Origin of the sequence: Streptomyces sp. WM6378, assembly GCF_001279695.1 — a bacterium.
Lineage (GTDB): Bacteria > Actinomycetota > Actinomycetes > Streptomycetales > Streptomycetaceae > Streptomyces.
In genome coordinates, this window is record NZ_LGDD01000323.1 from 1 (window position 1) to 46840 (window position 46840).

Annotated in this window: 49 protein-coding genes and 1 pseudogene; 20 read left to right on the forward strand and 30 right to left on the reverse strand. The window is 69.7% G+C overall.

Going from position 1 to position 46840, the window contains the following annotated elements:
• Positions 1–222: hypothetical protein (locus tag ADK54_RS33955; protein ID WP_234392317.1), on the reverse strand; the 222-nt coding region annotated here is incomplete at its 3' end.
• 757 nt (positions 223–979) lie between these two features.
• Here ADK54_RS33955 and ADK54_RS33960 point away from each other — a divergent pair.
• The 3 genes and pseudogenes from ADK54_RS33960 to ADK54_RS33970 form a co-directional block, all read left to right on the forward strand.
• Positions 980–1768 (forward strand): alpha/beta fold hydrolase, encoded by a 789-nt coding sequence (locus ADK54_RS33960; RefSeq protein ID WP_053729643.1) that lies wholly within the window; start codon positions 980–982, stop codon positions 1766–1768.
• 657 nt (positions 1769–2425) lie between these two features.
• Positions 2426–3265: a patatin-like phospholipase family protein gene (locus tag ADK54_RS33965; RefSeq protein ID WP_053729644.1), complete on the forward strand. Its 840-nt coding sequence runs from the start codon at positions 2426–2428 to the stop codon at positions 3263–3265.
• A gap of 189 nt (positions 3266–3454) precedes the next feature.
• A pseudogene (locus tag ADK54_RS33970) lies at positions 3455–3929 on the forward strand (MerR family transcriptional regulator); the annotation flags it as partial.
• Between the two features lie 566 nt (positions 3930–4495).
• Here the strand turns inward: ADK54_RS33970 and ADK54_RS33975 are convergent.
• Positions 4496–5452: a DMT family transporter gene (locus ADK54_RS33975; protein ID WP_078966829.1), complete on the reverse strand. Its 957-nt coding sequence runs from the start codon at positions 5450–5452 to the stop codon at positions 4496–4498.
• Between the two features lie 71 nt (positions 5453–5523).
• Here ADK54_RS33975 and ADK54_RS33980 point away from each other — a divergent pair, with 71 nt between their 5' ends.
• The gene (locus tag ADK54_RS33980) at positions 5524–6027 is read left to right on the forward strand and encodes a MarR family winged helix-turn-helix transcriptional regulator (protein ID WP_078966832.1); all 504 of its coding nucleotides are present in this window, start codon (positions 5524–5526) and stop codon (positions 6025–6027) included.
• A gap of 345 nt (positions 6028–6372) precedes the next feature.
• On the opposite strand, the gene ADK54_RS47895 is transcribed toward ADK54_RS33980, so the two are convergent.
• On the reverse strand, positions 6373–6660 hold the full coding sequence (locus tag ADK54_RS47895; protein WP_234392318.1) for a recombinase family protein: 288 nt from the start codon (positions 6658–6660) through the stop codon (positions 6373–6375).
• Between the two features lie 144 nt (positions 6661–6804).
• Here ADK54_RS47895 and ADK54_RS33990 point away from each other — a divergent pair, with 144 nt between their 5' ends.
• Positions 6805–7062 (forward strand): hypothetical protein, encoded by a 258-nt coding sequence (locus ADK54_RS33990; RefSeq protein ID WP_053729646.1) that lies wholly within the window; start codon positions 6805–6807, stop codon positions 7060–7062.
• Positions 7063–7629: 567 nt separating this feature from the next.
• Here ADK54_RS33990 and ADK54_RS46415 read toward each other — a convergent pair.
• Complete coding sequence (locus ADK54_RS46415; protein WP_159047974.1) at positions 7630–8004, reverse strand: hypothetical protein; 375 nt, start codon at positions 8002–8004, stop codon at positions 7630–7632.
• A gap of 383 nt (positions 8005–8387) precedes the next feature.
• Positions 8388–8534, reverse strand: coding sequence for a hypothetical protein (locus ADK54_RS33995; protein ID WP_159047975.1), 147 nt, complete (start codon positions 8532–8534; stop codon positions 8388–8390).
• A 119-nt stretch (positions 8535–8653) separates the two neighbouring features.
• Here ADK54_RS33995 and ADK54_RS34000 point away from each other — a divergent pair, with 119 nt between their 5' ends.
• Complete coding sequence (locus ADK54_RS34000) at positions 8654–9013, forward strand: hypothetical protein (protein ID WP_053729648.1); 360 nt, start codon at positions 8654–8656, stop codon at positions 9011–9013.
• Between the two features lie 233 nt (positions 9014–9246).
• Positions 9247–9762, forward strand: coding sequence for an RICIN domain-containing protein (locus tag ADK54_RS34005; RefSeq protein ID WP_053729649.1), 516 nt, complete (start codon positions 9247–9249; stop codon positions 9760–9762).
• Between the two features lie 1099 nt (positions 9763–10861).
• Here the strand turns inward: ADK54_RS34005 and ADK54_RS46420 are convergent.
• The 5 genes from ADK54_RS46420 to ADK54_RS34030 all read right to left on the reverse strand — a co-directional run bounded on the left by ADK54_RS46420 (position 10862) and on the right by ADK54_RS34030 (position 15915).
• Positions 10862–11491, reverse strand: a complete 630-nt coding sequence (locus tag ADK54_RS46420; protein WP_063802110.1) for a hypothetical protein — start codon at positions 11489–11491, stop codon at positions 10862–10864.
• Positions 11492–11931: 440 nt separating this feature from the next.
• Positions 11932–12333 carry an IS5/IS1182 family transposase gene (locus ADK54_RS34015; protein ID WP_053729650.1) on the reverse strand — a complete coding sequence of 134 codons (402 nt, stop codon included), beginning with the start codon at positions 12331–12333 and terminating at the stop codon, positions 11932–11934.
• Between the two features lie 580 nt (positions 12334–12913).
• On the reverse strand, positions 12914–14878 hold the full coding sequence (locus tag ADK54_RS34020) for a polyprenyl synthetase family protein (protein ID WP_159047976.1): 1965 nt from the start codon (positions 14876–14878) through the stop codon (positions 12914–12916).
• 27 nt (positions 14879–14905) lie between these two features.
• Complete coding sequence (locus tag ADK54_RS34025) at positions 14906–15286, reverse strand: DUF6114 domain-containing protein (RefSeq protein WP_159047977.1); 381 nt, start codon at positions 15284–15286, stop codon at positions 14906–14908.
• A 2-nt stretch (positions 15287–15288) separates the two neighbouring features.
• The gene (locus ADK54_RS34030; RefSeq protein WP_159047978.1) at positions 15289–15915 is read right to left on the reverse strand and encodes a DUF6230 family protein; all 627 of its coding nucleotides are present in this window, start codon (positions 15913–15915) and stop codon (positions 15289–15291) included.
• 1097 nt (positions 15916–17012) lie between these two features.
• Between ADK54_RS34030 and ADK54_RS46425 the strand changes: the two genes are divergently transcribed.
• Together ADK54_RS46425 and ADK54_RS46430 are read left to right on the forward strand one after the other, a co-directional pair.
• Positions 17013–17282 carry a hypothetical protein gene (locus ADK54_RS46425; protein ID WP_159047979.1) on the forward strand — a complete coding sequence of 90 codons (270 nt, stop codon included), beginning with the start codon at positions 17013–17015 and terminating at the stop codon, positions 17280–17282.
• Positions 17283–17352: 70 nt separating this feature from the next.
• The gene (locus ADK54_RS46430) at positions 17353–17634 is read left to right on the forward strand and encodes a hypothetical protein (RefSeq protein WP_159047980.1); all 282 of its coding nucleotides are present in this window, start codon (positions 17353–17355) and stop codon (positions 17632–17634) included.
• Between the two features lie 59 nt (positions 17635–17693).
• Here ADK54_RS46430 and ADK54_RS44055 read toward each other — a convergent pair whose 3' ends face one another.
• Positions 17694–18047: a hypothetical protein gene (locus tag ADK54_RS44055; protein ID WP_234392319.1), complete on the reverse strand. Its 354-nt coding sequence runs from the start codon at positions 18045–18047 to the stop codon at positions 17694–17696.
• A gap of 22 nt (positions 18048–18069) precedes the next feature.
• Here ADK54_RS44055 and ADK54_RS46955 point away from each other — a divergent pair, with 22 nt between their 5' ends.
• A complete protein-coding gene (locus ADK54_RS46955; protein WP_234392320.1) occupies positions 18070–18243 on the forward strand; it encodes a hypothetical protein in 174 nt (57 codons plus the stop codon).
• 376 nt (positions 18244–18619) lie between these two features.
• Here ADK54_RS46955 and ADK54_RS47905 read toward each other — a convergent pair whose 3' ends face one another.
• Positions 18620–18937 (reverse strand): LysR family transcriptional regulator, encoded by a 318-nt coding sequence (locus ADK54_RS47905; RefSeq protein WP_234392321.1) that lies wholly within the window; start codon positions 18935–18937, stop codon positions 18620–18622.
• 168 nt (positions 18938–19105) lie between these two features.
• Between ADK54_RS47905 and ADK54_RS34045 the strand changes: the two genes are divergently transcribed.
• A complete protein-coding gene (locus ADK54_RS34045; protein WP_053729656.1) occupies positions 19106–19327 on the forward strand; it encodes a hypothetical protein in 222 nt (73 codons plus the stop codon).
• 138 nt (positions 19328–19465) lie between these two features.
• Here ADK54_RS34045 and ADK54_RS34050 read toward each other — a convergent pair whose 3' ends face one another.
• The 6 genes from ADK54_RS34050 to ADK54_RS34075 form a co-directional block, all read right to left on the reverse strand.
• On the reverse strand, positions 19466–19735 hold the full coding sequence (locus tag ADK54_RS34050; protein WP_053729657.1) for a hypothetical protein: 270 nt from the start codon (positions 19733–19735) through the stop codon (positions 19466–19468).
• A gap of 42 nt (positions 19736–19777) precedes the next feature.
• A complete protein-coding gene (locus ADK54_RS34055) occupies positions 19778–20440 on the reverse strand; it encodes a response regulator (protein ID WP_053729658.1) in 663 nt (220 codons plus the stop codon).
• A gap of 4 nt (positions 20441–20444) precedes the next feature.
• Positions 20445–21662 carry a sensor histidine kinase gene (locus ADK54_RS34060; protein WP_078966830.1) on the reverse strand — a complete coding sequence of 406 codons (1218 nt, stop codon included), beginning with the start codon at positions 21660–21662 and terminating at the stop codon, positions 20445–20447.
• Positions 21663–21726: 64 nt separating this feature from the next.
• Positions 21727–22542 carry an ABC transporter permease subunit gene (locus ADK54_RS34065; protein WP_053729659.1) on the reverse strand — a complete coding sequence of 272 codons (816 nt, stop codon included), beginning with the start codon at positions 22540–22542 and terminating at the stop codon, positions 21727–21729.
• A complete protein-coding gene (locus ADK54_RS34070) occupies positions 22539–23483 on the reverse strand; it encodes an ABC transporter ATP-binding protein (RefSeq protein ID WP_053729660.1) in 945 nt (314 codons plus the stop codon). Before ADK54_RS34070 ends, ADK54_RS34065 begins: the two co-directional genes overlap by 4 nt.
• Before the next feature lie 253 nt (positions 23484–23736).
• The gene (locus tag ADK54_RS34075; RefSeq protein WP_053729661.1) at positions 23737–24315 is read right to left on the reverse strand and encodes a hypothetical protein; all 579 of its coding nucleotides are present in this window, start codon (positions 24313–24315) and stop codon (positions 23737–23739) included.
• A gap of 133 nt (positions 24316–24448) precedes the next feature.
• Between ADK54_RS34075 and ADK54_RS34080 the strand changes: the two genes are divergently transcribed.
• The 4 genes from ADK54_RS34080 to ADK54_RS34095 all read left to right on the forward strand — a co-directional run bounded on the left by ADK54_RS34080 (position 24449) and on the right by ADK54_RS34095 (position 28924).
• A complete protein-coding gene (locus ADK54_RS34080) occupies positions 24449–25126 on the forward strand; it encodes a response regulator transcription factor (RefSeq protein WP_053729662.1) in 678 nt (225 codons plus the stop codon).
• The gene (locus ADK54_RS34085) at positions 25119–26555 is read left to right on the forward strand and encodes a sensor histidine kinase (RefSeq protein ID WP_234392322.1); all 1437 of its coding nucleotides are present in this window, start codon (positions 25119–25121) and stop codon (positions 26553–26555) included. Before ADK54_RS34080 ends, ADK54_RS34085 begins: the two co-directional genes overlap by 8 nt.
• A 582-nt stretch (positions 26556–27137) precedes the next feature.
• Entirely contained in the window at positions 27138–28196 is a 1059-nt protein-coding gene (locus tag ADK54_RS34090) for a permease (RefSeq protein WP_078966831.1), read from the forward strand.
• Positions 28193–28924, forward strand: a complete 732-nt coding sequence (locus ADK54_RS34095) for a TIGR03943 family putative permease subunit (RefSeq protein ID WP_053729664.1) — start codon at positions 28193–28195, stop codon at positions 28922–28924. The genes ADK54_RS34090 and ADK54_RS34095 overlap by 4 nt, the downstream gene beginning before the upstream one ends.
• A gap of 3 nt (positions 28925–28927) precedes the next feature.
• Here ADK54_RS34095 and ADK54_RS34100 read toward each other — a convergent pair whose 3' ends face one another.
• Positions 28928–29356 carry a hypothetical protein gene (locus ADK54_RS34100; RefSeq protein WP_053729665.1) on the reverse strand — a complete coding sequence of 143 codons (429 nt, stop codon included), beginning with the start codon at positions 29354–29356 and terminating at the stop codon, positions 28928–28930.
• A 97-nt stretch (positions 29357–29453) separates the two neighbouring features.
• The gene (locus tag ADK54_RS42720) at positions 29454–31340 is read right to left on the reverse strand and encodes an Ig domain-containing protein (RefSeq protein WP_063802111.1); all 1887 of its coding nucleotides are present in this window, start codon (positions 31338–31340) and stop codon (positions 29454–29456) included.
• 1096 nt (positions 31341–32436) lie between these two features.
• On the opposite strand from ADK54_RS42720, the gene rpmF reads away from it, so the two are divergent.
• From rpmF to ADK54_RS34130, 5 genes are all read left to right on the forward strand, one after another.
• On the forward strand, positions 32437–32607 hold the full coding sequence (gene rpmF, locus ADK54_RS34110) for a 50S ribosomal protein L32 (RefSeq protein ID WP_053729666.1): 171 nt from the start codon (positions 32437–32439) through the stop codon (positions 32605–32607).
• Between the two features lie 289 nt (positions 32608–32896).
• Entirely contained in the window at positions 32897–33190 is a 294-nt protein-coding gene (locus tag ADK54_RS34115) for a hypothetical protein (RefSeq protein WP_053729667.1), read from the forward strand.
• Positions 33187–34203, forward strand: a complete 1017-nt coding sequence (locus ADK54_RS34120; protein WP_053729668.1) for a CobW family GTP-binding protein — start codon at positions 33187–33189, stop codon at positions 34201–34203. The genes ADK54_RS34115 and ADK54_RS34120 overlap by 4 nt, the downstream gene beginning before the upstream one ends.
• Complete coding sequence (locus ADK54_RS34125; RefSeq protein WP_053729678.1) at positions 34200–35225, forward strand: WD40 repeat domain-containing protein; 1026 nt, start codon at positions 34200–34202, stop codon at positions 35223–35225. The genes ADK54_RS34120 and ADK54_RS34125 overlap by 4 nt, the downstream gene beginning before the upstream one ends.
• Before the next feature lie 56 nt (positions 35226–35281).
• Entirely contained in the window at positions 35282–35695 is a 414-nt protein-coding gene (locus ADK54_RS34130; protein WP_053729679.1) for a (2Fe-2S) ferredoxin domain-containing protein, read from the forward strand.
• Positions 35696–35901: 206 nt separating this feature from the next.
• Here the strand turns inward: ADK54_RS34130 and ADK54_RS34135 are convergent, their stop codons facing one another.
• The 10 genes from ADK54_RS34135 to ADK54_RS34180 all read right to left on the reverse strand — a co-directional run.
• Entirely contained in the window at positions 35902–36657 is a 756-nt protein-coding gene (locus ADK54_RS34135; protein ID WP_053729669.1) for a class I SAM-dependent methyltransferase, read from the reverse strand.
• An 85-nt stretch (positions 36658–36742) separates the two neighbouring features.
• On the reverse strand, positions 36743–37954 hold the full coding sequence (locus tag ADK54_RS34140) for an aminotransferase class V-fold PLP-dependent enzyme (RefSeq protein WP_053729670.1): 1212 nt from the start codon (positions 37952–37954) through the stop codon (positions 36743–36745).
• 7 nt (positions 37955–37961) lie between these two features.
• On the reverse strand, positions 37962–39305 hold the full coding sequence (locus ADK54_RS34145) for a pyridoxal-phosphate dependent enzyme (RefSeq protein WP_053729671.1): 1344 nt from the start codon (positions 39303–39305) through the stop codon (positions 37962–37964).
• Positions 39295–40773, reverse strand: a complete 1479-nt coding sequence (locus ADK54_RS34150; RefSeq protein WP_053729672.1) for a Y4yA family PLP-dependent enzyme — start codon at positions 40771–40773, stop codon at positions 39295–39297. The genes ADK54_RS34145 and ADK54_RS34150 overlap by 11 nt, the downstream gene beginning before the upstream one ends.
• Before the next feature lie 203 nt (positions 40774–40976).
• A complete protein-coding gene (locus tag ADK54_RS34155; protein ID WP_234392323.1) occupies positions 40977–41396 on the reverse strand; it encodes a Fur family transcriptional regulator in 420 nt (139 codons plus the stop codon).
• A complete protein-coding gene (locus ADK54_RS34160) occupies positions 41393–42238 on the reverse strand; it encodes a metal ABC transporter permease (protein WP_053729673.1) in 846 nt (281 codons plus the stop codon). The genes ADK54_RS34155 and ADK54_RS34160 overlap by 4 nt, the downstream gene beginning before the upstream one ends.
• Positions 42235–43131 carry a metal ABC transporter permease gene (locus tag ADK54_RS34165; protein ID WP_053729674.1) on the reverse strand — a complete coding sequence of 299 codons (897 nt, stop codon included), beginning with the start codon at positions 43129–43131 and terminating at the stop codon, positions 42235–42237. Before ADK54_RS34165 ends, ADK54_RS34160 begins: the two co-directional genes overlap by 4 nt.
• Positions 43128–43991, reverse strand: coding sequence for a metal ABC transporter ATP-binding protein (locus ADK54_RS34170; protein ID WP_053729681.1), 864 nt, complete (start codon positions 43989–43991; stop codon positions 43128–43130). The genes ADK54_RS34165 and ADK54_RS34170 overlap by 4 nt, the downstream gene beginning before the upstream one ends.
• 32 nt (positions 43992–44023) lie before the next feature.
• Positions 44024–45016: a metal ABC transporter solute-binding protein, Zn/Mn family gene (locus ADK54_RS34175; protein ID WP_053729675.1), complete on the reverse strand. Its 993-nt coding sequence runs from the start codon at positions 45014–45016 to the stop codon at positions 44024–44026.
• A gap of 1036 nt (positions 45017–46052) precedes the next feature.
• On the reverse strand, positions 46053–46840 hold a 788-nt coding region (locus ADK54_RS34180), incomplete at its 5' end, for an HAD-IC family P-type ATPase (RefSeq protein ID WP_159047981.1).

Below are 46840 nucleotides of genomic sequence, written 5' to 3' on the forward strand. Positions count from 1 at the left end.
GTAGGCGCGGATGTTGCGGCCGATCCGGCCCAGCGGCACTGCCCCGCGCGGTGGCGTGATCGACGCCTCCTGCAGGGCCACGACACTCGCGTTGTCCGACAGGCCCAGGGCGTAGGTCCAGCGGCCGGAGGCGCGCTGCATGTTCCAGGTCGCCATCCGGTTGCTGTCCGGCGGCGCCGCCAACACACCGCCGGCCCCTACCACGAGGAACGCGGCGCGCAAGGCGCCCACCACAAGCGCTATCAGGTCCCGCCGGCCAGCAACGCGCCGTACGGCTGCTGCCGTTCTCTGTCCTGCTACCCCGCCCACAACGGCAGCTACATTCAGGGCAGTTGCCCGGGACAGGGTGAAGGCCCCCTGCCAAACGCCTTGAGCTGAAAGCCAGCAGACAACAGATGCTCTGGCCGGCCCAGCCAGCCCGTCGACAGGCTCGAACTGCCCACCCGCTCGGCACCCTCCCGGTCGGGGGACCGCCCTGGACGCGGAGCGGGACCTTGATGTCAGGGCAGTGCCGCCGCCAAGGGGCCGGTCCCGAAGGCTGCCCCGGGGCCTTGCGCCTCACCCCGGCAGCCGACACCCTGCCCCACGGGCGGCATCAGGTGGGCGGCGTCGCCGAGCATGCTACTGCCCCTCAATCCGTCTGGCGCCGGCCGCCGTTCAGCTCCCCACGGCAGGGAGCCGCTCAGCTCAGCAAGTAGCCGACCCCTCCCTTCCCCGTCTGCCCGGCACCCGTCCTGACCGAGGGCCCGCACCGTATGCTCCCCCACCCGGTCGGAGACGGTCCCCGTACCGGACCAGAGGGGTGGTGTGAGTGCTGCATCGGCTGGTTCACTCCTCAGTTGCTCCGGAGTCAGCTGGCAGAGAGAAGTCAAGTACACAGGTGAACACGCAGGTCATACAGTCCATGCAGTACTGGATGACGGACGCTCTCAGCGCCACTGCGCGCGCTGAATCCTGCCCAGAGGGAGTGACGACCGGAGTGCCGCACACGACGACGTTTGACGGGGTTGGTATCGCTTACCAGGTGCGGGGCGAGGGGGCACCGCTGGTTCTGCTGGCGGGCCAGGCGAACAGCCACCACTGGTGGGACGGGGTTCGCGACGACTTCCACGCCGAACGCAGCACCATCACGCTCGACTACCGCGGAACCGGGGAGAGCGACAAGCCCGACAAGCCCTACAGCACCGAGGACTTCGCTCTGGACGTGATCGCGGTGCTCGACGACCTCGGTGTCGACCGGACCGACGTCTACGGCACGTCTATGGGCGGACGCGTGGCCCAACAACTCGCGGCCCGCCATCCGCACCGGATGCGCGCCCTGGTTCTCGGGTGCACGTCGCCAGGCGGCCCGCATGGTGTCGAACGCGACAACGACGTACGCAAGTCGCTGGCGCAGGCCCAACCGGGTGCGACGCGACAGGCTCTGCTGGAACTGATGTACACCCCGGCCTGGCTGGCGGCCCACCCCGGCCCCTACCAGACGCTCGGCGACCCGGGCATGCCCGCCCACGCCCGGCGACGCCACCTGGTGGCCAGCAACCACCACGACGCGTGGCAGCTCCTACCTGGCATCAGCGCACCCACCCTGGTCGTCCACGGCAGCGACGACCTGCTCAACCCCGCCGCGAACGCCTCGCTGCTTGCGAACCAGATCCCCGGCGCCCGGCTGCACATGATCCCCGGAGCACGGCATGCCTACTTCGAGGAGTACCGCTCCGTCGCAAGCCCCCTAGTCCTGGACTTCCTCACCACGGTGCCGCATCAGTGAACTCCAGGAAGGAGCACGGGACTCCCGCGGCATCCCCACGACATCCGCCGCATGTCCACTTCAAGATCAAGCGTCTAGCGACGGCAAGATCGGGACAACACCACCCGCTCAGGGCCGGCCGACAGCGTCATGCTCCTTAGGGAATGCACCCACACGGCTCACTGCGCCGGGGTCCACGTCCCACACGCAGTCCGCGGAACGCCGTGTCTCTCGGGAGCGAGTTGCCGACGCCAATGGGTTCAAGGCGTCGTACAGAGCCTTGTCGGGCCCTACTTGTTCTTCATCTCAGAGTACGACAACTCCAGTTACCGGATGGCGAAGTGATCGCCGCCCCCGGTCGGCCTGGATCCGCTACCGGCCGAGGCTCTGCCGCCAGGCCGGACCGAAGCCGCCCGATCGGGACTCCCATTCCACCAACACCGCTCAAGGTCTGAACGGCAACAGCCCCTGAGCCCGGCCGATGAGAAACCACCGGTTGTCCGCCTCTCACCGGGGCGCATCGCGGCGCCCGACCGGCGATCGGTCGCTCATCAAGCCCGCCCGCTTCCCGCCCCGGGGAGCATCTTTGATGCGGGTGCTATCTTCGTGAGTAACTGGGGATGCATCCCCGCTTTTGGCAGGCGGGCCGTCCGCGGTCCTTCACGGAGAGGGGAAAACATGCCCGGCACCGCACTCGTGCTCGGCGGCGGCGGACCGGTGGGCGGAGCCTGGATGGCCGGAGTGCTGGCCGGGCTCACCGAGGCCGGGATCGATCTCGGAGACGCCGACGTCGTGATCGGCACCTCCGCCGGTGCCGTCTTCGGATCCCGGCTCCGCTCCGGCGTCCCGGCTGCGGACCTGTATGAGCGTCAGCTATCTGGAGCAGACGCGGTCCACCTGCCAGTGACAGCGCGTCAGACGGCGACCTTCCTCTGGGCGGCGCTCGGCTCCCGCAATTCCCAGCGGTCCATCGAACGCCTCGCCCGGGCAGCACTCCGCGCCCGGACCGGCCCGGAGACAGACGTCTTCGACACCGTCGGTGCGCTCTTGGGCGGCGTACGCGACTGGCCCGAGCGGGAACTGCAGATCACCGCGATCGACGCGCGAACCGGACGACCCGAGGTGTTCGACTCACGCTCCGAAGTGACACTCCTCGAAGCCGTCGCGGCGAGCTGCGCCGTACCCATCGTGTGGCCGCCGGTCACCGTGGCCGGCCGGCGCTGGATGGACGGAGGGAGCCGCTCGACCGCCAACCTCCAACTCGCACGCGGCTATCGCCGGATACTGGCAGTCGTGCCGAGCCCGCGGGCGGTGGGCCCGCATCCGAGCGCCTCGCATCAAGCCGCGGAACTGTCCGCCGACGGAGCCCGCGTCGTCCTGCTGTCACCGGACCGCGCCGCACGCCGCGAGATGGGCCGCAACTTGGCGGACGACACGCGCCGTCCGGCCGCCGCCCGCGCGGGTCACGCCCAAGCCAGTGCACTGGCCCCTTCGGTCGCCGACGCCTGGAAGGGGTGACCTGCGTCCAGGCCGCAGATGGCCCCACCGTCTGGAGGCCGCAGGGCGGTAGCCCCCCCGAGAGCATCAACGGGCTGTAACTCGCGGACTGGTGGTTAATCCCGGTCTTCACCTCCATCACCCAGCGAGCGCAACCTGCCCCTCCCCTTACGTCAGGCTTGAGGCTGTAGGCCGACGAAGGGCAGATGGATGAGCCACTCCGTTGGGCAGGTCTCGGCCTTCGCCGGGGTGACCGTGCGGACCCTGCATCACTACGACAAGGCGGGGCTGCTCGCGCCCAGTGACCTCAGCCCCGCCCGGATACCGGCTCTACAACGAGGCTGACCTGGCCCGTCTCCAGCAGATCCTCTTCTACCGTGAGCTCGGCTTCTCTCTCGACGAGATCACCATGATCTTCAAGGATCCACAGGTGAATCCCCTGGAGCAGCTCCAGGCCCGGCAGCGGCAGCTGAGTGAGGAGATCGCCAGGCTGCAGCGGTTGGCCGAGGTGGCGGAGCGCGCGACAGAGGTCCAGAAGACGGGGGTGTCCCTGACTCCTCAAGAACGCTTCGAGGTCTTCGGTGAAACCACCTTCGACCTGAGCTATGCCACCGAGGCAGAACCGAAGTGGGCGCACTCGCAGGGACAGCGCGAGGCGATGGCGCGCCCGGCTGCTCACACCAAACCTGCAGCCCACCCTCACCAGGCCCGCCCGGCCCCCGCCCGCCCCCGCTACGACCCCCGTGCCGTCTGCGCGTGGGCCCAAGGCATCAGCATCGACCCGTCCGTCGTAAGCGCCTGCCGCCAGCAACTCGGCCGCTGAACGGCATTGGCCAACCTCTCCGGTCCCACCCCGGGCACTCCACTCCGCCGACTCGTAGGACGCCCTGGCCCCGTCCGTGCGATATCCCGTGAGTTCGCCTGACCTCTGCTGAGGCCCCGAGCGGGTGGCCAGGGGTTTTTCATTGTGCAGGTCCTCTGCTGGCTTGTCAGGCACCTTCGGCATTCCTGAAGCGTTCTCAGCCTGTCTGACGGATCGGCGGTCTGGTCGAAGGTGATGAGGCGCGGGTCGTCGGCGATGGCGGTGGTCCGGGATCTGCGTGACCACCGGGATTCCGGGCTCGGTGGAGATGCTGGAGCAGTCGAGACCGATGTGCTGGCCGATGTGCCCTCGACCAGCACCACGCGGATCGGGCTGGTAATGCCGCTCCGCGGCGGGTGCGGGAGGAGCCTGGCGGGCATTGCACCCGGTCAACTATCGCGCTGTGTGGCGCAGTTGGTCTCTCGTCGGCCGAGGCAGCTGGTTCGGCCGGCAGGCGTGTCGCGACGGGAGTCGGCTCCGGGTGCCCGGGAGCGGATGCGGGCGGCGACCGTGGCGGCGATGGGTTGCCCGAGCACGATCCCGAGCAGGACAAGGACCAGTCCGCATATCTGCCGCAGAGTGAGGGTCTCTTCGGCGATGACGGTGCCAAGCAGTACACCGGTGACCGGGTTGAGCAGTCCGATCAGGCCGACAGCGGCTGCCGGCAGATGACGCAGGCCGGCAAACCAGGCAGCGAAGGCGACCGCGGTCGCGACGACGGTGACGTAGGCGAATCCGAGGATCGCGCCCACATCGAGGTGGGGCGGTTCTCCTTCGCGGACGACGGCCAGCGGAAGCGCCACCAGGCCTCCGGCAATGAGCTGCCAGGATGTCGAGGCGAGGATGTCGATGTCGGTGCTCCACCGCTTCGCGAGCACGTAGCCGAACGAGGATGTCACCATCGCTGTGGCCGATGCGAGGACGCCGAGTGCGTTCAGGGTGACGTTGCCGGTGAGCAGCATCAGGCACACACCTGCGATACCGATGCCGGCGCCCATCAGCGGGAGGCCGTGGGGGCGTTCCGCGTTCACGGCCCAGGCGAGCAGCATCAAGACCGCCGGTGAGGCCGCCATGATGGTGGAGGCGATACTCGTCGGCAGCAGCTGCGCCGCGAGGTAGATCAGGGCGAAGAAGGACCCCATGTTGAGGGTGCCGAGCACCAGCGACTTCCACCACCACGCCCCGTGGGGCGCCTGCCGGCACAGCGCCAGCAGCAGGACCCCTGCGGGCAGAGCCCTGATCGCCGCACCGTAGAGCGGGTGGCCGGTGGGCAGGTATTCGTGGGTGACGAAGTAGTTCGTCGCCCACGCGACCGGAGCGATCGCCGTCACCAGCGTCCATCGCATAGTAGCTTCCACAGAAGGAATATAGCTTCCATGGAAGCTATAGTGAAGCCGTGAACTACAACGAGGATCACATCGCCCGCATCCAGCGCGAGTGGGCTCGCGAGCGTCCAGATGTGGATGTGAGCCCCCAGGGCGTGATCGGCCGGCTCCATCGCCTCGCCGGCCTTCTCACCGAGCAGCTATGCCTGGTCTACCGGCGTTACGGATTGAGCGAGGGAGAGTTCGACGTCCTGGCGGCGCTCCGGAGAGCCGGGGACCCCTTCGAGCGCGCCCCGGGCGAGCTGGCCACGTTCACCATGGTCACCACGGGCGCGATGACCAAACGCATCGACCGGCTCGAACGCAACGGGCTGGCCACACGACGCCGGTCCGCCGAGGACGGCCGGGGACGCGTGGTCGCACTCACCCCGGCAGGACGGGAGCTGATCGACCGGGCCTTCGCCGACCACATGAGCAACGAACGCCGCATACTCGACGAGCTCGGCCCCGACGAGGCCGCACGTCTCGAAACACTGCTCACCGCCTGGCTGGCACGTGTCGAGCCACCTCCCGGCGCACCGGAGCGACTCCTTTGAACGGCACCGCCGAAGCTCTTCGACTCACTCAGCACCCTCGTGTTTCATCCGAATCCACGGATGCACCGACCTGAAGCGCACTGGTGGACCCGCGGGTTCGCGTTGAAGAGCCTTCGGTTTCCCCGAACCCACGGGGATCTCGGCCCTGTTCTCGTACAGCTACGGCCAGGTGGCGAGTAGCGCTGAGTGACTACACGGGGCTGCGGTCACGCTGAAGGGCGGTGAAGTCGGCGTGTGCCGTCTCGACTGCCTCCGGGTACTCCTGGGTCTTCTCGTGCTCGGTGAGCGCCCGGTAGATGCTCGCGACCGAGGGGTTCTGTCCCTTGGGCTTGCCAGTGGGGATGATCAGGTCGGGCTGGATCTGCTAGACGGACCCGCCGAGCGCCTTGCGCCGCAGCACGGTGTGCAGCATGTCGTCGGTGATGACCGGGGGCCGGCGCCGTACTTGCCCTTGCGGGCCGCGGTCTCCAGCCCCTTCAGTGTCGATTCGCGGATGTTCTCTCGCTCCGTCTCCGGCGTCACGGCGAAGAAGCCGAACACCAGCTTGCCGGGGCCGGTGGGGTCGTAGATGCCGGGCAGCGGCCCGGCGAGCATCTCCGGCGCCAGGCCGGAAACGAGGACCACGGCAGTCACACAGCGCTACACGCCACCTGGCGGAAGCTATACGAGAACAGGGCCGTCTCCGTCGTCCCACGGTCCATCCGTCGCCGGCCTTCGGTGACTTTCTCGCCTCTAGACGGTTGGACTCACCATCACCGGGCGATTCCGGAGGGCCCCGTGCCGACTTGGTCGACCGTGCGCGCGTTCCTGGTCGGCGCGCTGGCTGTTGCCACCCTCGCCTGCGCGACGATGCCGGCCTCCACCGACTCCTGCGTCGACCAACGCGCCAACACCTGCCGCCCCGGGGGCGGCATCGCCTGCGCGTACGGACTGGTCGTCACCTCCTGGCACCGCTCCAGATCCAGCCGGCGCACCGTGAGCTGGGTCTACGCCACGCGCAGCCCCGCGAGCACCAACAACCTGGCCCGCTGGTAGCACCAGACACCCGGCGACCAAGCCCGCGTGGGCGGGGCCCGGCGCCGCGGCACGAGGGTCCAGTCCTGGACGCAGATCACCTGGGGCTCCGCGGCCACGGCCACACCGGGCCCGTCATGCCGGCCGGGACACAGGTCTGCGCGGAGTTCGACTACGGCGCCACCACCAAGCCCTGCGTCACCCTGAAGTAGAGCCGCCCTGCACCTTCGGCCTCTTCCGCGCGCGGGCCGGCTCCCGGCACTCCGTCGACCGCTCGTGCAGCGCCACACGGACCAGGAGATCAGCGAGGGCCGCGCCGGCCTTCGACGCCTCCAGACGCAAGGTCTGGCAGCCAGGGCAGTTCTTCTTCACCAAAGCCTTCCTGCGATGGGAGCAGCCGGGCAGGACGCGCTCTCCCCCGCCAGTGATCGTGCTGACCCTGCCGCCGGCACCTGTCCCGCGCCGGTCTGCTCCCGCACGGGCGCCGCCGTTGTCAGGTCTCGTCCGGGTTCAGGCGGAGCCAGGCGGTCAGGGCGGCGTGCAGGTCGAGGACTTGGGCCCGGACCAGAGGCGCTGAGCTGGTGTAGTTCAGCCGTACGGCGTGCGCAGTGATGGTGTAGCCCGCGCCCGTGGCGCCGTGGGTAAGGGGGTGTTCCTGGGCGAGGACGCGCAGGTACTGGTCAGTACGCGGAGTGTGCGGAGCGGAGGTGCGCCAGGCGCGCGATGCGGGGCGCGGGGCGCGGGCCGCGTGGGGGCGCCGATCGAGCGGTGGAACACGGCGATCGCGCCCTCCAGGGCCCGCTCGCCCGAGGGAGCAGCGCCCGTGAATGCCGTGATCACGTCCGTGCTGGAGCTTTCGTCGGTGCCGTCCTCCAGGCGGACGGCAGCCGGGGCAATCATGGTCCGGGCGTAGGCGTGCTGCTGGTTGTGCAGTCGGCGCAGCTCCGCCACGGCCTCCTGCACCGGATGAGGGTTCGGGCCCGGAGGGAAACGTGTCACGTCGCGAGGGCAGGTGAAGCGCCCGGGTCTGCCCAGCGGCCCGGAGCTTTTGTGGAGGAAGCCGGACTGGGTGACCGCTGCGGTGATCTGACGGCCCGTTGTCTGGTTGGCCCTGCGAAATCCGACGGTCGCAACGGTCATGCGCCCTCCCCGTGGTGCTGTGGTTCACCGCCGATTCTGGCCCGGCCGACTGCCCGGCGTACCGCTTTCGCCAGCCTTCCGCGTACGTCAGCCGCGGTCCCGACGCACCGCTCGCCCGGACCAGGCATGCCCGCCTTCACGGCGGCGCGTGGCGCAACGCTCCTCATCCGTTGCACGGCGCGAGGGAGGATGCCTCCGACGGCGCCTCACGCAGCGCGAACAACGCCGGCCATGTCGGCATCCACCACGAACCGTTCCATCAGGAAACCGGCCCGCCAGTGTTCACCCTCACCCACGACCTGCACAATGTCCGCGATCGCGCGCCGCCGGACATCCGAGAGCGAAGCATCCACCAACCCGCCCCTCTCCCCCGCACAGGACGCCGCAACCGGCTCCCGCCCCAAGGCTTCTCCCCTCAACCCGAGAAAGCGGCGCCAGCTCCGTCACAAGACCCGACCGACGATCACCGGGCTTGCGAACAGGGCTGGCAGCACACAGCGCTGACCCGGACATCCACCGCGCCATCCTCATTAACCGGCCGCACCGCACCGCGTTCGACGTCCCCATCCTCCTCACCGACGTCGACCCCGACGACGAAACGTCACCCGAACCACCCGACATCGTCGGCACCTCGGCGAGCGCCATGGCGGCCGCCGACCTCATCGACGCCCAGAACCACCTCGACAACCAGCGCCTCGACCACGCCCACCTCGCCCTGGACTCCGCCGAAGGCTCCCTCGCCCAAGCCCTCCTCACCCGGCACCTCCTGCGCCTCCAAGTCCGTGGCTTCACCGAAGCCGTGCACTACGCACGCGTTGCAGGGCGGCGGTGATGAGGTCCTCGCGGGTCGCGGCCGAGGTGTCCCGGAGATGTCCCAATCCGCTGGTCAGGAGGTTGGGACGGGGTAGGGACGTCCCAGTGGTCTGGCAGCGCGTGACCGGGCAGATCTGCACGCTACGTTCTTGCTGCACCGGATCCCCGCTGGCGTGCAACAGATCTGATCGTTGCCAACTCTGCCTGCGCCCGCCCGGGCAACCACCTCTCATCCAAGAAATAGGGTCTCCCATGTTCAAGACACCCCTGTCCAAGAAGCGCATGACTACGGTCCTGGCCGCCGCTGCTGTGACGCCCGTTCTGATTCTTTCGACGTCGGGCAGCGCCTTCGCCGAGAGCCAGGTTCACTGGCGGAACGCGAAGACGGGCGGCTGTCTGATCACCGAAGCCACCGTGGGCGCGGAGCACCGCGTCAGCACGGACGCCCCGGGTCTGGTCCACTGTTTTGACCCGATCGGTCACCTCAAGAGCGACTGGTACGACGGTCAGGACAATCTGGAGAACTCCAATGGTGCCTGGACCGAGAAGGCGTCCAACGGCGAGTGCCTCACCTCCTACTGGCAGGGCCAGGTCTACACCGAGCCGTGCTCCAGCCCGGCCAACTACTACGAGCAGTGGTACGAGAAGTGGACCGGGAACGGCTTCAACCTGGTCAACCGCGAGACCGGGCAGTGCCTGGACAGCAATTCCAGCGGCGACGTGTACACGCTGGCGTGCAACGGCGGTCAGTACCAGGTCTGGAAGTAGCGCCCGCACGAGGCGGCGACCTCACGATGCCGCTCGGCGTCTCGGGCCCGCTGTGCTGTCGCGGCTTCGAATCGAGGCGGCGGGGCGACTCGCGAGCGGCACCTTCGGCTGTTGCCGGCCGAGGCAGGGGCTGCTCGCGTGCATCGGTATCCGCTGTGGAGTTCGCGGCCGCGGCTGCCGGTCAGAGCGACCACCGAACTCCGCGCCACCCGCACCTGAACATCCCCGGGCCGGGCCCGCGCACCCGCGGGTCCTCTGGGCCCGGCCCGTCCGCTTGCCGCCCCTCCCCGAGGCACTCGACACCTCAGGGAGACGGCCCCGCCCGCACCCACCCCGCCCTGGATGGCACCCCGTCGGTGCCGGGGGCTGCCGCGTGCGGGACGGTGGCGGCCATCAGGAGCGGGGGATGATGCCGCCTCCTCTCCGCGCTTTCCCATTCCCGCGCCCGCCTGGTCATCCCTCGGCGGCGCCCGGCCCTTACGCCGGGCGCCGCCGAGGCTTTGCGGGGTGTTCCGACCTGGTGGGGGCCAGGTGGGAACAACACCCGTTGCGGCGCGAAGTGTTGGCCGACCGTCGGGCGTGGGAGACAGGTGCGGCCGTCACGTGCTTCGAGCCCACAACAACCCTGCGGCCCGCGCGCCTGGTTGAGGAGCCTCCGGCCGGGTCTGCTCACGGGGCCGGTTGGCCTGTCAGGCGGGACCGACAGTCCCATTCCAGTGCGGCGGGGTGCGGAACCGTGGGGAGTGGGAACGCGCGGCCAGCGAGGTGCCCGCGCGGAGACGGTGAGCCTCGCCGCCCTCGGCAGAGCCGGGAACGACTCAGGGCCCCGCCACAGATGACGGGGCTCTGAGTCGGTGCACCTACTGGGGTTGAGGCAACCGGTTCAACGAACGCCCGGCCGACAGGGTCCGAGCAAGGCGCCGTCGGCCCGGGGAGGACCTGCCAGGCCTGGGTTCGGTTAAACGTCTCCTGCGACCGTGCCGTGGCTGTGTGCGGTCGGCTCGGGGGATTGGCGGACGGCGACGGTGCGCTCGAAGTCGAGCCCGTACTGCTCGTTGCCCGCGCACGGCGGTCGGGTGCATCGCTGGTTGTGCGACGCTCAGCAGGGGAGGGTGGTGTGACCGGCAGCGCCGGTGGCACCCGTGGTGCCGTCAGCGGTGAACGTGGCAGCGGTGCCGTTGCCGCCGGGCTTGCCCGGACATACGGGGCTGGCGGCGCCGCCGGCGCCGCCCGTACCGCCCTTGTGGCCGCCTCCCGCCGTGGCGGCGCCACCGTTGCCGCCCAGGCCGCCGGAGATACCGGTCCCGGCGTCGCCGACGCCCCCTACGCCGCCCTTGCCACCAGTGCCATTGAATGTGGCGGCGCCACCGAACCCGCCGTTGCCGCCATTGCCGTTGGCCCCGCCTGCGCCTCCAGCACCACCGGCGCCGCCGACACTCGCAAGGCCGTTGGCGTTGCCGCCGGCGCCTCCGTTGCCTCCGTTGCCGTTGGCGCCGGACGCACCGCCGGTGCCGCCCAGGCCGCCGATCCCACCGTTGCTCCCCACGCCGTTGGCTCCGTTGCCACCGGGGAGCCCCAGGGCGCTGAGGCCGGTGTGGGTGCGGGCGATGCCCGCGTTGGTCTGCGCCGTTGTTGCGGAAGCAAGGGCGGGGGTAGCGGCGAGGCCCGCTACAGCGAACACGGCGACGAGAAGACTTCGGGGGATGGCGATGGTGCGCGTGAAGCGCATGAGGTACGCCTTTCGGTTGTGCAGCCGAAGAAATTCTCCGACCGACAAAAACCACCCTAAACGAAAATTGCACGCACTACATGATAAATTATGATCAAATGTCTTGAAATTGTGAAATTGGATAAATATTGGCCTGTAACTGGCGTTACTGATCTCGGCGCATCAGGGTGATGTTTGTTGAACGTCCTGATGGTGGTGGGGTGTTGGCGGTAGACGGTGGTGTGTGAGGTATGCGGATGGGGGCGGGTGACGCCCGTGGCGCGGCAGCGGTGCCAGGAGCACGGCGAGGAAGGCCCGGTCATGGGGGGCGAACTTCCCCCTTTCCGGGTCGAGTTGCCGTTCAAGGACCGTGATCTGGTGGCGTAGAGCCAGGATCTCGGCGCCCTTGGCACGGTCGCTCACCGGGAGCAGCCGGAGCGCGACGAAGGCATTCGCCACGGTCAGACAGGCGAGACGCAGTAGCACACGACCTTCTTGCCTGCGTCCCATTCCCGGCTGTCGGTGCCGACCGTTTCCGCAGCCCGCACGGGCTGGGAGTCGATGACCGCCGCGGTCGGCTCGGCGTCGCGTCCCTCCGCCCGCCGGACCTCGGCCCGCGGGTCGTTGTGGACGGCGATGGTGAAGCCCTCCTTCGCCCAGCGTGTGAAAGTCGAGTGCAGTGTCTTCCAGGAGATGCCGTAGTCGGCAGGCAGGTTGCGCCACTTGTTGCCGTTGTCGGCAACAAAGCAGACGGCATCGATGACCAGGCGGCGGCAGTACTCCTCGGGATGCCCGCCGTTGCCGTCCAGCCAGGTCGGCCACGGCAGCAGCAGTGCGAGGCACCGCCACTCGGCGTCCGTCATGTCTGTGGTGAACGGCGGGGCCGGGGCAGACGGTTGGCACCGTGGCCGAATCGGCAGGCCACACACGAACAGCGAGTTTCCTCATCCTTGGTGACAGCGACGGGAGCAGCGGCGTACAACGGCATGACAGGACCTCTTGGTGTACCGGTCGGCTTCGACACCACCGTTGGTACCAAGGGGTCCTGCCCACTCGGGCGAAATAGCCAGTTCCGCCCCACCGCCGAAACGATCAGTTCACGGACGGGTACTGAGAGATCAGCGTCGCCAAGCCGTACGAGCCGTCTGCGACTACCCCGGCGGCTTCACGGTGGTCTTCCACGCCATGCCGCGCACTTCGTGAGATCCGGGCGCGTAGACGGTCCGGGAACGGCAGCGGTGACCCGGCCGGAAGGATGTGTCTCCGGCCCTGTCACCGTGTGGGGAACAAAGCTGGGGCAGAGGACACCGCTGCGGTTCTTGCCGCATTGTGGGCGACGCTCCTGTTGTGTGGACGACGGTTGCGGGCACGCGCCCGAGACCATGGCTGTCCGCGTGCTTGGTTGATCGCCGCGTGCGGCTGACGGTCCAGCGCGACTCACCGTCAGTTGATTCGTTGTGTGGCCTGGCGCACGAGATATCGCAGTCGAGTCCGGTGGGGGGTGTCGGGCAGCCGGTCCAGGTGGCTTTGGGCCTGCTCGCCATACGTAGTGGCCAGGTTGCGGGCACGAACCACCGCTTGGGTGCCCTGGAGCACTCGGTGCAAGGCCGACAGAGCCCGTTCGTGGTCGGTGTCGTTCCACAAGGCGTGCAGTTCGTCCTGCTGATGCGGCGTGGCATGGGCGTACGCGAGCAGGATGGGCAGGGTGGGGCGATGATTTCTCAGATCGCTGGAGGCGTCCTTGCCGGCAGCCTCTGAGGTGCTGTCGTAGGGCAGGAGGTCGTCACGGATCTGGAAGGCCATGCCGAGAGCCAGGCCGTACGCGCTCAGCGCCTTGACCTGGTCGTTGCCTCCGTCGACGAGGTAGGCGCCAAGGCGGCTGGCGTAGGCGAAGAGCACAGCCGTTTTGAGTTTGATCATCTCCAGGTAAGTGTCCACCGGGCAGGTGAGATCGTCGGTAATGGACAGTTCGAGAGCGACGCCGCGCGTCAGGTCTTGGCCTGTTTGGCCCGCGTCGTTGAAGGCTTGGTTGAGGCGCTCTGCGGTGACGCCCTGTTCGCGGCAGCGGGAAAGCGCTTGGAGTGCCTTCATGAACAGGCCGTTGGCGGCCAGAATCGCGAAGTCCGCACCGAAGCGGGCGGGGGCCGAGTCCCGGCCCCTGCGCCGGTCGTCACCGTCGATGATGTCGTCGTTGATCAGGCTGGCGACATGGACCAGTTCGGTGCTGACTGCGGCCTGGACCACCACGGCGGTGTCCCCGCCGACCGCTCCGGCACCTTCCACGGTGAGAACCGGTCTGAGCAGCTTCCCGACGGGCAAGAGGGCGTGGCTCTGGATCGCGGCGAGCACTCCGTCCTGCGACTGCTCGCAGCAGCGCCGCAATTCTGCGCTGATCGCCCGGTGCGATGCCCAATGACGTACGTTGTCGGACTGCTCGGGAGCATGGGGAGCAGCGATGGGAAGGCAGAGGGGAGCCGTTTCCGTGCGGGGTTGAGGGACGGCACCGGCCATGGATCCCAATGAGGAAACCGCCAGCCGTTTCAGAGAAGCCGTGCGCGGGCGGGGGCGTCGGCGCAGAACAGCGGGCAGATCCTCGGTCACGGTATCCAGATGCAGCCGGTACAGGGACTGCATGGTGTCGATTGCGGCTTTGCCATACGCAGGCAGGCCCGCCACCACCATGTCGGCGCCGGCCAGGAGAGCCGCGGCTCGGTCGGCTTCGCATCGCAGCGCCCGCAGCACCTCGGGAGTTGCCCTGCGGTTCATCAGATCTGTGGGATCGGCTGCGCAGTTGTCCAGGGTCTCTCTCGAGATTCCCAGCCACCCGCGCGCCAGGTCTTCGGAGAGATCACGCAGGTTGTCCACCCGGTCCAGGCCCTCACCGAACGACAGTACCGCCTGATCGAACGCAGGATCGTCGACCGGACCGCCCAGCAGGGGGCAGCCGAGCAGAACAGGCGCGCCCACCGCGTGGCGGGCGAACTCCGACAGTTCTGCCTCAGTGGCGAACTCGGTTCTCCCGATGTCTGCCCGGGTCGTCGCGACGAACCGCTCCAGTGAAGCCACCGGCAAGGCGAAAGCGCCAATGCTATGCACGATCGCCGCGCGCACAGGGTGCGCCGAATGGCCCGAACGGACTTCCGCCAGAAGCTCCTGCGTCTCCTCGGAAAACCGCGCGACATTGCCCTTGCGGTGATCCGCCAGGTCATCCACCCAGCGCACCACGGCTCCCACCGCGGCCATCGCCGGCCGGCGATGCGGCGGCAGGAACGCCCCGGCCATGGCCATGGTCCAGTCCGTCTTGAGCGCCAACTTGAAGCAAGCCCGGTAGGACTTCCTCAATCTGGTGTCCTTGATGCCTGCTAGATCGAGGCACTCGTCGAACTTGCCCAGTTCCCAACGTGCCAAGGCTTGACCTTTCTCGGGAGGTGATTCCTACGGTGCCTTGCGCGTGCGTGGCTCGGGGGTCCAGGCCACGGTGATCGCTCCACCGGATGCCAGCAGCAGGAAACCGAGGAACAGGCCACCCATGTTGGCCGCGACAAGGCTGACCAGGGACAGCATGAGAGCGAGAACCCCGGGGAAGAGTCGTCTTTCGGGTACGTGCCAGGTGGTGATCCCGGACACCAGGCACAGACTGCCCAGCAGCCATGCCGACGCGCCGGCGGTTCCCGAGAACGGCAACATGCTCAGGCCGTTCCAGGTGGTTAGCACGAGTTCGGCGCCGCCCAGGCACATCAACAGGCCGCCCCAGAAGGGACGTGTGCGATACCAGGGCAGCCAGCAGGACCGGACGGACGACCAAGGTCGGTTCACAGTCACTCCTCGGAGCCCTGAGGGCTGGAGGGGCAGCCTTGTCGGCCGTGGACGAAGTCCGCGTGGAATCCCTTCGCGGCGAGGGTGGCAGCGGCGAACGTCCGGGGTTCGACGCGGACCTGGGATGCCGTGAAAGAGCCTGCTGTCAGCCTGAAGGGCGAAGCCTGGCCCCGACCCGTCAGGTCGGTTTTCATACTGGCGGCGGAAAGGGAAACGCCCGAGGAGGTGAGGGAAGCAGCTTCGATGGTAAATCTCGAGCCGGAGAGCGTGTCGGCATACAGACGTGCAGTGGTAGCCCCGATCACCGGCAGCTCCACCGTGGACGTCACGCATACGCCATCGGCCTGAAAGTCCTCAAACAGCGACAGGAGCGCCGTATCGGAGTGCTCTCCCGAGGAGAGACCCGGAGCGATGGACAGGCCGGTCACGTGGATCTGATCCGCGGTGATCGCGACTGGTACGCGTCCGGTGAACGCGAACTGCAGCGCGCTGGCACTGCCAGTCGACAGCAGCGCATAGGCAGCCCCAAAAACAACTGTCAACACTGCCGCGCAATGCCGCCACCGAACATGCCCCGACGGTGCCACCAGGACCTCCGTCGGCTCGCTTGACCCGCCTTCGCAGCGCAAGGCCCACTCTCCTCTTCTCATAGGGTTCGTCACGCATGCCGGGCCCGAAAGCAACCGGGGCATCCGATGGGCTCCCCTCTGGGGCATCGGCGCAGCAGCTCATTGCAGCCGCCCTGCCACCCGGACCCCGCGCTGGGACTACATGCAGTTCTGGCTCCGCATCAGCCGCTCGATCCCCTTCTCAGTAAGCCAATAGGGCATCCCGATCAACGCCACATGGCGCCAACCAGTGCTCCGCAAAAGACACGTTCACCCAAACGAGCACAACGAGGGGGAAGCAGCCGCCGCCCTCATCCTGGACGAGCCAAAGACTCCGCCCCGCTCGGCCCCTTCCCGAAGGCCCCACTCGCCGCATGCGGCTGTGCCACAGACGCCGACCACCCCCACCGGAGGTGGTGGCACCGGCTGACCGCGGTACGCCAGCCATACCGCTCGTCCCACACCGGCGCCGGCACCTCCCCGCCGGCCTCCAACTGGACGGCGGCGGCCAGATGCTCCTCGCCCAGGCGCCGCACCGTCCACCACCTGCACCGGCGCGAGCCCCTGAGCTGCCAAGGCGTCGGCGACGCCTTGGAGGTAGGGCTGCACCGTACGGGCCCGCAGCTCGACGCCGACCATGTCGAGGGCTGCCCTGTGGACGGCCGGGGCGTAGCCGAGAGCCGTCGCGGCCTGGTCCGCGGTGGGGCCGGGCTCGGCCTGGAGCCGGTCGGCGATCCGCGCGCCGCGCAGCTGCGCGAGGTTGCGCTTGGCGGTGGTGTAGGCGAGGCGAGAGCGTCGATGACCTGCTCGATGGTCGCAGCCGGGTCGGCATCCGGCGTGGCGGCGATTCGGACCGGCAGTTCGTCGCGGGGGACCATGTCGCCGCTGCCCCCTGGGCCGGCCGCCCGGGGCGGCCCTGGGGGGCGCCGCAGGCGTCCTTGTGGGATGCCTATGGCCAAGCAGGAACTGTTTGACCTGATTCGGCGGGACAATTGGCAACAGCAGTTGTCAGTCCGGGCTCTTCCGAGAAGTACGGCATCCACCGTCGTCTCGTGCGCCAGGCGTTGTCCTCGCCGGTGCCCGCTCCACGTCGGCGGCCCGTTCGGACCTCGCCGCGGATGGAGCCGTACAAGAAAGCGGTCGATGCCTGGCTGCGGGCGGATCTGGAGGTGCCGCGCAAACAGCGGCACACCGTGGTACGGATCGCCGCCCGGATCGAGGAGGAGTCCGGCGAGACGATCCCGTATCCGACGGTGCGGGACTTCGTCGCGGCCGCCGCAAGGAGATCGCGGCCCAGGCGGGGATGCCCGTGGAGGCGTTCGTCATCCGGCACGCCACGATGGGAGCGGATGCCGAGGTCGACTTCGGTGACGTCTATGTCGATCTGACCGGGCAGCGGGGCCGCTGCCGTCTGTTCGCCTTCCGGCTGGCGTATTCGGGCAAAGCGGTGCACCGGATATGTCCATGTTCCCGTGGGTCCCGCCGCATCCCAGCTGCGTCAGCGACCTTGATGGCTGCGTGATCTGGGGCTTCCGGTCTCGTGGACACGATGGCGATGGCGACTCGGAGCGGTTTCTCCGCATTCCCAGTAGTGCCCGGGTGCTTGCGATCGATCGCCTGGATGATGCTCATGCCGCGCTCGGCCAGGAGGGTCTGGATAGCCTCCATTCCATCGCTCTCAAGGACTGGCAGGGATTCCTCGACAAGCTCGGCTCAGCGTGCGGCTTCCTCGGGACGTAGTCCGATCACGTGGTGAAAACACGACTGCTTCCTTCCCATGCCGAGCCGGTGGGTGGTACTCACGTCTCGTTGGAGCTGACTGCTGCACTCAAGGCCTTCACGGCGTCATCGTATTGATGGCGGTCGAAACGGAATGGACCGAATCCCGAGTAGTCGCGTGTCTTGCGATGGGGCTGTTCGAAGGAGTCCCAGGTCACGTGGCCAGGTGTCACTATGATGCTGGCCATCAGCGGCCAGCATCCCCACTCGCCGCATCCACAGCCAAGCACGGGCGTCTTCGGCCCCATGGCTCCGGTGGATCGTCCGTGGAAATGGCCTTCCATCGGGCCGAACCGAAAGAACTGCGGGATAAGTCCACCGTAGGCGTCTCCGGCTGGTTGCATCCCAGCGTCCGTCTCGAACTGGTCGATCAAATTGGTGAGTGGTATTCGGTCGATGCACGCGACGACTTCGAGTCGGATGGTGACCGAGGGCCGCTTCGACTGCCGCCACGTCGTCGGGATCCCAATCGGAGAAAAGGTGGCTGGTCTGCTCATCGTCGATGTCGATATAGAGGCTGCCGGCCAGAACCCACGGCTTGCGCTGCTGGGGCAGATGCCGATCGCGTGAGGCGACGGTCTCAGCTCGCTCACCTGCTGGGAAGATGAACACGGTGCACATGGAGGGGAGCGTAGGTGGTGCAGGTTCGCCGCGTCCTGGCTGCTCTGAGCGACCCGGTGCGGCTGGCCATCGTCGCCCGGCTCGAGAGGCCGAACCCGACGGTGAACTGGCGTGTACAACATTCGCACTGCCGGTCAGCAAGTCCACCCAGAGCGGCCATTTCAAGGCCCTTCGGGAGGCAGGCGTGATCCGCCAGCGGGACGAGGGGACCCGGCGGCTCAACCGGCTCCGCCGAGAAGATCTCGACGCCCGCTTCCCCGGACTCCTCGATATCGCCATCCCAGAAGGACGTGACGTGACCGCCAGTTGGTGACGACACCGGTCATCAATCTCGCGGTTGGGTGGGCCCGTTACCCCTCGTCGCCGCACCTTTTCCTCCGAATTCCTCTCCGGCTGCCTCAACCACGCGTTCTCCGAAGGGCGTCAAGCGCGTCGCCGGGCCGCGCTCGGCGCGCTTGAGCAAAGGCTGTCCGAGATCGTTTTCAAGGCGGGTGATCTGGGTCGTCAAGGCGGAGGCCCAGCGGGCACCTCCGCCTCCATACCCACCCCCAGGTCGGACGCGTAATGCTGAGCGTTCGGGCGGCTTCGCCGATCGTTGGGTAGGAGTGTGCGGCCACGAAGCGTTCGAGCCGCTGTCAGGCATATGGGCTGGTGAGGACACCACGGAGGATGGCCGGGGTCTTATCCGTATCTGTACGCGTACGGCAGCCTGGAGGTAGCCACCTGTCAAGCCCACTGCCAGGTAATCGAGTCGATCGCCATCCAGACGGACTTGCCCACGATGGAATGGCCGACGCGGGAGCCGGGCCGGATGGACACGTTTCCCGGGTATCCCGCGTACGGGGATGTCCTGCGGGCGTTGGGAGAGGCCGGGTGCCGGTGGGAGAAGTACGAGCCGCTGACCCTTGAGGGCCAATGCGCGATCCGCGTTCCCGCCTCGGACGTGATCTTCGTCTTCACCGCCGCAAACGGGGAGGACCCCCTGCTCTGCAGCGCGTCGGTGGCCGAACACCGCCCCCACACCTGCGGCTAATTGGGCGCTCCGAGATGGTTCGTGGGATTTCAGGTTGAGTCGAGGTTCGGGGGTGGCTCGTTCCAAGGGAGGGCACGGACGGGCGCCCACGTCCCGACGCCCCTACCGGCGGCGGCGCTGTGGTGTTGTCCGCCGTCTTCAGGGCCAGATACTGATGACCGCTGCGGTGGGGAGGAGCGCGCCGGCGAGGGCGAGGAGCCAGTACGAGAGTTGCGCGAGTTGAGTGCGGCGGGCGCGTGGTCGGTTGGCGAGCCACCACAGGACGGCGCAGGCTGCGGCTATGGGGCCGAAGAGGACAAGTGCGGCTGACAGGTCGTCGCCGAAGTCGGACCCTGTTGGTTGCGCCCAGAGGACGACGATGAAATAGAGCATCCGGATCGGGACGACCGCGGGGACGCCGAGGAGCACGTTGAGCCCCGGCCCCCGACCCGCTCCCCCGGCGGCGGGCTCCTACTTCGGCCGCACGAGCCGGGTTTCGTAGGCGAACACCACGGCCTGGACCCGGTCGCGCAGCTCCAGTTTGACCAGGATCCGGTTCAGATGGGTCTTCACCGTCGCTTCTGCCAAGTGCAGTGCGGCGGCGATCTCTGTGTTGGACAGCCCGCGGCCCACCTCCGTGAGCACTTCGCGTTCGCGGGCGGTGAGTTTGCCGAGCCGGTCGTCCTGGCCCCGGTCGGTTCCGGACGGGAGGTGGTGGGCGAAGTTCTCCAGGAGCAGCCGCGTGATGCGCGGCGCGACGACCGCGTCGCCGGCCGCGACACAGCGGATCGCGGCGAGCAGTTCCTGCGGGAGCGCGTTCTTGAGGAGGAAGCCCGAGGCGCCTGCCCGCAGCCCGGCGAAGGCGTACTCGTCGAGGTCGAACGTGGTCAGGATGAGGACCTTCGACTCCGGGGACTCGGCCACGATGCGCTCGGTCGCCTCGATGCCGTCGGTGCCGGGCATCCGGACGTCCATGAGTACGACGTCGGGCCGCAGTTCGCGGGCGAGCCGGGCGGCCTCCGCGCCGTCGCCGGCCTCACCGACCGGTTCCATGTCGGGCTGCGCGTCGAGCACCATGGTGAAGGCCATGCGCAGCAGGGGCTCGTCGTCGACGAGCAGGACACGAATGGGCATGCGGCTACGCTTCGTTCCGGTTGAGGGTGAGTGCGGCGCGGACCTGCCAGCCGCCGCCGGGTCGTGGCCCGGCCGTCAGTTCGCCGTTGTAGGCCGCGGCCCGCTCCCGCATTCCGTGCAGACCGTGACCGGTGGTGGCGGCGGGGAACTTGGTGGTGGGGCCGGTGTCGGTGACGTCGACGGTGATCTCCTGGGGGCCGCAGCTGACGCGCACGATCGCTGTGGTGCCCGGCGGTGTGTGCTTGAGGGTGTTGGTGAGGGCTTCCTGGACCAGGCGGTAGACGGTCAACTGTGCTGCGGCGGGAGCGACCGACGGATCGCCGTGGACCTCCAGGAGAGTGGGCAGTCCGGCTGCGCGCACCTGGTCGGCCAGGGGTTCCAGCTGAGCGATGGCCGGCATGGGGTGGCGCAGGGCGTCCGGCTCGTCGGCGCGCAGTACGCCGAGGAAGCGCCGCATGTCGGTGATGGCCTGGCGTCCGGTGGTGGAGACCTGGCGCATGGCCGTGGTGGCCAGCTCCGGGGTGCGGTCCTGTGCGAAGACCGCGCCGTCGGCGAGTGCCACCATGACCGACAGGTTGTGCGTGACGATGTCGTGCATCTCGCGGGCGATCCGGGAGCGTTCCCCGGCGACGGCGAGCTGTGCCTGCTGGTCCCGCTCGCGCTCCAGGCGCTGGGCGCGCTCTTCGAGCAGGGCCATCTCGGCGCGCCGGCCGCGCATGTTGATGCCGATGACCGAGGCGGCGACGACCATCGCGGAGAGGCCGATGAACGTCTCGGCTCCGCGGTCGTCGGGCGCCCAGCGGATCGCGGCCAGGAGCACCCCGCCTTCGAGCACGCCGATGGCGAGCCACATACGCTGCCTGCTCGCGTGCGCGGCGACCGTGTACAGAGCGATGAGCAGCGCGATGTCCGCCGGGAGCCGCAGGTCTGCGAGCCATTGGGCGAACGCGAGCGCCGCCATCGTCAGGAACACCGCGAACGGCGCCCGCCTGCGCCACACCAGCGGCAGCACCATCGGGGCGGTGAAGCCCACGATGGTCCACGGGCGGTCGTGCAAGGGTCGCCGTGCCATGACCGAGAGCGCCACGAAGACGGCGGCCGCGAAGAGCGCGTCGACCGCGAGCGGGGAGAGCCGGGCACGGGCCCGAAGCCGGGCGCGCACCGCGAGGGCGCGCCACGACTCGGCCCGCCGCCGCGCGGCGGTCGCGTGCCCGTGCGTCATGAACCTGTCCGGCAGAGCCGCGCGGGATCGGCGGCGCCGTGCCGGGAACCCGCCGTCGGCGTCATCAGGCGTCCCGCCGCTTGAGCGCCACTCCCGCTCCGGCCAGCGCGATCAGCGCGTACAGGCAGAAGAATGCGAACCCGGTCCATGGGGCCAGCGTATGTGGCTCCTGGTGGATGTGGAGCAGCCCCTGCCCTGCCGTGCTCGGCAGGTACGGGTTGATGTTCTGGAACCACGACGACGGCAGGGCCTCGGCGAGTACCGGCAGGACGAGCAGCACCCCGAAGACGGTGGCGATACCGCCCGCCGTGTTACGGATCAGCGCCCCGAAGGCCACGCCGAGCAGGCCCACGACCGTGAGGTAGAGACCGGCTCCGAGGACCGCCCGCACCACGCCGGGTGCGCTCAGCGAAGTTCCCAGGTGGTGGCCGGACATGGCGGCCTGGCCGATGAGGAACGCCACCAGCGAGGCGACCGTCGTCAGGACGCAGGCCACTACGCCGTACACCAGGGCCTTGGCCCACAGGACGGGCAGTCGGCGGGGAACGGCGGACAGCGAGGCGCGGATCATGCCGGTCGCGTACTCGCCGCTGACGACGAGGACTCCGAGGACGCCGACGGCGAGCTGGGCCAGGTAGAAGCCGCGCAGGCTGACCAGGGTCGGGTCGAAGTGGGCCTTCTCGTCGGCGGGCAGGTGTGCCCAGCGGTCGGCCGTGAAGTAGCTGAAGAGCAGGCCCAGGCCGACCATCGCGAGGACGGCGGCGAGCAGTGTGAACAGGGTGGAGCGCAGCGACCGCAGCTTGATCCACTCGGAGTGGATCACCCGGACCTGGGTCACCTCGCCGCGGGCCGCGGCGGGGATGATGGATGCCGTCGTCATGCCGCACGTCCTTCACTGCCCGCGGCGACCAGCTCGGGCGCCGGGGCCTGGAACTCCACGGCGTCCCTGGTCAGTTCCATGAACGCCTCTTCGAGGGAGGCCTGCTGTGGGGTGAGCTCGGCAAGGGCGATGGCGTGGTCGGCCGCGACGCGTCCGATCCGGTCGCTGCTCATGCCGGTTACTTCGAGGACCCCTGGCTCCTGCGAGCCGATCGTGACGTCCGGGCCCGCGAGAAGTTCGCGGAGCTTCTCCGATTCACCGGTCCGTACCCGCACCACATCGCCGGCGGCCTGTGCCGTGAACTCCGCCACCGAAGTGTCGGCGATCAGCCGGCCGCGTCCGATCACGATCAAGTGCTCGGCGGTGAGGGCCATTTCGGACATCAGGTGTGAGGACACCAGGACCGTACGCCCTTCGGCGGCCAGGCCCTTGAGAAGGTTACGTATCCACAGGATGCCCTCGGGGTCGAGGCCGTTGACCGGTTCGTCGAGGATCACCGTCGCCGGGTCGCCGAGCAGTGCGCTGGCGATGCCGAGCCGCTGGCCCATGCCGAGCGAGAAGCCGCCCACGCGCTTCTTGGCCACCTCGCGCAGGCCGACCAGGTCGATCACCTCGTTCACCCGGGCCGCCGAGATGCCGGTGGTCGCGGCGAGGGCCAGGAGGTGGTTGTAGGCGCTGCGACCGGTGTGGATGGCCCGTGCCTCCAGCATCGCCCCGACCTCGTGCAGCGGCGCCCGGTGCTCGGCGTAACTCCTGCCGTTCACGACCGCGCGGCCCGAGGTGGGTGCGTCGAGGCCGAGGAGCATCCGCATCGTGGTGGATTTGCCCGCACCGTTCGGCCCCAGAAATCCGGTGACGATGCCGGGTCGCACCGTGAAGCTGAGGTCCGCGACGGCGGTGCGCTCACCGTAGCGTTTGGTGAGGGAATGGGCTTCGATCATGAAAGGGTCCTTGCAGGAAAGGGCATCGGGAGTCCGAAGCGGACGCTGTCCACGCTAGGTCCGCTCCCCCGGCCGGTACGACGCCCCTCGGACCGACATTGCGGCGGCCTTCCTGCACCCCGGGATTGAACGCCCGTACACCCGGCGATGTACACGCCCCGGCCCCGACCGCGGTGCCGACGCAGACCTTGCGCCGATGTGGAACCGCTGCCGGGGCGGGACAGATGCGTCGATCAGCGCTTGACGGCTGAGGTCAGCGGGTCGATTCCCGGCCCTGATCGGCCACGGTGTTGCCGGTGACCGTGCCGTCTGCGCCGGCCAGCGTCACCGCGTGCCGGACCCCGTCGGGGCCGAGCACCACGGCCTGCCAGGCGCTGCCGCCGCCCTGCTGGGCGACCACCCGCAGCGATTCGACCTTGCCGCCGGAAACGGCACCTGCCGCCTTGTCCACGGCCTGCGCGGCGGGCAGCGCCGGCAGCGGCGCCGGAGCCTGTGCGAGTCCGCGCGCGGCGGAATCCCATTCGCCCGGCCCGGCCTCCCGCGCCTTCTTGCCCCCGTCCCGGCCTTCCTTCTCCGACCCACCGTGGTCGCCTCGGCCGTCGGCCGCGAACCGGCCGCCGCCGCGCTCCTCGTGGTGGTGCTCCGCCACCGCCGCTGCCGCAGCACCGCCGCCGATCAGCACCACAAGACCGAGCGCCACCCATCGCGTACGGCCCTGACGGGTCAGCCTGGCGAACCGGCCGCGGCGCCCCGCCGCCTTGCCGGCCTGCCCGGCAGCCTCCTCGCCCGGACCCACGGGGTGCTCGGGAGGCTGGGGAATGGACTGTGTCATCTGGCTGCTCCTCGCGTTCCACCGGGCACGCGCCCGGCTCGGACAGAGCATGCGAGCACGTTGCTGAAGCTTTGCTGAAGCCACCTGAAGAACCCTTCAGCAATCTGTCAAGGCGACCTGAGAACCTTGGCCCATGCGCGTACTGGTGGTGGAGGACGAACGGCGGCTGGCCGCGGCCCTGCAACGAGGGCTCCAGGCCGAGGGCTTCTCGGTGGACGTCGCCCACGACGGCCCGCAGGGCCTGTGGCTGGCGGGTGAGCACGACTACGACGCCATCGTGCTCGACATCATGCTGCCCGGCGTCAACGGCTACCGGGTGTGCGCACGGCTGCGCGCCGCGGGCTGCGAGTCGGGCATCCTGATGCTCACCGCGAAGGACGGCGAGTACGACGAGGCGGAGGCCCTTGACACGGGCGCCGACGACTTCCTGTCCAAGCCGTTCTCGTACGTCGTCCTGGTGGCCCGGCTGCGCGCGCTCATCCGGCGCACAGGGCGGCGCAGTCCGCAGATCATGGAGTTCGGTGACCTGGTGATCGACCCGGCCAGGCAGCGCTGCACGCGGGGCGGGGTCGAGGCCCGGCTGACCTCGCGCGAGTTCGCGGTGCTCGTGCATCTGGCCCGCCGCGCCGGTGAGGTCGTGCCCAAGCGGGAGATCCTGGAGCAGGTGTGGGACGCCGCCTACGAGGGCGACCTGAACGTCGTCGAGGTGCACGTCAGCGCGCTGCGCCGCAAGATCGACGCCCCCTTCGGGCGGGCCGCGGTGGAGACCGTCCGCGGGGCGGGCTACCGGCTGGCGGCCGACGGTGGCTGAGCCGCACGAGCACAGCGGCACCAGGCCCGGCGCCGTTCCCCGCCGAGTCGTCGCCCGGCTCCGGTGCCTCGCTCGGCGCCTGCGGCCCCGGTCCGTGCGGGCCCGCGCCACGCTCGGCGCATCCACCGTGGTCGCGCTGGCGCTCGGCGTCGCCTCCTTCGGGCTGCTCGGGCTGCTGGAGAACAACCTGATGCGCAACGCCCAGACCGACGCCGAACGGCAGGCCGTCCTCACCGCCGGTCTCGCGGCCGAAGGCCGGCTCGACCCCGTGCTGACCCCGGACCGCGGCATCGACTTCCTCCAGGTCGTCGACGCCCACGGCCGGGTGCTCGCGGCCAGCCCCAACCTGGCCGGCCGCCCTGCCCTCTCGACCGCTCGCCCCAGCGCGCCGGGCACCGTACGCGGCACCTGGAACGGCAGGCCGGTGCGGGAGGAGCACCGCCAGCGCGTCGTCCAGGTCACCACCGCCACCGGGAACGGCCTCGTCACCGTGTACGCGGGCACATCGCTGCGGGAGGCCGACGCGGCCGACGAGTTCATCCGGGCCTCCCTCATCTTCGCGGTGCCGCTGCTCGTTCTGACCGTCGCCCTGGTCACCTGGCGGGTCACGGGCTGGGCCCTGCGCCCCGTGGAGGCGATCCGCGCCGAGGTCGCCGAGATCAGCGACCGCGACCTGCACCGCCGGGTACCCGTGCCGCACAGCCAGGACGAGATCGCCCGGCTCGCGGCCACGATGAACACCACCCTGGACCGTCTCGAAGCGTCCGTGACCCGCCAGCGCCAGTTCATCGCCGACGCCTCGCACGAACTGCGCAGCCCTATCACCGTGCTCCGTACGCAACTTGAGGTGGCCCAGGCCCACCCCGACCCCGACCTGTGGAGCGAACTCCTCAGCGGCGCTCTGGAAGACACCGTCCGGCTCCAGGACCTGGCCTCCGATCTGTTGCTGCTCGCCCGGCTCGACACCGCGCAGGCGCCCCCTTGCGCCACGGTCGACCTCACGGAAGTCGTCCGGGAGGCGGCCCGTGCGCGCAAGGGGGACCCGGTCCCGGTGGATACCGAGATCGCCCCGGAGATCACCGTGCGCGGGAGCACGCTGTGGCTCGCCCGGCTCGTCACCAATCTGCTGGACAACGCACAACGCCACGCCAGCAACCGGATCCTGCTCTCCCTGAGCGTGGACGAAGCCCACAACACAGCGGTGTTGGAGGTCAGCGACGACGGCCCGGGCATCCCGCCCGCCGACCGCGAACGCGTCTTCGAACGCTTCACCCGGCTCGACGACGCCCGCAGCCGCGACCAAGGAGGTTCGGGCCTCGGCCTTGCCATCGCCCGCGACATCGCCACCCACCTTGGCGGCTCACTCACCGTCCAGGACTCGGCGCCGGGCGCCCACCTGGTGGCCCAACTCCCGCTGGACACCGCCTGACTCGTCGTGCGGTGGCCCACGACGTACGGCTCGGCGTGTGGCTCTCCAACCAGAAGACACGTGACGGACGGTCGAGCTGACCTCATACCGCTGGAGCCCGGGCCGGAGGGAAAGCAGCAGCTGCTCCAAGGCGGCCGGCCACGAGATCACGGTCGGCCGACAGCACACCGGCGACGAGAACGGCCCGAGCCGATACCAGTACGCCACGACTCCGACTGACTCCGTGACCGGGAGTGTCCGCGGTAGCGGTATGTGCGTGAACCGATAGCTTTGCAAGTCCGCGCCCTGCTACCCCATATCCCTGACGGGCGTGGCCCACAAGGGCCCGGACCCGCAATGCGGTAGCACTGCCGCGCGCCGTATGGGCTGCCGAGTTCAGGGCGGGCCCAGCCATGGGCCAGAGCCACCACAACAACCATCCGCACCGCTCTGTCGAGAGGACTTCCGTCCGGGCTCGGCACAGGAGTCGGACAGTCGGGCATCCCCCCTGCCGGCCGCCCCGCTGCACCGAGGCTGTTGGAAGGGGGTTAGGCTCCGGGCCGGTCTCGCCGGACGGCGGCGGGCAGGTGGAGGCCGGGGGCCGTGAACGACAAGACAGCCAGCCGGGTCCGTCCGGCACCGGACGCTCCCGCGTCCACGCAGCAAGGTGCGTCCGGCAGCTTCACGGGGCGGGTGCTGCGGGTCTGCCTCGACGTGTTCGTCGGTGCGCTCGTCCTGGCGCTCGTGGCGGGCATCGCGCTCTTGGTGGCGCCGGATCTCCTGGCGCGCCTGGAGCAGCCCGCACTCCAGGCGTGGGGCACGGTGATGGCCGCCGTGGTGATCCAGGGCGTGCCCTTCCTGCTCCTTGGCACGGTGGTGTCGGCCGCGGTCACCACCCTGGTCCCGGACCGCGTGCTCGCCCGGGTCCTGCCCCGCAACCCGGTGCTCGCGGTCCCGGTCGCGGGCGCCGCCGGGGCTCTGTTGCCGGGGTGCGAGTGCGCGTCCGTGCCGGTCGCGGGGAGTCTGATCCGGCGCGGGGTCGCGCCGGCCGCAGCGCTGACGTTCCTGCTCGCGGCACCGGCGGTGAATCCGGTCGTCCTCGTGGCCACTTCGATCGCGTTCCCGGGCCGCCCGGTCATGGTCCTGGCGCGGCTGCTCGCCTCGCTCGCCGCTTCGGTCGCGATGGGCTGGCTGTGGATCCGGCTCGGCCGCACCGAATGGCTCAGGCTCGCCGACCGGCCACCCGCCGCCGCAGACCGGGGCTGCCTCGACGCCTTCACCCGCGCCCTGCAGCACGACTTCCTCCACGCCGGCGGATTCCTCGTACTCGGAGCGGCAGCGGCGGCGACCTTCAATGTCGCCGTGCCGCCCTCGGTCCTTGAGTCCTTCGCCGGATCGCCGTGGCTGTCGGTGCCGTTGCTCGGCCTGCTCGCGGTCGTCCTGTCGATCTGCTCGGAGGCGGACGCCTTCGTCGCGGCATCGCTGTCCGGGTTCTCACCGACCGCCCGGCTCGCCTTCATGGTGGTCGGGCCGATGGTCGACCTCAAGCTGATCGCGCTCCAGTCCGGCACGTTCGGCCGCGCCTTCGCCCTCCGGTTCTCCACCGCCACCTTCGCGACGGCCGTGCTCACCGCCACCGTGGTCGGAGGGTGGCTGCTGTGAAGAAACAACTGCCTGCCATGCTGCTCGTCCTCATCGGCTGCGCCCTGCTGCGGATCAGCCTGCTGAGCGATCTGTACCTGCGGTACGTGAAGGAAGGACTGCGGCCCCTGCTGATCGCCTCGGGGGTGGTGCTCGTCGTGCTGGGCCTCGCCGCGGCGCTGCGCACGCGGGAGCACAGCGGGCAGGAGGAGCGCGGGCACGAGGAGGACCAGGGGTATGACGAGGGCCACGGGCACTCGCATCCCGCAGCCGGCCCCAAGACAGCCTGGCTGCTTGCGCTGCCCGCGGTCATGCTGCTGCTGTTCGCCCCGCCCGCCCTCGGCTCGTACACCGTCGCCCGGGACGGATCCGGCGCGGTCGCCCGGCGCACGACGTTCGCTCCGCTGCCCGCGCTCAGCCCGCTTCCGCTGTCGCTGAGCGACTTCACCAGCCGCGCCGTCTGGGACGAGAAAGCGTCATTGAAGGGCCGCACGGTCCGCCTCACCGGTTTCGTCGCCCCGGGGAACGCCACCGCCTGGCAGCTCAGCCGGGTGATCGTCAGCTGCTGTGCAGCCGATGCCCGAGTACTGAAGGTCGAAGTCCACGGGATCGCCGCCCCGCCCAAGGACAGCTGGGTCACCGTCACCGGAACGTGGCGGCCCACCGCCAAGGCCCCGGCTCTAGACGCCACCAGCATCGAGCACATCGCACAGCCCAAGAACCCCTACCGTGACAGCGCGCGGCCCTGAGCTTCAGCCGATCTCCAGCGTGACGGTGTAGCTGCCCTGTCCCGGACGGCAGGGCATCGCCTCACCACAGGAGTTGCGGTGCGCGAAGATGTGCGCGGTGCCGGTGCGGCGGGCGGTGAAGTCGGCGGCCGCGACACCGCAGCCGGCCCCTGGTTCGCAGGTGCCCGTGGGGGTGCTGCCGCCCTTGCCCGCGGGGTCGAGTATCTGAGGGTCGGAGCTGGCGGGCGTGGACCAGTACGTACTGTGCAGACGGACCAGGACCGGCGCACCAACGTGCACTCTGACGACCTTGCCGGCGGCGTGTTCGTCGAGGGTGACGGGGTGCTGCGGCGGCATGGCGGCGGTACCCGTACCGGAGGTCGCGGGAGGGTGCGAACTGCCGGACCGGGAACAGCCGTTGACCGCGCCGACCGCCAGGGCGGCGGCCAGCATTGTCGCGAGATGACGAACCCGTCGAGGAGCCACGGAGCCTCCGGAAGCGAAGAGCGCGGGGGCGGACCGTTCGGTCCGCCCCCGCAACGGCGACCCGTCAGGAGACGGTCACGTCGTCGTAGTAGGTGTAGGTCGCGTCACCAGGGTAGTTGTCGTCCTTGCTGGTGAGGGTGAGCGTGTAGCTGTGGCCCGCCGTCAGGGATCCGGAGGCCGACTTCCAGCCCGCGTTCAGGGTGCAGGTCTTGGCGAGGACGGTGGTCGTCGTGCCCGTGGTGTTGTCCTTGAGGGTGGCCGTCGCCCAGTCGTACGTCACGGTGTCGTTGCAGGTGACGTTGTAGGAAAAGGAGACCTTGGAGGTGCCGCTCGGCGCCGTGAAGGTCTGGGCGACCGAGGACGTGTTGGTCGGGTTGGCCGAGCCGAGCAGCGCGCCATAGCTGCCGCTGTGGGCGGCTGCGCTGGTGGCGGCGGCACTGCCGCTCGCAGTCCAGCCGGACAGGCTGCCGGACTCGAAGCCGCCATTGGTGACGCCTCCGCCGCCGGCCGCGGAGACGGTCCAGCCGAACGAGGTGCTGCCGGAGGCGCCCGTGGAGTCCTTGGCCGTCACGCTCACCGTCGAGGTGCCGATGGTGGTGACCGTGCCGCTGATCAGTCCGGTGGAGGAGTTGATCGACAGGCCCACCGGGAGACCGGTGGCCGAGTAGGTGAAGGTCTGTCCGCTCGCCGAGTCCGAGGCGCTGACCTGCAGCGAGACCGCAGTGTTGACGGTGCTGGTCTGGTTGCCCGGGTTGCTGACCGTCACCGTGTTGCCGGTCGATCCGCCGCCGACGATCGGGTGCGAGATGGCGCAGGCATTGGTGTCGTTGGACCAGCTGGCCTGTTCGGCGAAGGTGCCGGTGCCCATGGTCACGTTGGCCGCGCCGCCGGTGGTGCCGGGGCTGAGCCACGCGCACTCGTCGGAGTTCTCCTGGCCGTCGTACGAGCTGCCGGTGTGGTTGGTCCAGCCGCCGGCCGGGTTCTGGTCCGACATCATCTCGTGCCACTCATGGCCGAGCGTCATGGTGTAACCGTCGAGCGTTCCGGGTGAGTTGACGAAGCCGACGCCACAGCCGGAGCCCGAGTCGATGTTGTACGGCTGGTTGCTGAACGCGACGTCACCATAGGGCGAGTTGACCGCGCCGCCGGTCAGGGTGCTGTCACCGTTGTAGTCGTGCCAGGCGCAGTACTGACCCTGGTAATTGTCCGGGTTGGTGCCGTGCGGCGACAGGATCACGTAGTAGGCGTCGCGGTTCGACGCGGCCGTGGTGTTGCCGAAGTGAGCGGCGGCGTTGACGGCCTCCTGGCCGAGCTGGTGGCCGGAGGCTGCGCTGGGTGAGGCGGCCGCGTTGTCGTACCACACGCCGGACAGCACGCCGCCGCTCTGATACGGGACGAAGTTGGCGTTCGAGGGGCAACTGGTGGCGCCCGCCGCCACGTTGGGGCCGTCGCACCACTGGGTCAGGTCGGCGGACCACAGCTCGTTGCCCGTGCCGATGCCCTTGAACATCTGCTGGGTCGCGCCTGCGGCACCGGCCGAGTCGCCCGAGAACTTGGCGTTCCCGTTGCCGTCCGTGCTCTGCGTGCCCCACTGGGTTCCGTAGAACACCAGGTAGACCTTGGAGTGGCCGCTCTGGACGCCGATGCCGTCGATGCCGCCGCCGTAGGACAGCGTCTCGGGGCCGGTCGCCACGTTCGGCGCGGCGTGTTTGGCGTCCCACGCCTTCATCTTGGCGTTCTGCTGCGCGGTCGGCACAGCGCCGTGCCGGTAATTGTGCTGGTAGGCCGGGCTGTACGGGTTCTTGACGGAGTGGCTCTGGGCCGACTCCGCAGCCGGGGCGGCCGTTGCCTGGGGTGCGGCGACGGCGATCATGGCGCCGGTGACGAGGGACAGCGAGGCAAGGCCGGTCAGGGCTCTTCGTGCCGTGCCGCGTATGTAGGGGGTACCCATGTGGAGGGGATTCCTCTCTCGTGCAGATCGCTTGGCGCCGGTCGGCGCTACGGTCTGCGGTCTGAAAGCGGGCAGCGAGGGGCACATCGGTGGCGCGGTGACTCAATGGTGTTGCGGTACACCGGAGTTGAGCGGTGGTGCGGAAGAGGGGATGCCCGCGGAACGGACACACCGGAGCACCCTGGCCGCTGAGGTGCCAGGAGCTGGTGTGGTAACTCCGCGCGGGTCCTCCCGACCCGCTCCGGCGGGAAGGTGGAACCAACCACGTTGTGATGACACGGGCGTTGGCTGTGTTGCGTACTGCCGTGTGCTGAGGGTGATGCGCCGGTCGCTGCGCGGAAGCCAAGCAGAGTTGTCGCGTCACGGTCAATCAATGGACTGCGGCTTTCCCGTCTCTTGACGGACACCTGCACCGCCTTGACCGTGCCGGACCGGAATCTCTACCAGCGCATGGGTGGCGGCAAGCGGTTGCTCCCGTGGCGGGATTCCATCGGTCCGCGCACGGTGTCGACTTGAGCCAGATCAAGTGCCACTTCCCCTACCTGGACCGAGCACAGACAACCAAGCTCGCCAAGCCGATCCACACGGACGACGGCGACATCGCCGAGGCAGCCACCCAGGCCACTTGGGGTCAGCGGAACCATCACACTGGGCCACCATCAGGACTTCACTCTCGGCGTCGCGCAACTCCGTTGCGAAACCGGCCAGTTGATACTCAAGGCACCGCAGACCTATTCCACCGGCGACGTCGTTCGCTCGGATCGACACGAGCAGTCCCGGAGCCCGTGCTGCCGGAAGTCGTGGCCGGCGCCTTGGCTGCTGGGCTGGAGCTCGACTCCACCGCCCGCGCTCTCGGCATCGCCGGACTCGCCGCCGGCACCCTCGGGCTCGCCGCGGCTGCCTACGCGCCCCCTCGGATGCGTGCGACAGGACGGGGGCCGCGCAAGGCGATCCAGCGCATCCAGCCTCTACATCGCGGGCCCCAGGAGCTGCCGGCTCCCGAGGCAGCCCCGCCGACATCTCCCCCACTATTGCTAATGGTATCCATTTTCATCTAGCGTATCCTTCACGTACCAACGACGGAGGTCTCGCTCCCATGGCTGTTCCCAAGCGGAAGATGTCCCGCTCCAATACCCGCCACCGCCGCGCGCAGTGGAAGGCGACCACACCTCAGCTGGTCCCCTTCACCGTGGACGGCTCCGCTTATCTGGTGCCGCAGCGGCTGATGAAGGCGTACGAGCGCGGGCTGCTCCGTCCGGAGGGGTGACACGAGACCCGGTGCCGCCCTGCCCGAGCGAGCCAACCGGCCCGGCGGAGGGTGCGTCCCGCAAGCGGTGGAGCCGTACGGCCCCGGCGGTACTCGGGAATTGGCGTCCATGAGTACCGGCTCCGGGGCCGTGAAGGCCTGCCACCGGCCGGCGGCAGCGCCTGGCACGCTGCCGCCGGCATCCCACGCCGCGCGCTCACCCGCCCGTTGAAACACAACATCCCGCAGCTGAGGCGACGAGTCCCAAGCGGACGCCGCCCGCCGCGGAAGACAAGGGAGAACTGCCTTCATGCCGCTGGGATTCCGCTCCGGACGACCGGAAGGGCCCGTACCGGGCCCGAAGTCGGGCGAGTTGAAGGAGACCGTGCGCCGACTCCTCGGCCTAGATGAGGACACCGCCGTCATGATCCGCCAGCTCGCCTGCACCGAGCCCGGGTGCCCGCCGCTGGAAACGGTCGTGGCCGTGCTCCCCATGGACGGCCCTGCCCGCCGCTGGACCCTGCACCGCCCGGCCGTGCAGATCACCGAGGACGACCTGCGGGCCGCCCTGCTCACCACCGCGCACGAAGGAGCCCCCGAATGACCACCGCACCGGAAGCCCGTGATGAACGGGTTCCCGTCACCGTCCTGACCGGCTTCCTCGGCTCGGGCAAGACCACCCTCCTCAACCGGATCCTCACCGAGCAGCACGGCTTGCGGATCGCGGTCATCGAGAACGAGTTCGGCGAGGTCGGCATCGACGACGCCCTCGTGCTCGACGCCGAAGAAGAGATCTTCGAGATGAACAACGGCTGCATCTGCTGCACCGTGCGCGGCGACCTGATCCGCATCCTGGGCGCGCTGATGCGCCGGCGCGAGAAGTTCGACCGCATCCTCATCGAGACGACGGGCCTCGCCGACCCGGCGCCCGTCGCGCAGACCTTCTTCATGGACGACGAGATCGCCGCCCAGCTGCGCCTGGACGCCATCGTCACTCTCGTCGACGCCGCGCATGTGCTCCCGCACCTGGACGAGGCCAAGCCCGAGGGCGTGGAGAACGAGGCCGTCGAGCAGATCGCCTTCGCCGACCGCATCGTGCTCAACAAGACCGACCTCGCCGACGATGCGACCGTCATCGACGTCGTCGCCCGCATCCGTTCCATCAACCACGGGGTACGGATCATCCCGGCCCGGCATGCGCAGCTGGACCTCCACGAGGTCCTGGACGTGGGCGCGTTCGACCTGGAGCGGGTGCTCGCCGACGACCCGTCCTTCCTCACCGACACCGAGCACCAGCACGACACCACCGTCACCTCGGTCGGCATCGACCTGCCCGGCGAACTCGACGAGGACCGCCTCAACAGGTGGCTCGGCAACCTGCTCCGCACCAAGGGCGTCGACATCTTTCGCTCCAAGGGCATCCTCGCCCTCGCCGGAGCACCGAAGCAGTACGTCTTCCAGGGCGTGCACATGCTCCTGGACGGGGAGTTCGGCCGGGACTGGCGCGAGGACGAGGAGCGGCGCAACCGACTCGTCTTCATCGGGCGCGACCTCGACCGTGCCGAGCTGGAGCGCGGCTTCGCCGAGTGCCTGGCCACGGCGGGGGCGACCGCGTGAGCATCACCGCATCCGATCAGGCGCTGTCCGCTGCCTGGGAGTTCACTCTGGACGACGCGCCCGTCGCGCTCAGCGCGCGCGGTGATCTGGTGGCCGTCGCCGGGGCGGACGGCACGGTCCGCGTCCTGACGGAGGGCGCCGAGATGGGTGCCCTCGAACTGCCCGGCGGGGCGCTGAGTACCCAACTCGCGCCAGATGCACAGCATTTGATGGTTACCGGCCCCACCGGGTACGCGCTGTGGCGGCGCGCGGACGGGCGTACGACGGCGCGCGAGACCGGTGCCTGGTCGTCAGCGGCCGCCTGGGCGAACCGTGAGCGGGTCGCGGTCGCCTCCGGCCGCCGGGCCCTCGTACTCGACGCGGACGGCGCGGAGTTGTGGGCCACCGAGCCCGCCGCCTCCACCGTCACCGACCTCGCCTGGATGCGTGACGGGCGGCGCCTGGCCGTCGCCGCGTACGGCGCCGTGCGCTGCCACGAGCGGCACACCGCCCGGCCGGTCGTCACCTATCCCTACCTCGGCTCGCATCTGACGCTCGCCGTCGCGCCCACCGGCCGGTGGATCTGCAGCGGCAACCAGGACGCCTCCATCCACATCTGGCGAGCCCGCGACGGCGACGAACTGACCATGTCCGGCTACCCGGAGAAGGTCGCACGCCTCGCCTTCGACGACACCGGGTTCTGGCTGGCCGCCGACGGCGCCCCGGACGTCACGGTGTGGGACTTCTCCGGCAAGGGCCCCGCCGGCACCGCACCCCGCTCCCTGCGCTGCCACGAGACCATCACCGCGCTGGCCTGGCGGCCCGGCGGCGCCGGCCACCTGGCCAGCGGGGGCGACGACGGCACCGTCGCGCTGTGGCGGGCGACCGCCGGGAGGTCGGAGTCGCGGCTGCGCCCGGTGCGCACCCTGGAGGGTGAGGCGGCGGTCGCGGCGCTGGCCTGGGCGGGCCCGCACCTGCTGATCGTCTGCTACAGGGACGGCTTGGTACGGGCCCATCGCCTGCCTCTACGGGAAGCGCTGTGAGCGGTGCCCTCAACCGCCCTGCCAGTGTCGTCACCATACAGCGCCCTGTCGCCGTCATCCGTGCCGCCCGCGGCCGGCCGTGCACGCTACTGGTGTGCCGGGGTTGTTGCTGCGGCAATCCGCGCAAGCATCCCGGGGCCGATCACCAGGGGCAGCTGGAGCGACTGCGTACGGCCGCTGATGATGCGGCGGGACGGTTCACGGTGCGGACGACGGACTGCCTCGGCCCTTGCGACCAGGCGGACGTGGTCGTGGTCCGGCCGTCCGCCGAGGGACGGCGGCGCGGCGGGCGGGCGGTCTGGATCGGCTTCGCCATGGACGACACGTTCACCGACGACCTCCTGCGCTGGATCGGCCAAGGGGGCCCTGGCCTCGCCGCCCCTCCGCCCGCCCTGGAACTGCAGTTCATCCGTGCCCCCGGTACGGAGAAGGAGACCCGGGCACGAGGGCGCCGCCGTGCACGCCGATGAGGACCGCGCCAGGCTCTCCGAGTGTCCGGACCACCCGGTGCCCGCCTCCGTAGCGGCGGGCATCACCGCAACTGCTGCCGCCACCCACCTCGACGCCGCCACAGCCTGCGTCATCGCGGCCACGAGGGCCACTGGGACGACCACTGAAAGCCGTCCGTGGGTAGTTCACCGCCGGGGGCTGGCTGAGGGAAGGCCGGGCAGGACAGTTATCGGACCGCGACGAGGATGTAGTCGCTGCCGAACTGCCAGACCGGTGCCACGTCTTGGAACCCCGCGTCTCGGAGCAGATCGACGTGATCGGCCAGGGTGAGGCCGTTGTCGGGGATGCATGACGGGTGACGTGTGGGGCGGAGGCCGAGGAGACCAGCCAGTTCGGGGTCGTCTTCCGCCGCCGCCCACCAGGACTCCCAGTCCTCATGCGTGGACAGCCGGCGCCGTTCGCCCCGGCGGCGGCCCACGTGCAGGGCGATCTCCGCGGCCCTGCCGCCGACCGGACGCAGCCGGTCGCTGTTGACGAGTACGCCGCCTGGACGCAGCACCGCGGCGAGGTCGTTGTACGTGCGGTTCAGCGCGTCCGCGCCGAGGCAGTGCAGCGCGGTGGTGGAGACCACCGCGTCCAGGGGGCCGCCCAGCTCCAGTTCGTCGATCCAGCCGTCCGTACCCATCGCTGTGCGGACGAAGCGGGCGGCGTTCGCGTAGTGGGTCCGGCCCAGTTCCAGGAGCAGCGGGTCGATGTCCACGGCCACGATGTCGGCGTGCGGGAGTCGCCGGGCCAGCCGCGCGGCCAGCGGGCCCGGGCCGCACCCGAGGTCGGCGACCAGGGGCCGGGGCCGGTCTGCCGTGACGTGCTCGACCACATCGGCGATCACGGTGAACCGGTCCTCGCGGTCGAGCGCGTACCGTTGCTGCTGGTCTTCCCAGCGCCGTACCCACTGCTCGGCCGTCGCCATTCTCAGCCCCATTCGGCCGTGCCACCTCGCCGTCTCGCACCGTGTCTGCAGGATCTCCCCCGACCCTACAGGTGGAAACGGTTTCCATTCGCGTTGTTCACTCCAACGTGGCCAGGACGGCGAGGAGTCGGTCGATCTCCTCCGTGGTGTTGTAGACGTGCAGGCTCACCCGCACCGACTCCTGCTTCTCTCCGGCGCTGCCCTGGCAGTGGCTGTCGGAGCGGACCATGAATCCGTGGCTGAAGAGGATGAAGCCGAGGTCACCGGAGTCGATGCCGCGGTGTCGGAAGGTCACGATGCCCTGGCGCCGCTGCACCTCGGTGTCCGCCGCCAGGCTGGTCTGACAGCCGAGGATCTCGTACATGGACAACCGGCGCAGCCCGTCGGTGAGCCGGGAGGCCAGCGCTCGGGTCCAGCGTTCGATCCGGTCCGTGCCCGCGGTGTCCAGCCAGTCGAGTGCGGCGCGCAGGCTGACGATGCCGGTGGTGTTGGGGCTGCCGCTCCACCCGCCGGGCGTAAAACGCGGTCCACGGATGTTACGGGCCCAGATGGCGCCGGAGCCGGGCAGGGCCAGGGCCTTGTGACCGGAGAAAACGGCGAAGTCCACATCGAGTTCGGTCATGGAGACCGGCAGGTGGCCGACGCTCTGGGCGGCGTCCAGGCAGATCGCCACGCGGGGGCCGACGAGGCGGCGGATCCGGTGGATGTTCATGTCGCCGCCGTAGACGTGGTGGACGTGGGAGACCGCGACGAAACGGGTCCGCCTGTTCAGCAGCTGGTCCAGTGCCGCCAAGTCGTAGTCTCCGGAGGGTGACTGGTAGGGCATCGGGCGTACCAGGACGCGGATTCCTTGCCGGGCCAGCAGGTCACGCGTCTCCAACCAGGGCAGGATGTTGGCCTGGTGGTCGGCGAACGGAACGATGACCTCGTCCCCGTCGCCGAGGAACGCTGTGAGCCAGTCGCGTGCGATGGTCCGCAGGCCGTCGGTGGTCCCGCTCACGAAGTGCACGCCGGACTGTCCGGGGTCCGGGTCGTGGAGGAACTCCTTGATCCGCTGCCCGGTCTCCCGCACCAGCGCGGTCGTCTGGTTGGCCCAGGTGTAGGTGCCTCGCCCGGCATTGGCGTTGGTGGTGGTGAGGTAGGTGTGGACAGCGTCCAGTACGGCTTGCGGCTTCTGCGCCGTCGCGGCGCTGTCCAGGTACGCCAGGTCCGGATGCGCCGTGACGATCGGGAACTGGGCGCGCAGCGCGGTCTGCCAGCTACTCAGTTCCTCCAGGGCGGCAAGGCCGTCGGCGGGTGCGGTGGGCACGGCGGCTTCATTCCCTCACCAGCGGTGCGCCCGCGTCGCGCCAGGCGATGATGCCGCCCCGCAGGCTGCGCACGTCGGGATGGCCCATGCGGGAGAGCAGCGCGGCATACCTGGCGGACTGCTCGCCCACCGGGCAGGCCAGCAGTACGGGCCGGCTCTTGCTGAACGGAAGGCCGCCCCGTACGAGTTCGCCGAACAGCTCGTCGACGATGTTGAGCGAGCCCTCGATGTGCAGTGCGGCGTAGGCGAAGGGGCTGCGCAGGTCGACGACGAGCGGGCGGTCGCGGCCGATCCACGCCAGAGCGTCCTCGACGCCGATGTCGGTGGCGGAGGCCAGTTCGGCGTCGGAGAGGTCGGCGAGGGAGTTCTTCTGCGGCGGGCGGCCCAGCAGTTCGGGGCGCCGCTCGCGCACATAGCCGAGGTAGCCCTCGATCCGGTCGCACACGATGAACACCGCGCTCCTGCGCTCCTGTTCACCGCCCTGATCCCGCTGTGCCAGTTCGGCATCCACTCCGCGCAGATGGCGGACAGCCCCGAAATAGGCGGCTCCGCCCGTCGGGCCTGCCAGCACACCGCACCTGCGGACCAGCGTCAGCATGCCGTCGATGGCCTGGCCGGAGGTGACGGAGGCGATCGTGTCGTACACAGCCGGATCGAACAGACCGACCTCCTGCACCTCGTCAAGGGTGCGGATCCCCGGTACGAAGTCCGACTTGTGTGCCACGAGCCCCACCACCGTCACGTCCGGGGTGTGCTCCCGCAACACCGTGGCGACGCCCGTGGACGAGCCGGCGGTGCCCACGCAGGCGATGAAATAGTCCGGGGCACGGCCGTCCAGATCCTTGATGATCTCGGGCCCGGTGCCTGCCAGATGCGCCTGGAAGTTGAGCGCGTTGAAGTACTGATCCGTGTAGAGGTACGAGCTGCCGGGCCCGGTCAGCGTCTGGTGGAACAGCGTCAGCGGATCCTCGGTGTTGGTCGGATCGAGGCACTCGGTCTGCCCGGGCAGCTCCTCGACCTCCGCACCCAGCAACAGCAACAGGTCCTTGGTCTCCGGGATCCGCATCCGGTTGGTGACGGTCTTGAACGGCACTCCGTGCATGCCCGCCAGCACGGCCAGGGCCTTGGCCGTGTTCCCGCTGGACAGCTCCACCACCGTACGGCCGTGCTCCGCCGCCTCGCTCAGCCCCGGCCGCACCATGTTCCACGCGGCCCTGTCCTTGACCGAACCGAACGGGTTCAACAGCTCCAGCTTCGCGTACAGGTCGATGCGGCGCAGGCCGTGCACGGCCGGATCGATGCGCAGGAGCGGAGTGTTGCCGATCGCGTCGGTGATGCTGTCAAGCCTCATGGATGCCCTCCCCTTGTATGACCGGCCAGTACTGCTCGTCCAGGCACCAGCGCCAGGCGCCCTCCTCCTGCCAGGCGGCGACCTTGCGCGCGACGGGCTGGTGCTGCGCCTGGTCGGCGCTGAAGTCCATGCAGTAGCCCGCGGTGTTCGGGAAGCCCAACAGGTCACCCGGCTGTGGCAGACACGGCAGGAACACCATCCGCCGCGTGATCAAGTCGCTTTCCAGGCACAGGTTGCCGGCGAGATACACCCCGACCGGCTCGCCGTCCGCCGCTGGGTCGCGCGTTCCGGCGCGCGGAACGACGACCGGGTCCATCAGGACTCCGTGCTCCTCCAGGCCGATGTCATCGGCGTTCGCCTCCAGCCGCACCATGCGGTCCCCGGCTTCCGTGCGGCGCACCTCCAGGACCCGCGCCAACGTGAGCCCGCACTGGTCAACGAGCGCCCGGCCGGGCTCCGTGTAGAGGTCGTAGAGGCTCTCCAGGAGCGAGGCCGCCAGCGTGCGGCCCAGCGACGGAGCCGGGTGGGAAAGAAGCGCGTCGAGATACCGCTCCCCGGCCACGGGCCGGTGTGCCGGATACAGCCCGAGGCCGCCCCGCAGCGTCCCTGCTTCGCACCTCAGCCCGTACCCGTGCCGCCCCCAGGTCAGGGCCTCGCGGTTGCCCATCACCGCCTGCGTGAGCTCCGTCGTGTACCGGTCCCACTGCCCGCCGTCCGCAAGGTAGTTGACCCCGAAGCCCCCGCCCGCGTCGATGACCCGCGGTTCGAGTCCCCGGCTGCGACACTCGTTCATCACCAGGACACAGCCTTCGAGTGCCACGGCCTTCTCGGCGATGCTCGTCGTGTCGAGGTGGTAGCCGACCCCCGTGAAGTCCACGACGTCCTGGTGCCGCTCGACCGCCTTCAGCAGTGCATCCAGCTCGCTTACCGGTGTGCCGAATCGGCTCTGCCTCGTCAGCTGCCTCACCCCGGGCGAGGAGAACGACGAGAGCCGCAGCAGAACCCGGACGCGGGGCAGGCCGTACCGGCGCACCACGGCGGCCAGGTCGTCCAACTCGCCGCGCCCGTCGACGTTCACGGCCGCCCCGCTGCGCGCCGCCAGCCACAGGAACTCCGGGTTCTTCGGCCCCGTCGCCATGATCTGGGCAGGGGCGAAGCCTGCCCCAAGAGCATGCTGAACCTCGCCCAGCGACGCCACGTCAATCCCGGTTCCGTCACGCGAGGCCGCCAGGCGCCGCACCAAGGCGCTCGACCGGTTCGCCTTGTGCGCGAAGAAGACCTCACCGCTCAGACGGTGTTTGCGGTACACGGCGCGGAAGCGCGCGAGATTCTCAACGATCTGGTCCGGCAGCACCACGTTGAGCGGCGATCCGAGCCCGCTCGCCAGCGTACGGAGGAAGCCGGTAGCCCCTAGCAGCGACGCCAGCCTGGGCTCCAGCCGTGGCTCCAGGTATAAGGGGAGGTCCATCCTCCGAGGCTCCTCCCCTCATCCAGGGCAGAACGCCCCTGCCATCACCGGGACTTGATCACCGTAGTCCGCCCAAACGGCCGTTCGGTCTATCCATTTCCATCCCGGAGGTGCTTTACGCCCCTGCCCGTCGCTCCGTAGGCAGGGAACGTGCGCCCCCGCGTAGGGGCGGGGCCGGATGGCAAGGACAGGGGCGTCGGCGGCTATCCGGCGCGGCAGTCCGGGCAGACGCCGGTGAGTTCCACGGTGTGCTCGACCTCGGAGAACCCCGAGGCGGCGGTGATGCGTTCGGCCCAGAACTCGACGTCCTCGGCGTCGATGGGCATGCCCAGGCCGCAGGTTCGGCACAGCAGATAGTGCCGGTGTTCGGCGGCAGGCCGGTGCCGGAAGAGCCGCTCGCCCACTCGCGTGCGTACGACATCGGCGCGGTCGGCGGCCGCGAGGGCGCCCAGGGTGCGGTAGACGGTGCTCAGGCCGATGTGCGAACCCGATGCCCTGAGGGAGGCGTGCAGCGTCCGGGCGCTGACGAATCCGTGTGCTTCGGTCAATGCTTTGAGCACGGTTACTCGTTGGGCGGTTCTGCGGCCGAGCAGGTCAGCATCGTCGGGCGGAGTAGTCATCATGCCGCTGCTACCTGCCTCGTACGGAGCCGGGTGCGGGGACGTACCACGGCGAGCGCGACCGCGTAGACGGCGGTGGCCACGGCCATGATGGTGAAGCTGGGCGGGATCTGGGGAACGGCGTAGCTGAGGGCGAGCCCGGCCCACATGTCGGCCACCGCGAGGCCCGCCGACAGGGTGAGCGCACGATAGGGCCGGTCGGTGAGGCGCTGGGCGGTGCCCGCCGGTGCGGCGAGCAGACCGAGCAACAGCAGCGAGCCGACGGCTTGCGTTGCTTCGGCGGCGGTGGCGCCGGTCAGGGCGAGGAAGACGATGCCCAGGGTGCGTACGGGAACGTGGCGGGCAGCGGCCACCGCCTCGTCGACCGAGGCGAACAGCAGGGGCCGGGCCACAGCCAGCATCGCCAGGCAGATTCCAGCCGCGACGGCCGTCGCCAGCCAGGTTTGCTGGGCCGACAGGCCGAAGATCGAGCCGAACAGGACGGTGACGCCCGCCGTCCCGTTGGCGGCGCCGCGCGACGTCGTATACAGGGTGAGGAAGAAGGCGCCGAGCCCGAGGATCCACGAGAAGACGTTGCCGATGGCCACGTCGTCCGCCCGGCCGCGCTTGCCGAGCGCCCCGATCAACACCGCGAGGAGCACGGTGGCCGCGAACAGGCCGAGCCGTAGGTCGTAGCCGAACGCGAGCGCCGCGAGCGCCCCGGTGAAGGCGACGTGGCTGAGCGCGTCGCCAGTGAACACCTGGGCGCGCAGCACCAGGAAGTAGCCGACGAGCCCGGCCGCCAGCGCGATCGCCGTACCCGCGAGCAGCGCGTGGAGGAAGTAGGGGTGGGAGAAGGCGCTCATGCCGCACCTCCTGGCAGCGGTCGGCCGCGTCCAGCGGCGAGCAGGCGGCCCAGGCGGGCGGCAAGGTAGACGGCGAAGGCGAAGGTCGTCACGTAGAACCCGATCGGATACGGGGAGTAGTACGCGGTGATGAGACCGCTCCAGGTCACCGCGACGGCGATCGCCACCGAGGCGAGCAGGCTCGCGGCGGGCCGGGCGGTGAGCTGCTGTGCGGTTGCTGCGGGCATGACGAGCAGGGCGAACACCAGCAGGGTGCCGGTGATCTGGCTGGCCTCGGCGGTCGCAGCCCCAAGGAGCACCAGGAAGGCCACGGCCAAAGCCCGCACGGGTACCCCGCGCGCGGCCGCCACGTCCGGGTCGACGGAGGCGAACAGCAGAGGCCGCCCGATGAATGCCAGCACGCCGAGGGCGAGTGCGCCCACCACGGCCAGGACGGTCACCTGGGTGGTCGTGATCCCCAGGAAGCTTCCGAACAGCAGGGAGTTCACGCCGCCGAGGAACCCCTTGTAGAGGGAGACGAAGAGGAAGCCGCAGGCCAGCAGGAACGCCTGCACGGTGCCGGTGAGCGCGGATTCCTGGCCGCGCCCGCCTTGTCCGGCCCGTGGGATGGCGGCTATCGCGAGGGCGCCGCCGATGCAGAAGGCGAAGTAGCCGAATCCGGCGCCGATGCCGAGCAGGGTGGCGCAGGCCGCGCCGGGGAAGCTGACCACGGCCAGGGTGTGCCCGGCGAAGCTCTGCCGCCGCAGCACCATGTACCAGCCGATGACAGCGGCAAGGACGGCGACGACGGTTCCGGCCCGGAAGGCGTTGACCATGAAGGGGAACGCCCAGATCTGCTGGAGGTCGGTAAGCGGGTTCCACGACCAACCGGCGTTCGCATCAGCCCAGTTCATGGTGCGTGCCGATCGGTGTGAACGGCCGGCGCCTCCGGCTGACCGACGACCACCAGGCGCCCGTCACTGGTCCGCAGTACCTCGACGGGCACCCCGTACAGCCGCGTCAGGGTCTCCGTCGTGATCACGTCCTGGGGGCGGCCCGTGACCGCGCCGCCCTCCGCGATGTACACGACCCGATCCAGCCACGGCAGTATCGGGTTCACATCGTGGGCGACCATCACCACGCTCACCCGCTCCTCACGGCAGATCCGCCCGATCAGAGCCGCCACCGCTCCCTGGTGGGACAGGTCGAGGCTGTCGAGCGGCTCGTCCAGGAGCAGCAACTGGGGCCTGCGGACGAGGGCTTGAGCGATCAGCAACCGCTGCTGCTCGCCGCCCGAGCATTCGCCTATGGGGCGATGCGCGTATCCGGTCGCACCGACCAGGTCGACGACCTCGGCGACGCGTTCGCGCTCAGCACGGCGCCTTGCGGACAACCGGGCCAGCAGGGGCACGCCCCACCGGTCGCCGTCGAGACCGAGCCGCACGATGTCGACGCCGCGGATGCGCAGGCTGGCATCGAAGCTCCGGCGCTGCGGAAGATAGCCGACGCGGTGACTGGCTCGGCCCGGAGCCTCGCCCAGTACCCGCACCTCACCGGTGGCAGCCGGCAGGAGGCCGAGCAGCACCTTCACCAGCGTCGACTTACCCACGCCATTCGGGCCGAGCACCGCGGTGAACTCCCCGGCTCCGACGTCGAGATCGACTCCGGACCACAGCGTCCGCCCACCGACACTCACCCCGGCCCCGCGCAGCGACACGACCGCCGGGACCGCATCGCCGGACCGGACCTGCGCCGGAACCCGCTGCCTCACCACGTCACTCACCCGCCCGGCGGGATCCACCGCAGTCACTGCTTCCCCGTGGCCTGCGCCAGCGCCTTCTCGATGTCCGTCAGCTGGCGCACCTGCCAGTCCTGGAAGGAGGTCCCGGCCAGGGTGAGCGTCTCGGTCACCGTGGCGACCGGGATGCCCGCCGCCTTGGCCGCCTTGACCTGGGCCGCGACATCCGGCGTGGAGTTCTGGCTGTTGTAGACGTAGACCTTGATCTGCTTGTTCTGGATCTGCGCGTCGATCGCCGACTTGTCCTTGGCCGTCGGGTCGGTTCCCTCGCTGATCGCGTCGAGGAAGGACTCCGGGGTGAGCATCTTCAGGCCGAGCCCGTCCGCGAGCGGCGTGACGATGGACTCCGAAGCGCCGACGGGCGTGCCCGCGTACTTGGCCTTGATGTCGCCGACGAGCTTGTTGTACGGGGCGAGGGTCTGCGTCTCATAGGTCTTCTTCTGCGCGTCGAAGTAGGCGGCGTCGGCCGGGTCCAGCTTCTTGTAGTCGCCGGTGATCCTCTCGATCACCTTGTGGACGTCGTCCGGCGAGTACCAGCGGTGCGGATTTCCACCGGGCTTGAGCCCGACCAGGTCGCCGACCTTCAGATCGGTACGGCCGCTGCCGGGGTTCGCGGACAGGAGCTTGTCGGCCCAGGCGTCGTAGCCGATGCCGTTGACGATCGTGTACTGGGCGGAGGCGACAGTACGGCCGTCGGCGGCGGTCGGCTCGTAGTCGTGCGGATCGGCGTTGGGATTGCTGATGATGCTCTTCACGTCCGTATGGCTGCCGCCGAGCTGCTGGGCGACGCTGCCCCAGAAGTTCTCCGCCGCCACCACGTGGAGCACCTTGCCCGACCCGCCCTCGCCGCTCTCCGCTCCGCCGGACGCCGTGGCCTTGTCCGAGCCCGATCCGGAGGAGGTGGAGCAGGCACTGAGGGCGGCGAGTGCCGCGACAACCACCAGGCTTCCGGCAGCGGTTCGGGCATGAGCGCGGGCATGGCCGGATATGTCGGTACGCATGGCAGGGATCTCCTCGACGGGCGGCCGGACCCTGCAGACGGGCAGGGGCCGGCGGAGCGGGACATCTCCACGCTAGATGGAAACGATTGTCACCACCACGAATCAGCCGCACTTAATGAAAACCATTACCGTTTCTTGACTGCGGTTTGCCCTGCGGTTCTGCCCGCGCCCTCGTATCGCCGGGCCGGCCCTTGGCGCACTCGGCCTCAGCGAGTGGATCGCCCCGTCGCGCCGTGCCCACACGCGCGCGAATCGCCGCACGGCACCGAGAAGCGGATCCGTCTCTCGTTGCGTAGGCGACCGAGTCCGCTGCACCGCCGCACCCGCGCGGGCTGTCCATCCCATGCCGCGGGCAACCGTCAGCCCGGTCGGCGATGAGCTCACTGTCCGCCATGCGCGCCTGCGAGCCCGCGCGGTGGACCAGGGTCTCCGACCCAGGAGGGGGCGTGGTCCGGAACCGAGAGCGGTATCGGGTGCGGGGGCGGTGGCCGGTCCCGTGATCGGCCGAGGATTAGAGGGATTTCTTCGACGCTGCCGTCCTCGGAGTGCACGCAGCGGTATGGCGGCTTGCCGGGCCCGATGGTCATGCCGCTCCGCCTGTTCCAGCTCCCCAAGGGCCTTGTCCCGGTTGCCGTCCCAGCAGCCACGCACGCGCAAGATCCATGTGGTGGTGACCCTGGCGCATGTTCGGCAGTCCTGCGACCGGCTGGGCTGGTGCGCCGGTTGAGGGCCAGGTGGTGATGCCGGCGGCGTCGGGGTTGTTCATCCGGCCGAGCCAGCCGGTGCGGCCGCCTCTCTTGCGGCCTTCGGCGGAGGGCTGGATGACGATGACGTTGGCGCGCTCACAGGCGTCCGGGCAATCGGGGCGGCGGACATGGCGAGACGCCCAAAGTGGTGTACGGATCGGCGAGTTGGGCTTCGTGTCCCAGGTGAGGGACCTTGGCCGGGGTGCCGCAGCAGCAGCTCCGGCAGACGGCGACGGTGGGCCGGGCTGTGCCTGCCTGCGCGGTGGAAGCAGCCCGTCGGGTGCGCTTGCTCACTGGGCGCCGTCGGTGTCGGCGCGCCTCCAGGCCGCATCGTGCAGCAGGCGCAGGCCGTTGAGGCCGACGATGACAGTGGAGCCCTCATGACCAAGGACACCGAGCGGCAGCGGCAAAGTGGCGACGAGGTCCCAGATGACCAGGCCGGTGATGAACGCACCGGCGATGACCAGGTTCTGGACCACCAGGCGCCGGGCCGCACGGGCCAGGGCAACGACCCTGGGGACGGTGGCCAGTTCGTCGCGGACGATGACGGCGTCGGCGGTCTCCAGGGCGAGGTCGGAGCCGGCGCGGCCCATGGCGATGCCGATGTGGGCGGCGGCCAGTGCCGGGGCGTCGTTGACGCCGTCACCGATGACCAGCACCTTGCGGCCTCGGGCCTCCAGACGGCGTACGGCTTCGACCTTGTCCTCGGGCAGGAGACCGGCATGGACCTCGTCGCCGGTGATGCCGGCCTCGGCGGCCAGGCGGGCGGCGGCGCGCGGGTTGTCGCCCGTCACCAGTATCGGCGTGCTGCCGGTCAGCGCGGTCAGGGCGGCGACGGTCGCGGTGGCATCGGGACGCAGCCGGTCGGCGATGCCCAGCACCCCGACCGGGACGCCGTCGCGCAGGACCAGGACGGCCGTGCGGCCACCGTCCTCCAGGCCAGCCGCGACCTCGGCGGCGCAGGCGGCGCCGGTGCCGCCGAGGAGGCGGGCGGGTGCGCCGACCGCCACCAAGTGACCACCGACGAGGGCGGTGACCCCGACGCCGGGAGTGGAGGTGAAGTCGCGCAGGTCGGCGA

Coding starts and splice junctions, on each gene's coding strand:
- ADK54_RS34145 (WP_053729671.1), bottom strand. CDS start 39,305: ATGAGGCTTGACAGCATCACCGACGCGATCGGCAACACTCCGCTCCTG.
- ADK54_RS34075 (WP_053729661.1), bottom strand. CDS start 24,315: ATGACACAGTCCATTCCCCAGCCTCCCGAGCACCCCGTGGGTCCGGGC.
- ADK54_RS34160 (WP_053729673.1), bottom strand. CDS start 42,238: ATGAGCGCCTTCTCCCACCCCTACTTCCTCCACGCGCTGCTCGCGGGT.
- ADK54_RS34100 (WP_053729665.1), bottom strand. CDS start 29,356: ATGCTGGCCGCCGCCCTGGCGGTCGGCGCGGTCAACGGCTGTTCCCGG.
- rpmF (WP_053729666.1), top strand. CDS start 32,437: ATGGCTGTTCCCAAGCGGAAGATGTCCCGCTCCAATACCCGCCACCGC.
- ADK54_RS47905 (WP_234392321.1), bottom strand. CDS start 18,937: ATGCCTGACAGCGGCTCGAACGCTTCGTGGCCGCACACTCCTACCCAA.
- ADK54_RS34015 (WP_053729650.1), bottom strand. CDS start 12,333: ATGACGGACGCCGAGTGGCGGTGCCTCGCACTGCTGCTGCCGTGGCCG.
- ADK54_RS46425 (WP_159047979.1), top strand. CDS start 17,013: ATGGAGCCGTACAAGAAAGCGGTCGATGCCTGGCTGCGGGCGGATCTG.
- ADK54_RS46430 (WP_159047980.1), top strand. CDS start 17,353: ATGTCCATGTTCCCGTGGGTCCCGCCGCATCCCAGCTGCGTCAGCGAC.
- ADK54_RS34155 (WP_234392323.1), bottom strand. CDS start 41,396: ATGATGACTACTCCGCCCGACGATGCTGACCTGCTCGGCCGCAGAACC.
- ADK54_RS34135 (WP_053729669.1), bottom strand. CDS start 36,657: ATGGGGCTGAGAATGGCGACGGCCGAGCAGTGGGTACGGCGCTGGGAA.
- ADK54_RS33965 (WP_053729644.1), top strand. CDS start 2,426: ATGCCCGGCACCGCACTCGTGCTCGGCGGCGGCGGACCGGTGGGCGGA.
- ADK54_RS34070 (WP_053729660.1), bottom strand. CDS start 23,483: ATGATCGAAGCCCATTCCCTCACCAAACGCTACGGTGAGCGCACCGCC.
- ADK54_RS34060 (WP_078966830.1), bottom strand. CDS start 21,662: ATGACGCACGGGCACGCGACCGCCGCGCGGCGGCGGGCCGAGTCGTGG.
- ADK54_RS34150 (WP_053729672.1), bottom strand. CDS start 40,773: ATGGACCTCCCCTTATACCTGGAGCCACGGCTGGAGCCCAGGCTGGCG.
- ADK54_RS42720 (WP_063802111.1), bottom strand. CDS start 31,340: ATGGGTACCCCCTACATACGCGGCACGGCACGAAGAGCCCTGACCGGC.
- ADK54_RS46955 (WP_234392320.1), top strand. CDS start 18,070: ATGCACGCGACGACTTCGAGTCGGATGGTGACCGAGGGCCGCTTCGAC.
- ADK54_RS34175 (WP_053729675.1), bottom strand. CDS start 45,016: ATGCGTACCGACATATCCGGCCATGCCCGCGCTCATGCCCGAACCGCT.
- ADK54_RS34120 (WP_053729668.1), top strand. CDS start 33,187: ATGACCACCGCACCGGAAGCCCGTGATGAACGGGTTCCCGTCACCGTC.
- ADK54_RS34165 (WP_053729674.1), bottom strand. CDS start 43,131: ATGAACTGGGCTGATGCGAACGCCGGTTGGTCGTGGAACCCGCTTACC.
- ADK54_RS34055 (WP_053729658.1), bottom strand. CDS start 20,440: ATGCCCATTCGTGTCCTGCTCGTCGACGACGAGCCCCTGCTGCGCATG.
- ADK54_RS34080 (WP_053729662.1), top strand. CDS start 24,449: ATGCGCGTACTGGTGGTGGAGGACGAACGGCGGCTGGCCGCGGCCCTG.
- ADK54_RS34005 (WP_053729649.1), top strand. CDS start 9,247: ATGTTCAAGACACCCCTGTCCAAGAAGCGCATGACTACGGTCCTGGCC.
- ADK54_RS33975 (WP_078966829.1), bottom strand. CDS start 5,452: ATGCGATGGACGCTGGTGACGGCGATCGCTCCGGTCGCGTGGGCGACG.
- ADK54_RS34045 (WP_053729656.1), top strand. CDS start 19,106: ATGGACACGTTTCCCGGGTATCCCGCGTACGGGGATGTCCTGCGGGCG.
- ADK54_RS34065 (WP_053729659.1), bottom strand. CDS start 22,542: ATGACGACGGCATCCATCATCCCCGCCGCGGCCCGCGGCGAGGTGACC.
- ADK54_RS46420 (WP_063802110.1), bottom strand. CDS start 11,491: ATGCGCTTCACGCGCACCATCGCCATCCCCCGAAGTCTTCTCGTCGCC.
- ADK54_RS34115 (WP_053729667.1), top strand. CDS start 32,897: ATGCCGCTGGGATTCCGCTCCGGACGACCGGAAGGGCCCGTACCGGGC.